Source organism: Enterobacter sp. K510 (assembly GCF_055804875.1).
In genome coordinates this window covers 344,573-388,921 of the sequence record NZ_JBNRLQ010000005.1, presented here as the reverse complement: position 1 = coordinate 388,921, position 44,349 = coordinate 344,573, and the positions used below count along the sequence as shown (strand labels likewise).

Genomic DNA, 44,349 nt, shown 5'->3' with positions numbered 1-44,349 from the left:
AGTAGTTTTACCGTGGTCAACGTGGCCGATGGTGCCCACGTTAACGTGCGGTTTTGTACGTTCAAATTTTTCTTTAGACACGGCTATATTCCTTACTATAGTGCTCCCCCCTCAAGGAGGGAGCACGGGATCAATGTTTTAAAACCTGGGCTTATTTGCCGCGGGCTTCAATTACGGCCTGAGCAACGTTGTTCGGGGCATCATCATACTTCAGGAATTCCATCGTGTATGATGCACGACCTTTGGTCAGAGAACGCAGCTGAGTCGCATATCCGAACATTTCAGACAGCGGAACTTCAGCGTGGATCTTAACGCCAGTCACGTCAGATTCCTGACCGCGCAGCATACCACGACGACGGCTCAAGTCACCGATGACGTCACCAGTGTTCTCTTCCGGCGTTTCTACTTCAACCTTCATGATTGGCTCAAGCAGAACAGGTTTTGCTTTCTTAAAGCCATCTTTAAAGGCGATAGACGCAGCCAGTTTAAACGCCAGTTCAGAGGAGTCAACGTCATGGTAAGAACCGAAGTGCAGACGCACGCCCAGATCTACTACCGGATAACCAGCCAGCGGACCAGACTTCAGCTGCTCCTGGATACCTTTATCAACGGCCGGGATGTATTCGCCAGGAATCACACCACCTTTAATGTCGTTGATGAACTCATAACCTTTCGGATTTGAGCCCGGCTCCAGCGGGTACATGTCGATCACAACGTGACCGTACTGACCACGACCACCAGACTGCTTAGCGTGTTTACCTTCAATGTCGGTAACTTTCGCGCGAATCGCTTCGCGGTAAGCAACCTGAGGTTTACCCACGTTAGCTTCAACGTTGAACTCACGCTTCATACGGTCAACGATGATGTCCAGGTGAAGTTCACCCATACCAGCGATGATAGTCTGGTTAGATTCTTCGTCAGTCCATACGCGGAAAGACGGGTCTTCTTTAGCCAGACGGCCCAGAGCCAGACCCATTTTTTCCTGGTCAGCTTTGGTTTTCGGTTCTACGGCGATGGAGATTACCGGCTCCGGGAATTCCATACGTTCCAGAATGATCGGATGCTCCGGATCACACAGGGTATCACCAGTAGTCACGTCTTTCAGACCGATTGCCGCAGCAATGTCGCCCGCGCGAACTTCTTTGATCTCTTCACGTTTGTTAGCGTGCATCTGAACGATACGGCCAAAACGCTCACGAGCAGCTTTAACGGAGTTCACTACGGTATCACCGGAGTTAACCACGCCAGAGTACACGCGGAAGAAGGTCAGGTTACCCACGAACGGGTCGGTAGCAATTTTGAACGCCAGAGCAGCGAACGGCTCGTCATCACTTGCGTGACGCTCAGCCGGCGTGTCTTTACCGTCGTCCAGCATACCGTTAATTGCCGGTACGTCTGTCGGTGCTGGCAGGTAATCAATTACCGCATCCAGCATCGCCTGAACACCTTTGTTCTTAAATGCAGAACCACAGGTTACCAGGATGATTTCGTTGTTCAGAACGCGCTGACGCAGAGCAGATTTGATTTCTTCCTCGGTCAGCTCTTCGCCGCCCAGGTATTTTTCCATCAGCTCTTCAGAAGCTTCAGCAGCAGATTCGATCAGATTCTGGTGCCATTCTTCAGCCAGGTCAGCCATGTCCGCAGGGATGTCTTCGTATTCGAAGGTCACGCCCTGGTCGGCATCGTTCCAGTTGATGGCTTTCATTTTCACCAGGTCGATAACGCCGGTGAAGCCTTCTTCAGCACCAATCGCCAGCTGCAGCGGAACCGGGTTCGCGCCCAGACGGGATTTGATCTGACCAACAACTTTCAGGAAGTTAGCGCCCATGCGGTCCATTTTGTTAACGAACGCAATACGCGGAACTTTGTATTTGTTTGCCTGACGCCATACGGTTTCAGACTGCGGCTGAACACCACCAACTGCGCAGTAAACCATTACAGCACCGTCAAGAACACGCATGGAACGTTCTACTTCGATGGTGAAGTCAACGTGGCCCGGGGTGTCGATGATGTTTACGCGATGCGGTTCATACTGCTTCGCCATACCAGACCAGAATGCGGTAGTCGCAGCGGAGGTAATGGTGATACCACGCTCCTGCTCCTGTTCCATCCAGTCCATAGTTGCTGCGCCGTCATGAACTTCACCGATTTTATGGTTTACACCGGTGTAGAACAGAATACGTTCGGTAGTAGTGGTTTTACCGGCGTCGATGTGCGCACTGATACCGATGTTACGGTAGCGTGCAATGGGTGTTGTACGAGCCATTTGATTCCTCTATTGCCTTTGGCGTTCAATTTAAGTAGCCCAAAGCGGGCAGCTTTTATGAAGCGCCCGCCTGGTGACTAATACTCCGAAGGGATTACCAACGGTAGTGTGCGAACGCCTTGTTGGCTTCTGCCATACGGTGAACGTCTTCACGTTTCTTAACTGCAGTACCTTTGTTCTCTGCAGCATCAGAAAGTTCGTTCGCCAGGCGGAGAGCCATGGATTTATCACCGCGTTTACGAGCAGCTTCAACGATCCAACGCATTGCCAGAGCATTACGACGAACCGGACGTACTTCAACTGGAACCTGATAAGTTGAACCACCAACGCGACGGGACTTAACTTCTACAGTCGGACGCACGTTTTCGAGAGCAACTTCGAACGCTTCCAGGTGGCCTTTACCGCTACGTTGAGCCAGGGTCTCAAGAGCAGTGTAGACGATGGATTCTGCAGTAGATTTTTTACCATCTACCATCAGGATATTTACAAATTTAGCCAGCAGTTCTGATCCGAACTTAGGATCCGGCAGAATTTTACGCTGACCAATGACGCGACGACGTGGCATGGAAATACTCCGTTGTTAATTCAGGATTGTCCAAAACTCAAAGAGTTTAGTTTGACATTAATATAAAACGTTTGGCCTTACTTAACGGAGAACCATTAAGCCTTAGGACGTTTCACGCCATACTTGGAGCGTGATTGCTTACGGTCTTTAACGCCGGAGCAGTCGAGCGCACCACGAACGGTGTGGTAACGAACACCCGGGAGGTCTTTTACACGACCGCCACGGATCAGGATCACGGAGTGCTCCTGCAGGTTGTGACCTTCACCACCGATGTAGGAAGTCACTTCAAAACCGTTTGTCAGACGAACACGGCAAACTTTACGCAGTGCGGAGTTCGGTTTTTTCGGGGTAGTAGTGTACACACGAGTACATACACCACGTTTTTGCGGGCATGCTTCCAGCGCAGGCACGTTGCTTTTTGCAACTTTGCGAGCGCGTGGTTTGCGTACCAGCTGGTTAACTGTTGCCATTAAATAGCTCCTGGTTTTAGCTTTTGCTTCGTAAACACGTAATAAATCGACCTCATACAATATGAGGACGCAGAATTTTAGAGCTGTGCTGAAAAGGTGTCAAGAAATATACAGCGATCCACACTACCAGGACATCTGAACGGCATGTTTTACCGTCAGGCTGACGAATTCAGTATAGCTAACCCTGGCAATATTGTTCGAAATTTGACCAGAAAGGCCGCGCGCGACGACGTCTTCGTTGAGCGCATGAACCGATATGGGGGCGGCCAGCAGTAAATCAAGGTAATGCCCGCCTTCAATGCCAGCAATCACCCCGTCGGACAAAAGTAAGAGATCGTCCCCGGCCTGCATGGTACGCAACAGCGTGGTCATATCGCACTGCCAGGGAGAGTGGTGCAAGGTATGCAGCATAAGGGCCTCAGAACGTCATAACCACATCAAAATCATTGAGCCGGGCACGCAGCGCATCCGGTTCAAGCGCCTGCGCGTCCAGGATTAGCGGCGTGGAGGCGGATAAGCCCCGCTCCCGTAGCGAGGCCGCGCACAGCCAGCACTGTTCGATGTCATATAATGGCAGCACTTTGAAGGTGGTGATGTAGTCACGCGCCAGGATCGCAGCGGGCTGCTGCTCTTTCAGCAACTGGAATACGCCGTCGCCGATAAAAAAGACGCCGATCTCTTCAGTCAGCGCCGACATCGCCAGCAGCGCATCCAGCCCTTCCCGTCCCGCCGCTGAGCCGTGCGGCGCAGTCTTAAACACAAAAGCGACAGATTTCATCAGAATTGCACCATTCGATCGCAGGTCAGCGCGGCTTCTGCCAGCGAGCCCAGGCCGCTCAGCACAAAGCCCGGCTGTAAATTCGCGCGGGACAGTCCCAGACGGCGGGCTTCGGTTTCGTCCGTCACGCCACGACGTAGCGCGGCCGCCACGCAGATATGCAGCGCCACCTGATGCTCCGTCTGCAACTGTTGCCAGGCACGCACCAGATCGAATTCATCGCTGGCCGGGGCAGTAAGCTGATTGGCGTTATAAACGCCTTCACGATAGAAAAACACGCTGACCAGTTCATGACCGGCAGCCAGCACCGCCCGGGCAAACTGCCACGCGCTGCTGGCCTGCTGCGTGCCATAGGCAGGGCCTGTGACGAGAATGGCGAAACGCATTACTTCTCTTGCCCCAGGAAATCGCCGCTTTTGAACTGGCGAATATAGAGATAAACCGTGTGCTTGGAGATGTTCAGACGGTCTGCCACCTGATTAATGGCGTCCTTGATATCGAAAATGCCTTTTTCGTAAAGATTCAAAACGATCTGACGATTTTTTGCGTTATTAGAGACGTTGCGATCGGCGTTAACTTCTTCGATGGTGAACTCCAGCGTTTGCGTGACCAGATCTTCCACCGAGGAGGCGAAGTTAACGGACGAACTGACGTCCGGCGTTTCCGGCGGCACAAAGGTGCTCATAATCTGTGAGAACGGCACATCGAGATTCATGTTGATACACAGCAAACCGATAACCCGCTGGTTACGGTTGCGGATGGCGATAGTTTCAGACTTCATCAGTACGCCGCTTTTGGCGCGCGTAAAATAGCATTTGGAGACGCTGCTATCCGCACCGGTCATGTCATGCAGCATACGCAGGGCAAGATCGGTGATCGGCGATCCGATTTTGCGGCCGGTGTGTTCACCGTTAGCAATGCGAATGGCGGAGCATTTAAGATCCTGCAACGAGTGCAATACAATTTCACAGTGGGAGCCAATGAGCATCGCTAACCCGTCCACTACCGCTTCGTAGGATTTGAGGATATCGAAGTCAGTCTGATCGAAGGGACGTTGATCCAGCAAATCAAGCTCACTGGTTTCGTTGGTTAATAGCGACCTGGACATGAAAAAAAACACTCCTTTTCAGGAGCCTGTCGTTAACTTTTCAGGGCAGGCTCATCATTTACACGGACAACTAAGTTAATACAGCGCGGGCAATGCTTGCCAGCGTTAATTAACTCCGCGGCGCTGTAGGACACAGACGCGTCAGGTAGAGTATATATCGGCCCTGCAATAAAAAACCGCCGCCCATTCAGGCGGCGGCTTTCAGCGTGCTTACTTCTTATCCGCGTCAGCTGCTTTTTCAGCTGGTGCGGCTTCCGCCTGCGCTTCCGCTTTCGGTGCTGGTTTGATGTCTAACAGCTCAACATCAAAGACCAGGGTGGAGTTAGCCGGGATACCCGGAACGCCGTTTTTACCGTAAGCCAGCGCCGGTGGGATAACCAGCTTGATTTTGCCGCCTTTCTTGATGTTTTTCAGGCCTTCAGTCCAGCCTGGGATCACGCCGTCCAGACGGAATGACAGCGGCTCGCCACGGGTGTAGGAGTTGTCGAACTCTTTACCGTCGATCAGCGTACCTTTGTAGTTCACGACTACGGTGTCGCTGTCTTTCGGCGCATCGCCGGTGCCTTCTTTCTCTACTTTGTAAAGCAGGCCGGTAGAGGAGGTTTTCACGCCTTTCTCTTTAGCAAAGGTGTCGCGGTAAGCTTTACCTTTGTTTTCGTTATCTGCTGCGTCTTTGTCCATCTTCGCCTGAGCAGAAGATTTCACACGCGTTTCGAAAGCCTGTAAGGTCTGTTCAATTTCCTGATCGGACAATTTGCTCTTATCAGCAAAGGCGTCCTGAACACCCGCGATCAGCTGATCTTTATCCAGCTTGATACCCAGTTTTTCCTGTTCTTTCAGGGAGTTTTCCATGTAACGACCCAGCGATGCGCCAAGCGCATAAGCCGATTTCTGGTCATCATTTTTGAATGCAGACTTGCTGTCTGCCGCAGGTGCGGCTTTCGCAGCGGTATCCGCAGCGAAGGTCAGCGGAGCATTCAATGCGACAGCCATCGTCGTTGCCAGCAGCGTTACTTTTAACAGTGATTTCATCCATTTCTCCAGGGCCGGGGGGATCCCCCTTGTTAACTTATTAAGAAGCGTACTATAAAACGTTGCGGAGAAAATCAACATATGGACTTCCCCGATAATCGCTTCTTTTGAGACTATTTTTGTTTAAATTAGTTTCTTCAGGACGTCCGGTTGCTGCGCGAGGGCGTAAACTTCAGTAGAATCCGCCCGCCGCCTGGCCCGATAACAACGACGACAAAAGAGGTGAATGATGCAGGAAATGACGCTGGAAGCGCGACTGGCAGAACTGGAAAGTCGTCTGGCTTTTCAGGAAATAACCATCGAAGAACTCAACCTCACGGTCACCGCCCATGAACTGGAGATGGCGAAAATGCGCGAGCATCTGCGTTTGATGGCAGACAAACTCAAAGCCAGCCAGCCATCGCACATCGCGTCCCAGTCAGAAGAGACGCCGCCGCCCCATTATTAAGGCGTAAAAAAAGCGGGAGGATCCCGCTTTTTTGATCGTACAGCGCCGGAGCGCTAACGCATTAATGGCAACCGCAGCCGCCGTGACCGCCGCAACCACCTTTACCGTGGTCGTGATCATGACCGTGATCGTGGCCATGGCCGCCGCAGCAACCGTCACCGTGTTCATGGTCGTGATGATGATCGTGGGCGCCGTGAACGTGGCCGTGAGCCAGTTCTTCTGCCGTTGCTTCACGAATGGCAACCACTTCAACGTTGAACTTCAGGTTCTGACCGGCCAGCATGTGGTTACCGTCAACCACAACGTGATCGTCTTCCACTTCAGTGATTTCAACCGGTACCGGACCCTGGTCAGTTTCAGCCAGGAAACGCATGCCAACCTGCAGTTCGTCAACGCCCATGAAGACGTCTTTCGGTACGCGCTGTACCAGGTTGTCGTCGTACTGACCGTAAGCTTCGTTTGCGGTAACAGCTACATCAAATTTGTCGCCAGGTTCGTGACCTTCCAGCGCGGTTTCCAGACCAGAGATCAGGGAACCGTGACCGTGCAGGTAGTCCAGCGGCGCACTCACCGGAGACTCATCAACCAATACACCGTCTTCTGTACGTACCTGATAGGCCAGGCTGACCACCAGGTCTTTTGCTACTTTCATGATATCTCCTGAGCGTGGGAAAATTGCTGGCGCAGATTGTAACGGAATTCTGCCCCTGTGTACCCTTAAGCATAAAAAAAGCTGGGGTATATCGCTAGTCCGGATGAAAAATGCCGATCACTTGCTCTTCTTTGCGAACATGCTCGCGGGCTTCTTTATCCGCTTCGCGCATCTGATGACCGCACTTAACACACTCAACGACATCAACATTATTTTCCCGCCACATGGCCAGCGTATCCTGCGCCTGGCAGGCCGGGCATTTCGCACCGGCGATAAAGCGTTTACGTATTGTCATAATTTTGCCTCACTCGAATTCATCCCAGCCGTCAAACTGCCGCCGCTCCTGCTGCATCTCGCGCTGGAAAATCTCTTCCAGCTCGCGGCGCGCTTCCCGGACGCGGGAGATTTGGGCCGTATCAGTATGCACCGGCATCAGTTCGCGCAACATGCGCATATCCAGACGGCGGAAGTGCAGCTGCGCGCGCTGGGCCTGATGGGGATGCACGCCCAGCGTAATCAGCGCCTTGCGTCCCAGCTCCAGCGCACTGGAGAAGGTTTCGCGGGAGAACTGCGTCACGCCCGCCTGTAACAGTTCATGCGCTTCCACACGGCCACGCGCACGGGCGAGGATCGCCAGATGCGGGAAGTGCTGCTGGCAGATTTCCACCAGCTTCATGGTGTCTTCCGGCTCATTACAGGTGATGACGATAGACTTCGCCGCCTCCGCGCCCGCCGAGCGCAGCAGCTCCACCTGAGTGGCATCGCCGTAATAGACTTTGTAGCCGTATTTTCGCATCAGGTTGACTGCGCTGATATCCCGCTCCAGCACCGTGATGCGCATTTTGTTCGCCATCAGCAGACGCCCGATCACCTGACCGAAACGCCCAAAGCCGACAACAATCACCTGCGGCTTATCATCCTCTACCCACGGCGCTTCGTCCTCATCTTCCGGGCCGTTAAAGTGCCGTGACAGCTGTTTATCAACGATTTTCATCACCAGCGGCGTGGTCATCATCGACAGCGTCACCGTTACCAGCAACAAGGCCATCTGATCATTGTGGAACAATCTTTGGGATGACGCTGCCGAAAAGAGCACAAAAGCAAACTCCCCGCCCTGGCTGAGCACCCCGGCAAACTGCATCCGCTCGGAACGCCGCAGTCCGTACAGGCGCGCCAGGCCGTACAGCACCAGCCCTTTCACCACCACCAGCACAATGACGCTGACCAGCACCCACAGCAGATGGGTATAAAGAATGCCTAAATTGAGCGACATGCCGACGGAGATAAAAAACAGCCCCAGCAGCAGTCCCTTAAAGGGATCGATAGCCATTTCCAGCTCATGACGGTACTCGCTTTCCGCCAGCAGCACCCCGGCGATAAAGGTGCCCAGCGCCATCGACAGCCCGAGTGCGTCCATAAACAGCGCCGACCCCAGCACCAACAACAGCGTGGCGGCGGTAAACACCTCCCGCACGCCGGATCCGGCAATGTAGCGAAATACCGGGCGCAGCAGATAGCGACCGCCCACCAGCATCCCGGCGAAGGCCAGCACTTTCATGCCGATCTTCATCCAGTCCAGATGCTCGTCGCCGTTGCCCGCCAGCAGCGGCACCAGCGCCAGCGCCGGGATCACCGCCAGATCCTGGAACAGCAGCACCGAGAAGCCGAGCTGGCCGCCTTCGTTGCGGTTCATGCCTTTATCGCGCATCAACTGCAACGCCATGGCCGTTGAGGACATCGCCAGCCCCAGGCCGCCGATCACCGCCGCCTGCCACGAAAACTCCGTCAACATCAGCAGCCCGGCGAGGATCGCCGCGCTCAGCAACACCTGCGCCGCCCCGATACCGAAAATCGATTGCCGCAGTTGCCACAGTTTGGACGGGTTCAGCTCCAGGCCGATGATAAACATCAGGAACACCACGCCAAGCTCGGAGAAATGCAGAATTTCATCCACATCGCTGATAAACCCGAGGCCCCACGGCCCGATGGCAATCCCCGCCAGCAGATAACCCAGCACCGCGCCGATGCCCAGTCTCGCCGCCAGCGGTACCGCCGCCACGGCGGCAAACAGGAACAGCACGCCTGCCAGTAACAGATCGGAACCTTCCATCACAGGCCTCCTGTGGCGACAGGCGCCGCCAGCCAGTCACCGTAAGCTCTGGCATGGCTCGCCAGCTCCTCCGGCGGTTGCCGACGCGCATGATAGATAATCATCGGCGTAAGCCAGTGCATTTTGCACATCGCCGCCGTCAGTTCGAAGGGGCGCAGAATATCGCTCATCGGATAGCGGTTCAGGGCGTCATAACGATAGGCGCTCTCCGGCTCACCGGTCGTAATGACGCTACGCCAGTACTTTCCCGCCAGTTGATTTCCCCCCGGCCCGCTGGCAAAGCCGCGGCTCAGTACGCGATCCAGCCACTCTTTCAGTAGCGCCGGACAGCTGTAGGTATAGAGGGGATGCTGGAACACGATCACATCATGCTCGCGCAGCAACGCCTGCTCATGGGGAATATCGATAAAGAAATCAGGATAATGTGCATAGAGATCATGCACGGTGACATTATTAAGCTGCGTTGCCGGTTTAAGTAAGACCCGGTTGGCGACCGACTCTCCGGATTCCGGATGGGCATATAACAGCAATACTTTCGCTGTTGGTGGCATCATTCCCCTCCCGGGCGTCGTGCACGTCATTCTAATGATTTTGTGTCCAGGCTTCGTTTTGGGCTACCATGGCGCCCCGGTGCGGCACATTGCCCACTACCCTAAAATATCATAATGACAAATTAATATAGTCGGAACATAACGGCGCTCTATGATTGTTTTCTCCTCGTTACAAATTCGTCGCGGCGTACGCGTCCTGCTGGACAATGCCACTGCCACCATCAACCCCGGTCAGAAAGTCGGTCTGGTGGGTAAAAACGGCTGCGGGAAATCCACGCTGCTGGCGCTGTTAAAAAACGAACTCAGCGCCGACGGCGGCAGCTTCACCTATCCGGCAAACTGGCAGCTGGCGTGGGTTAATCAGGAGACTCCGGCGCTCAGCGAACCCGCGCTGGATTACGTGATTGACGGCGACCGCCAGTACCGGCAGTTTGAAGCCGAGCTTAACGCTGCCAACGAACGTAACGACGGTCATGCCATTGCCACGGTGCACGGCAAGCTCGACGCCATCGACGCCTGGACCATCCGCTCCCGCGCCTCAAGCCTACTGCACGGCCTCGGTTTTTCGAATGAACAGCTTGAGCGCCCGGTCAGCGACTTCTCCGGCGGCTGGCGTATGCGTCTTAACCTGGCGCAGGCGCTGATTTGCCGTTCCGATTTACTGCTGCTCGATGAACCCACCAACCACCTCGATCTTGATGCGGTGATCTGGCTGGAAAAATGGCTGAAAAGCTATCAGGGCACGCTGATTTTGATTTCCCATGACCGTGACTTCCTCGACCCGGTGGTGGACAAAATTATCCATATCGAACAGCAAAATATGTTCGAGTACACCGGCAACTACAGCGCTTTCGAGCGCCAGCGCGCAACGCGCCTTGCCCAGCAACAGGCCACCTACGAAAGCCAGCAGGCGCGGGTGGCGCATCTGCAAAGCTTTATCGATCGTTTCAAAGCTAAAGCCAGCAAAGCCAAACAGGCGCAGAGCCGCGTGAAAATGCTGGAGCGCATGGAGCTTATCGCCCCGGCGCACGTGGATAACCCGTTCCACTTCAGCTTCCGCGCGCCGGAAAGCCTGCCGAATCCGTTGCTGAAAATGGAAAAGGTCAGCGCCGGTTATGGCGATCGCACCATTCTTGATTCCATCAAGCTCAACCTGGTTCCCGGCTCGCGCATCGGTCTGCTGGGGCGTAACGGCGCGGGTAAATCGACGCTGATCAAATTACTGGCGGGCGAGCTAAACCCGATAAGCGGTGAGATTGGTCTGGCGAAAGGTATCAAGCTGGGTTACTTCGCCCAGCATCAGCTGGAATTTTTACGCGCGGATGAATCCCCAATCCAGCACCTGGCGCGCATTGCGCCGCAGGAGCTGGAGCAGAAGCTGCGCGATTACCTCGGCGGCTTCGGTTTCCAGGGCGATAAAGTCAGCGAAGTCACCGGTCGCTTCTCCGGCGGTGAAAAAGCCCGTCTGGTGCTGGCGCTCATCGTCTGGCAGCGCCCTAACCTGCTGCTGCTCGATGAACCGACCAACCACCTGGATCTGGATATGCGCCAGGCGCTCACCGAAGCGCTGATCGAATTCGAAGGCGCGCTGGTGGTGGTGTCGCACGACCGTCACCTGTTACGCTCCACCACCGATGAGTTTTATCTGGTGCACGGCGGTAAAGTCGAGGCCTTCGACGGCGATCTGGAAGACTATCAGCAGTGGCTGAGCGACATCCAGAAACTGGAAAACCAGCCTGCCGAAGGCGCGAAAGAGAACGCCAACAGCGCCCAGTCGCGTAAAGATCAGAAGCGCCGCGAAGCGGAACTGCGCACCCAGACGCAGCCGCTGCGCAAAGAGATTGCCCGTCTGGAAAAAGAGATGGAGAAGTTCCAGGCACAGCAGGCCGCGGCGGAAGAAAAACTGAGCGACAGCGGGCTGTACGACCAGAGCCGCAAAGCCGAACTCACCGCCTGTTTACAGGCGCAGGCCAGCGCGAAAGCCGGGCTTGAAGAGTGTGAAATGGCATGGCTGGACGCCCAGGAAAAGCTGGAGGCTATGCTGCAAAGCGACTGACCATGAGCCACGACATCCTCAGTGAGATCACGTTTCGCAAGCTCGCCATTTTCATGACCTTTATGGAAAAGGGGAACATTGCCCGCACCGCAGAAGCGCTGGCGTTAAGCGGCGTGAGCGTACATCGCGCGCTGCATACGCTGGAAGAAAACGTGCGCTGTCCGCTGTTCGTGCATAAAGGCCGCACCCTGATGCCGCTGCCCGCGGCCTGGACGCTGCTGGAGTATTGTCAGGAAGTCACGCAACTGATGACGCGTGGTCTGGAAGAGGCGCGCAAAGAAGCAGGCGTCGGCCAGGGGCGGCTGCGTGTCGGCACGCTCTACTCGCTGACGCTGGAAACCGTGCCGCGTCTGATCATGGGCATGAAGCTGCGCCGGCCGGAGCTGGAGATGGCGCTGACCATGGGTTCTAACGAAACCCTGCTGCACATGCTGGACGCCGGGGAGCTGGACGCGATTATCATTTCGCTGTCAGAGGCGCAAATCGATCGCAACAGCCTCGAAGTGCTGCCGCTGTTTCACGATGATATTTTCCTCGCCGCGCCCGCGTCGGTCACGCTCAACATGTCGGCACCTGCCGATTTACGCGATTACCGCCAGCAAAAATTTGTCTCGCTGGCGGAAGGTTTTGCCACCTATGCAGGCTTTCAGGAAGCCTTCCATATTGCCGGTTTTGAGCCGGAGATCGTCACCCGCGTGAACGACATTTTCTCGATGCTGAGTCTGGTGCAGGCAGGCGTAGGTTTTACCCTGATGCCGGGCCGCATGAAGAAAGTGTATGAAAACTCGGTGCAGCTGTTAAAACTCGCCGAGCCGTACCAGATGCAGCAGTTAATCGCTATCGTCTTTCCCCGCAACCGCGAGCACGATCCGAACCTGCTGGCGCTCGCCGCCGAAGGTCGCATGTACGCCCGCAGTTTGCAGGAAGCGGGTGGCTGAGTTGAACCTGTCGGGTGGCGCTTCGCTTACCCGACCTACATGACTATATGACGGATCCTTTTGCCGGGTGGCGGCTGCGCCTGACCCGGCCTACACGAGCGACATGCTATGTCGTTGTAGGCCCGGCAAGCCTGCGCCGCCGGGCAATGCGTTACCCCTGCTCCCGCAGACGTTTCGCCAGATGCCGCGCCACGTCAATGCCGCTGCGCTCCAGTGAAATCGTCTCTCCGTCCCAGGCCGCCTGCCGTGTTAAACAGGTCAGGACGCCACCTGGCGGCATCTCGATGGCCAGCCGCGCTTCACGCTCATTGGCGGAAATCACCGCCTCCTGCCAGCGTACGGTACGCGCCATGTTCATCGCCAGATCGTCGGCGATTCTCTCCGGCTGCCACAGCACGCGTCCGGTGCTGCCACTCAGATAAGCGCACGCCGGGCGGGATAAGCTCACCCCGGCAAAGGCCTGCACCAGTTTTTCTGCCGGACGGGCCAGCAGTTCACAGTGCGACGGCACGCTGACTGCCAGACGCTTCGCTTTGCTGGCCCCTTTCGCCAGCGCTTTTTCCGCCACCTTCGCCATATCTTCATCGCGACCGGCAATAACAATCTGCGTTTCCGCATTCAGGTTGGCGATCCAGGTCTGGCTGCCTTCGCTTATTGCTTCGACCTGCGGCAGCGTCAGGCCCATGATGGCTGTCAATCCGTAACCGTGCGGGTACGCCTGCTCCATTAAATCGCCGCGCAGGGCCACCAGCCGCAACGCATCGTCAAAAGCCAGCGCACCGGCCACCACCGCCGCCGGGTACGCGCCGATCGACAGGCCGCTGACGATATCCGGCTCCACGCCCTGCCGTTGCAGTTCCCGCGCCCAGGCGACACCGGCGATCAACAGCGACAGCTGCACCGCGCGGGTATGCTCCAGCGCTTCAGGCGTATCCAGGGTATCGACTTCCGCGCCCAGCACTTCACGCGCTTCTGCAAGCGCCGTACCGGGCAGCTGTTGCAACATGCCAGGATGCTGCGTTCCCTGGCCGGGAAAGGTAAACAGAATTTTCATTAGTCCTCCCTGCGCCAGGGATCGCTAACCAGACGCGGCCCCTGACGGGTTTTGAGCAGTGCCTGACCGTCGCGCAGCCACTCGTTGAGCGCGAATCCGCCTGACGGCGTTTCCACCTGCGTATCGGCGCGGCACAGGGCGGTATCCAGCCGCTGCTGCCACTGCATCAGCGCATCGCGCGACAGCGGCTGCGGGGCGCGGATCAGCAGATCCAGATCGCTTGCGGCGTGGATCACCGGGATGCCGGTCGCCAGCGCATAGCCGACGCTGCCGGTGATCCCCCAGACCCACGGCCACCCATGCTGCGCCAGCTGAAACGCCACCTGAACGGGTGGCGCGGAGATAAAGGGCGAGCTGACCAACGCCCGGGCGTCGGTCAGCTGTTCGGGGGTGACAACGCGCACAACCTGCTGCGCATCCACCCAGCCTGGCGCACGCTGGTCGCGGCGCAGACCGCGCACCCCCACCGGAATGCGCCCCTGCTCATCAACATCACGCCGCACCACTACCGGCAACCCCGCATGCCAGACCGTATCCACCCAGGATTCCGTCACCCCCTGCAGGGCGCTGCGGTCAGTCAGCCAGAGAAGATCGTGCGGTCGCAATGATGATGAAGTCATGTTTTACATTCCTGAAGTCAGCGAGATAAACAGCGGCAGGGACAGAATACACAGCACCGAGCTTAACAGCAGCACAGCTTCGGCATCCGGCGACTGTACGCCAAAGCGGTTGCCGAAGACCACGCCGAAGAAGCCAGCCGACAGCGCAATCATCAGGATAGCGGTGATGGCAACCGGGCCGGACAGGCCGAACGCCAGCACGATACCCCAGGCAATGGCTGGCTGGATCAGCAGTTTAGCGATGGTCGAAGTAATAACCATGGTGTTGATTTGCAGTTTACGCGCCGAGAGGATCACGCCGGTCAGGAACAGCGCCGCCGCAGTGGCGGACAGGCCCAGCGGTTTAATGGCCGCCAGCACCAGATCCGGCATATGAATACCGATGGCGGATAAAATCACCCCTAACAGCGGGCCCATGACGATAGGTTTTTTAATCGACCGCCACATCAGCACCGGCAGCATCGCCAGGGTTGAACCGCTGTTACCGCCTTCCGCACGCGCTTTTTCACGTTCAAGGATCAGCAGGCAGAACGGCGTCATCAGCACAGAACCGCAGGCAATGGATACCGCCACAGAAAGCGAGGTGGACGAGGTTTCACCCAGCACGCTGCCGAGGATCGGCAGGCCCAGCGCCGCATAGTTCGGCAGGGCAACGGTCAGGGTCAGCACAGCGGCATCCTGCGGCGATTTTTTAAAGACGCTGGTGGCGAGGAAATAGATGATGGCGTAGGTGATCCACATCGCCAGCGTCAGCACCACGATCAGCGGCGACTGGGCGACGATGCCGTCCCACGGCGTCTGCACCGTGGCGCTGAACAGCGCGGCGGGCAGGGCAAAATCCATCACGAAAATATTAAGCAGGGAAACATTTTTGTTATCCACCATTCCGGCCTTACCGGCCCAGAATCCCAGTAGCATAATCACAAAAATCGGTGCGAGAGCATGAACAATTACGTAAGTCATAAATCACCTATAGATAAACAAGGAAATAGCACTGACGCGATGTTTGTTATTTTTCAGATGCACGCTTCCTCATGGGCACAGCGTATGTGCCCACGGGGCGGTCATTCCGGCAGGTCTTTTTTACTTCTTACCAGCTTGCGCGCATGCGCTCCCGCACGAGTGACGAGCTGCGACGGTTGTCGGCACCAAGACGGTTTTTAAGCGTGGTGTCCTGACGTGCGTCGTGAATGGCCTGTTGCAGGGTGGTATTCACCTCCGCCAGATCGGCATCGGAAGGCGCTTCCGGATTGCTGATGTTCAGCAGATGATCCAGCAGCCCCAGCGTGGCGTAATTACTGATGTCATACGCCATTGGCGGAATGGTCGCCGCCAGTTTTTCCAGCGCGTCAACGGTACGCAGCGTGATACGCGCGGCAGAGTCTTTACCCATCGCGTGGATCAGCACGCCCTTATCATTGAAGGCAATCAGACGGTTGGCCTGGTAGCCGTGCGCCAGAAAGGCACCGGACATGGCTTTACCGACGATAAGACCAATCACCGGGTGCCCCGCCAGGCGGGCATTGGCATAAGCCCCCGCAGCACCGGCCAGCGCCTGATGAATGCCAAAACCTTCTTCCCGGCGGCCATAGGCCTGACTCGGTACGTCAATCACCGCCACAATTGGGCGTTTGACGCTTTTACCGGCGTCGGCGGCGATGGTTTCGCTAACCACTTTCGCCAGCGTCCAGCCTTCCAGCAGACCGACCTCGCCGTTTGCCGCGCGGGGATAGTGGTTATGCGCATCCGGGACCACGGCGATAAAGCGTGCCGCTTCACCGTTAATTTCACCGTCAGCCACCTGGACCGACGGGCATAACCCGCTCAAACGTGGTGCGTTGGGCGCCAGTTTTTCAAGCCATAATGCGCCACGGCTTACTGTCGTATTCATGCTTTTTCCTCCCCGGCAAAGAGCGCTTTGATCTGTTCGGCATCCGCCTGTTTGCGGGTGTCGAACTGGCTCAGACGATCCAGATACCACTGGTAGTTATCGGTGCGATGTTTTTCCGGTACGCCTTTGGCGATAAAGTCGTTCATCGCGCCTTTCACGGCATTCACCCCGTCGCCAACCAGCGCATCCACCAGCCCGCTTTGATAACGGACTTCACCGCCGGTCATGCTCCAGATAAATGGACGGTCGCGGGAGTCGTACTCTTCAATCCCGGCTTCCTGCTCAATGACCTGTGGACCGTTCAGACCGAGGCGCGCCTCGCGGGTGACGATCAGGTAGCTGCACAGCGCGGCAGCAATGGACATCCCGCCAAAGCAGCCCACGGTACCGGCCACAATGCCGATAACCGGCGTATAACGGCGCAGATCGACAATGGCGGCATGAATATCGGCAATCGCCGCCAGCCCCAGATTGGCTTCCTGTAAACGCACGCCGCCGGTTTCGAGGCACAGTACCGCCTGGGTCGGGATGCCGTTGCGGTTATCTTCCGCCGCCAGCTCCAGCGCCGCTGCCATTTTCGCGCCGGACACTTCGCCCATGCTGCCGCCCTGGAAGGTGCCTTCGATGGCGATCACCACCGCAGGCTGGCCATTAATGGTGCCTTTCGCCACCACCATGCCGTCATCGGCCTGCGGCACGATGCCCTGCGGCCCAAGCCACGGGGAAATAATGCCTTCAAAGGGATCCAGCAATTCACGGTAGCTGCCGTCGTCCAGCAGCGTGCGGGCGCGTTCACGCGCTTTTAATTCGATAAAACTGCGGTCATCACGCATGGCTCACCCCCTCAAAAACCTGTTCGATACGAATGCGCGCCACGCCAGGCGTCGCACCAAAATCGTGGATCACCAGCTTGCCGGACGGCAGGCTGCCCGCCAGGGTGAGACGGTTAAACAGCGCTTCCCAGCGTCCGCGGCTGTTGTCCACGGAAGTGGTGATATCAACGGTGAGCGTCTGCTCCTGGTCGGCGGTGAAAAGCACCTCCATATCCCCGGAGCCAACGACGCCTGCCAGCGCTTTACCGCTCAGGGTGCGGCTGGCAGGCAAAGAGATCGTAATGTGTTCCATAACATCCTCTTAATCAGATAAATAAGGCAAGGTCGCGATACGGTCGAGCAGCAGCGTGGCGGCGAGTAAATCAGCCGCACCGCCCGGCGAGGCGTTAAGCGCCAGCATCTGCGCGTCAAGTCGCGCCAGCGCGCGCTGGCCCGCAGGCTGCGCCGTTCCGCCGGCTGACAGCACGGCTTTTGCGCCGTCACGCATGGTTTCCAGCCCGGTCATCCCGGCGCGGTTCAGCACGCAGGTATCGCTGAGCGAGGTCATGATCGCCATCAGCGCATCAAGCCGCGCCTGGGTTTCAGTGCCGCCGCGTTTACGGCTGGCTTGCAACTGCGGCAATGCCAGTTGGACGATGTGCGGAAAACCCTGCTGCGCTTCTTCACGTGCGCCGGGTACCCGATAACGATGGGTGGCGCGCAGGCCCTTGCTGAAGACTTTCGGGGCGGCGGCGTCCGGCAGTTGCGCCAGCTGTGCGGCGACATTTGCAATGTCCTCCGCAGTGCCCGCGCCGCCCAGCATCGCTGCCGCGCTGACCAGCAGGCCCAGCGCCCAGATCGCGCCACGGTGCGTATTCACGCCGCCGGTGGCAGCCATCATCTGCTGTTCGCCTTCGCGACCCAGTCGCCCGATAGTTTGTCGTAGCGCAATGTCTGCCGGACGTTGCCAGCTTTGTTGCGCCAGGGCATGAAACGTAGGGGTCAGGCTGCGCGCGGAACACTCCATCAGCGCCAGCGTCAGGTCGTGATGCGCCCCATTCCCCCGACTGTCCACCAGACCGGGCTTCGGGCTTAACCGTGCTTCGTCAATCAGACACTGGGTGGCGGTTCGCGCCAGCCATTCGGCACCTCCGCAAGCTTCAATCTGTGGCAGATGTTTCATTACCAGCTCCGGAATTTTGCAGGCGGGTTATAGAGACCGTCAGACCATTCCACCAGATCCGCCACACTACCGGCGGCCAGCAACGAACGGGTGGCGTCGGTGCGGCGAATGCCAATATCTTCCGGATAAACCACTTTGCCGCTGCGGCGCAGGTCGGCGACGCGTTTCGCGTCCACGCCAAGACCGATATCGGTGATCCCGGCGACGGCGGCGACCATCGCGCGACGCTCTTCCATGCTTTCGGCACGGTAGAGGTAAGCGATACCTTCTTCCGTCAGTACGTGCGTCACGTCATCGCCATAAATCATGACCGGGGCGAGTGGCATGCCGGAGGCCTTCGCCACGTCGATGGCATCGAGTTTTTCCACGAAGGTCGGTTTTGACCCTGCCTGGAAGGTTTCCACCATCTGCACCACCAGTTTTTTACCGCGCTGCATTGGGTCGGGTTCAGTGATCATGTTGAGCCACGCCGGGGTGGCATGACGCCGACCGTGCGGATCGTGCCCCATGTTTGGCGCGCCGCCGAAGCCGGACAGACGACCGCGGGTTACGGTCGAGGAGTTGGCGAAACCATCAACCTGTAAGGTCGAACCGATAAACATATCCACCGCGTACTGCCCTGCCAGCTGGCAGAACGCGCGGTTGGAGCGCATGGAGCCGTCGGCGCCGGTAAAGAAAATGTCCGGACGGGCGCGGATATACTCTTCCATCCCCAGTTCACCACCGAAGCAGTGCACACTCTCCACCCAACCGCTTTCGATCGCCGGGATCAGCGTCGGGTGCGGGTTCAGCGTCCAGTGTTTACAGATTTTGCCTTTCAGCCCCAGCTGTTCGCCGTAGGTGGGCAGCAGCAGTTCGATGGCGGCGGTATTAAAGCCGATACCGTGGTTCAGCGACTGCACCTGATGCTCGGCGTAAATGCCTTTGATCGCCATCATCGCCATCAGGATGTGTTCCTGTTTGATGAGGCGCGGATCGCGGGTAAACAGCGGTTCAATAAAGAAAGGTTTGTCCGCCACCACCACGTAGTCGATCCATGAACCGGGGATGTCGACACGCGGTAAATCGCATTCGTCATCCACCAGTTCGTTAACCTGCGCGATGACGATACCGTCGCGGAACGCCGCGGCTTCCACCAGCGCCGGGGTATCCTCGGTGCTCGGCCCGGTGTACAGGTTACCTTTGCGGTCAGCTTTGAAACCGGCGATCAGCGCCACGTTCGGCGACAGGTCAACATACAGACGGGAATAGAGTTCGATGTAAGTGTGGATCGCGCCGATTTCCAGCTGACCGTCTTCCAGCAGCTGCGAAATGCGCAGGCTTTGCGTACCGGAGAACGAGAAGTCGAGCTTACGGGCGATGCCCTTTTCAAAAATATCGAGGTGTTCGCTGCGGCCAACGCTTGGCATGATCATGTGCAGATCGTGCACTTTTTGCGGGCTGACTTGCGCAAGGGAGCGGGAAAGAAAATCCGCCTGTTTTTGGTTATTGCCTTCCAGCACCACTTTGTCGCCGGGTGCGATAAGTTTTTCCAGCATGGCGACCAGGTCGTCGGTCGGCAGCACTTTGCCTTCTACCGGGACAGAAGCCAGACGACGCTGTTTCTCGGTACGTCGTGTGTTCCATACCCGTGCAGGCGTTTGCCCAGATAACATTATTAACCTCCTGATTCAGCACATCATTTTGATTTGCTTAACACTGCACTAAGTGTGCGCTCTGGTGAGAAAGTCATCAATTAAGCCCTGTGCTTAATCATTAGCCTGAGAGTAATAATCAAAGTGACAATCTGTGATGGAGATCAGGAAAAGCAACGCAAAAAGTATCTATGGCAGGCAACGCATCAGGGCCGGAAACGCAATTTCATCCGCAGCAGCGGGGTTTAACAGGTATAGTAGTCGGCAGACTTTTAAGAACACATCGCACGATTATGGCTCAAATAACGCCCTTAGAGATCCCGGATACTGCCGCTGACAGCCTTGCATTTCGCCCACTGGCCGGCGCAGCCAATCCCCACCTGCAAACCATGCTGCCGCGCCTGATTCGCCGTCGGCTCCAGTTCACGCCCCAGTGGCAGCGCCTTGAGCTGCCGGATGGCGATTTTGTCGATCTCGCCTGGAGCGAAGATCCGCATGCGGCCAAACATAAGCCCAGGCTGGTGGTGTTTCACGGTCTGGAAGGCAGCCTGCACAGCCCGTACGCTCACGGCCTGATCAACGCCGCCCGCGCGCGCGGCTGGCTCGGCGTGGTGATGCACTTTCGCGGCTGTAGCGGCGAACCCAATCGCCTGAAGCGCATTTACCACTCCGGGGAAACGGAAGACGGCACCTGGTTTTTACACTGGTTACAGCGAGAGTTTGGCGCAGCGCCCACGGCAGCGGTGGGTTTTTCCCTCGGCGGTAATATGCTCGGCTGTCTGCTGGGCCAAAATGAACCCGATCTGCCGCTCAATGCTGCGGTGATCGTATCGGCTCCGCTGGTGCTGGAAGCCTGTAGCTATCATATGGATAAAGGCTTTTCGCGCTTTTATCAGCACTATTTGCTGAACCTGTTAAAGGGCAACGCGATGCGTAAGCTGAAGGCGTATCCGGATTCACTGCCGGTGGATCTTGCCCGCCTGCGTCGTATGCGCCGCATCCGGGATTTTGACGATCTGATCACCGCGCGTATTCACGGCTTTACCGACGCCATCGACTATTATCGTCAGTGCAGCGCCATGCCGGTGTTGCCGAGCATTCGCAAGCCGACGCTCATCATTCACGCCAAAGACGATCCATTTATGGATCATAATGTTATTCCGGCAGCGGGTTATTTACCGCCCAACGTGGAGTATCAGTTGACGGAACATGGCGGGCACGTGGGCTTTGTGGGCGGGACGCTGCGCCGCCCGGAAATGTGGCTGGAAAAGCGCATTCCCGACTGGCTGACAACATATCTGGAGGCGTAAATGATTATCCCCTGGCAGGATCTGGCAACAGAGACGCTCGACAGCCTGATCGAGAGCTTTGTCTTGCGTGAAGGCACCGATTATGGTGAACATGAGCGTTCACTTGAACAAAAGGTCGCCGACGTTAAGCGCCAGCTGCAAACCGGAGAAGCGGTGCTGGTGTGGTCTGAACTGCATGAAACGGTGAACATCATGCCGAAGAAGCAGTTTCGCGAATAAAACCAGTTTTAGGGAGCGTTGCTATGTCTGCCAAACATCCGGTGATTGCCGTAACGGGTTCCAGCGGAGCCGGAACCACCACCACCAGCCTCGCGTTTCGTAAGATTTTCGCGCAACTGGATCTGCGCGCCGCAGAAGTGGAAGGCGACAGCTTTCACCGTTACACGCGCCCGGAAATGGACATGGCGATCCGTAAAGCGCGCGATGCCGGACGGCATATCAGCTATTTCGGCCCGGAAGCAAATGACTTCGGGCTGCTGGAGCAGACTTTTATCGAGTACGGGCTGACCGGCACCGGCCAGTCGCGCAAATATCTCCATACCTATGATGAAGCGGTGCCCTGGAATCAGGTGCCGGGCACCTTCACGCCGTGGCAACCACTACCTGAACCTACCGACGTGCTGTTTTATGAAGGGCTGCACGGCGGCGTGGTGACGCCACAGCAGGACGTGTCGCGCCATGTGGATCTGCTGGTCGGCGTGGTGCCGATCATTAACCTGGAGTGGATCCAGAAGCTGGTGCGCGATACCAGCGAGCGCGGGCATTCACGGGAAACGGTGATGGATTCGGTGGTGCGGTCGATGGAAGACTACATCAACTTTATTACGCCGCAGTTTTCCCGCACGCACATTAACTTCCAGCGCGTGCCGACCGTGGATACTTCCAACCCCTTCGCCGCGAAAGCGATCCCGTCGCTGGACGAAAGCTTTGTGGTGATCCATTTCCGTAATCTGGAAGGCATCGATTTTCCCTGGCTGCTGGCGATGTTGCAGGGCTCATTCATTTCCCACATCAATACATTAGTGGTGCCGGGCGGAAAAATGGGGCTGGCGATGGAGCTGATCATGCTGCCGCTGGTGCAGCGGCTGATGGAAGGCAAGAAAATCGAGTGATTTTTGTGTGCCGGATGGCGGCGTGAACGCCTTATCCGGCCTACAGATTAAGCTTTTGTAGGTCGGATAAGCGTAGCGCCATCCGGCAGGGTTAGCGCAGCGCCACCCGACGCGCACCAAAAATCACCCCTCAATCACCTCAAACGAATGGGTGATATTGGCGGCTTTTTCCAGCATCAGCGCCACCGAGCAATACTTCTCTGCCGACAGATCCACCGCGCGGGAGACCGCCGCTTCTTTCAGCGCTTTGCCGGTGACGATAAAGTGCAGATTGATGTGCGTGAACAGGCGCGGCGCCTCTTCACGGCGCTCGGAGGTCAGTTTGACTTCGCAATCCGTCACATCGTGACGCCCTTTTTGCAGAATGGATACCACGTCAATGGCGCTGCATCCCCCGGCGGCCATCAGCACCATCTCCATCGGGCTTGGCGCTTTATCGCCTGAGTTGCCGTCCATCAGGATCTGGTGGCCTGAAGCGGACTCGCCCATGAACGTTAAACCTTCTACCCATTTGACTCTTGCTTGCATTTTATTCGCTCCGGCGCGGTAAATTTCCCTTCAGATTACGCGCACATAACAATTCTCGCAACGGAAGGCGACCTGCATCATGCTGAAGCGAGACACCAGGAGACACACAGCAAAAGCTATGCTAAAACATTCTGGCTGCTACAGTGATACATTGACGTTGCACATGTATGCAGACGACATCAAACATTAAAGGCTGGATTTTCGAACGGCCACTTCCCGGGAACAGGGAAGCATATGATTGCAACCCCAGAGGCAGAGTGTTCATCCTGGCTCTGGAGCCAGCTTATAACAGAGGATAACCGCGCATGGTGCTTGGCAAACCGCAAACAGACCCGACTCTCGAATGGTTCTTGTCTCATTGCCATATTCATAAGTACCCGTCGAAGAGCACGCTGATTCACCAGGGTGAAAAAGCGGAAACGTTGTATTACATCGTTAAAGGCTCAGTGGCAGTGCTCATCAAGGATGAAGAAGGTAAAGAGATGATCCTCTCTTACCTCAACCAGGGAGATTTTATCGGTGAACTGGGCCTGTTTGAAGAAGGTCAGGAGCGCAGTGCCTGGGTACGTGCTAAAACCGCTTGTGAAGTGGCAGAAATCTCGTATAAAAAATTCCGTCAGCTTATCCAGGTGAACCCGGATATTCTGATGCGCCTGTCTTCCCAGATGGCGCGCCGCCTGCAGGTGACGTCCGAGAAAGTGGGTAACCTCGCCTTCCTCGACGTGACTGGCCGCATCGCGCAGACGCTGCTGAACCTGGCCAAACAGCCGGACGCCATGACCCATCCGGACGGTATGCAGATTAAAATCACCCGTCAGGAAATCGGCCAGATCGTTGGCTGCTCCCGTGAAACCGTCGGCCGCATCCTGAAGATGCTGGAAGATCAAAACCTGATCTCTGCGCACGGTAAAACCATTGTGGTTTACGGAACCCGCTAAGCCCCTCAAACGGCGTATTGCATCTGCGAGACGCCGTTTTTGTTTGCATTCTCATGTGGCGCAGGCTGATCTATCACCCGGAAATTAACTACGCCCTGCGACAAACGCTGGTGTTGTGTCTCCCTGTGGCCATCGGCCTCGCCTTCGGGCACCTGCAACAGGGGCTGCTGTTTTCACTCGTTCCTGCCTGCTGCAACATTGCCGGGCTCGATACCCCCCATAAACGCTTTTTCAAACGCCTGATCGTGGGCGGCTCGCTGTTTGCGGGCTGTAGCCTGGCGGTGCAGCTACTGCTGGCGGAGAATATCGCCCTGCCGCTGATCCTCGGCGGGCTGGCGCTGCTGCTTGGCGTCACGGCGGAGATCAGCGCCCTGCACGCGCGCCTGCTGCCGGCGTCTTTGATCGCCGCCATCTTTACCTTAAGCCTTGCCGGAAATATGCCGGTATGGGAGCCGCTGCTGATTTACGCCTCCGGCACGCTGTGGTACGGGCTGTTTAACTGGCTGTGGTTCTGGATGTGGCGTGAACAGCCGCTGCGCGAATCCTTAAGCCTGCTCTATCGCCAGCTGGCGGATTACTGTGAAGCAAAATACAGTCTGCTGACCCAGCATGCGGATCCGGAAAAAGCCCTGCCGCCGTTGCTGGCGCGTCAGCAGAAAGCCGTGGATCTGATCAGCCAGTGTTACCAGCAAATGCACATGCTCGCCGCCAATCAGCATAACGATTACAAGCGTCTGCTGCGGGCATTCCAGGTGGCGCTGGATTTACAGGAGCATATTTCCGTCAGCCTGCACCAGCCGCAGGAAGTGCAGAAGCTGGTGGAACAGAGTCACGCTGAAGCGGTGATCCGCTGGAGCGCGCAGGTGGTCGCCGCGCGGTTGCGGGTACTGGCGGACGACATTCTTTATCACCGTTTTCCCGAACGCTTTAACATGGATAAGCAGGTCGGCGCGCTGGAAAAAATCGCCCGCCAGCATCCGGATAACCCGGTCGGCCAGTTCTGCGCCTGGCACTTCAGCCGTATCGCCCGGGTACTGCGCACGCAACGCCCGCTGTACGTGCGCGATCTGATGGAGGATAAGCAGCGCCGCCAGCCGCTGATCCCGGCGCTCAAAAGCTATCTGTCGTTTAAATCTCCGGCACTGCGCAATGCGGCGCGCATTGCCGTGATGCTCGCCATCGCCAGCCTGATGGGGATCGCGCTGCATCTGCCCAAGCCGTACTGGATCCTCATGACGGTGCTGCTGGTGACGCAAAACGGCTATGGCGCGACGCGGGTGCGTATTCAGCACCGGGCGGCGGGCACCATGGCGGGGCTGATTATTGCCGGTATCACGCTGCATTTTCACGTACCTGAGGGCTATACGCTGCTCGGTATGCTGGTGGTGACGCTAGTTAGCTATCTGATCATCCGCAAGAATTATGGCTGGGCGACGGTGGGCTTCACCATCACCGCGGTGTATTCGTTACAGCTGCTGACGCTGAGCGGCGACCAGTTTATTGTCGCCAGGCTTATCGATACGCTGATTGGCTGTCTGATCGCCTTTGGCGGCATGGTCTGGCTGTGGCCACAGTGGCAGAGCGGGCTGTTGCGGCAGAACGCCCACGACGCGCTGGAGGCGGACCAGGAGGCCATCCGCCTGATCCTCAGCGACGATCCGCAGCCCACGCCGCTGGCGTACCAGCGCATGCGCGTCAATCAGGCACACAATACGCTGTTTAACTCGCTCAATCAGGCGATGCAGGAGCCGGGCTTTAACACTCACTATCTGGAAGATATGAAACTCTGGGTGACGCACAGCCAGTTTATCGTCGAGCACATTAACGCGATGACCACCCTGGCGCGCGAGCACACCATGCTGACGCCGGATCTGGCGCAACGTTATCTGGAATCCTGTGAAATTGCGCTTCAGCGTTGCCAGCAGCGTCTGGAATATGACGGGCCGGCAGGCTCGGGGGATGCCAATATTCTGGAAGCGCCGGAGACCTTAACCCAGGGCCCGATGAGCACGCTGGAACAGCATCTGCAACGTGTTATCGGGCATCTGAACACCATGCACACCATTTCGTCGGTGGCATGGCGTCAGCGCCCGCATCACGGCATCTGGCTGAGCAGACGCCTGCGGGGTAAATCTTAAGTTTGCAGGCCCGTGCAAGCGCAGCGCCACCGGGCAACAGGGTTATCCGTGGACGATTTTCGCGACGGCCTGCGCAAAACGCGCCATGCCCTCGTCGATGTCTCTTTCTTCCACCACCAGCGAGGGCGCAAAACGCATCACGTCAGGCCCGGCGTTCAGCACCATCACCCCTTCGCTGGCGGCCGCATACAGGAAATCACGGGCGCGACCACGGTATTGCGGCTTCAGTTCTGCGCCAATCAGCAGCCCCATACCGCGAATATCGCTGAACACATTGTACTGCTCATCGATCTGTTGCAGATGTTTAACAAAGCGCTGGCGTTTTTCGCTCACCCCCTGCAACACCTCCGGCGTATTGATAATATCGAAGGCCGCGCCCGCTACCGCGCAGGCCAGCGGGTTACCGCCGTAGGTGGATCCATGGGAACCGACGTGGAAAGCACTGGCGATCTCCTGGGTAGTCAGCATGGCGCTGACCGGGAAGCCGCCGCCCAGCGCTTTGGCGCTGGTGAGAATATCCGGCGTCACGCCGTAGTGCATATAAGCAAAGAGTTCACCGCTGCGGCCCATGCCGCACTGCACTTCATCAAATACCAGCAGCGCCTGATGTTCATCGCACAGCTCGCGCAGCCCTTGCAGAAATTCCGGAGTCGCCGCCGTAACGCCGCCCTCACCCTGGATCGGCTCCACGACGACCGCGCAGGTGTGATCGTCCATCACCGCTTTGACCGCGTGCAGATCGTTAAAGGGCACATGGATGATGTCCGCCGGTTTAGGCCCGAAACCATCGGAATATTTCGGCTGTCCGCCCACCGACACGGTAAACAGCGACCGTCCATGGAAAGCATTGTGGAAGGCGATGATTTTCGTTTTATAGGGGCTGTGACGGGTGGAGGCGTAGTAGCGCGCCAGCTTGAAGGCCGTTTCGTTAGCTTCGGTGCCGGAGTTCATAAAGAGCACGCGCTCGGCAAAGGTGGCCTCAATCATTTTACGGCCCAGGCGCAGGGCCGGTTCGTTGGTAAAGACGTTGCTGGTGTGCCACAGGGTTTCCCCCTGGGTTTTTAACGCCTCAACCAGCGCCGGATGGCAATGACCGAGCGCCGTAACGGCAATACCGCCCGCAAAATCAACGTACTCTTTACCCTGCTGATCCCACACGCGGCTGCCCTTCCCTTTTACCGGAATAAATTCAGCAGGTGCATAAATCGGCAGAATTACTTCGTCAAATGTTGCGCGCGTAATTGCGTTTTGTTCAGTTGCCATGTCACGCCCATCCGTTTTGTGCTGTATTAATTATGAAAATATAAGCACAAAATATGCATAAAAAATCACAACAAGGCAACAAAAAATCATCGCGACAGGAAATTAGCCAGCAGTTCATGCCCCTGTTCGCTGAGGATGCTTTCCGGATGAAACTGCACGCCTTCCAGATCCCACTGCCGGTGGCGGATGCCCATTATTTCCTGCGTATCGCTCCAGGCGGTGACGTCAAAGCAGTCGGGCAGCGAGGCGGGTTCGATCACCAGCGAATGATAGCGGGTAACGGTTAACGGATTATTCAGCCCCTGAAACACGCCCTTCCCCGTATGGGTGACCGGCGAGGTTTTGCCGTGCATCACTTTTTGCGCCCGCACAATGCGCGCGCCAAACACCTGCGCAATCGCCTGATGTCCCAGACACACGCCCAGCACCGGCAGCTTGCCGGCGTAATGGCGGATCACCTCCAGCGACACGCCGGATTCATCCGGCGTACAGGGGCCGGGGGAGATCACGATTTTGTCCGGCGACAGGCTGTCGATATCGGCAAGGCTAATCACGTCATTGCGCCTGACTTCCACCTGCGCGCCCAGCTCGCAAAAGTACTGGTAGAGGTTCCAGGTAAAAGAGTCGTAGTTGTCGATAAGCAGGATCATGGTGCGGGATCTTTCAGTCAAAAAATGCGATGGGGGTAGTGTACCTGTTTTATTGCCCGGCGGCGCAGGCTTGCCGGGCCTACAAAAATACCGATCCGCCGGGCGTTGGCTTACTCTGCCTCTTTCGCTTCACTGACCACCTTGCTAAAGATTTTGGTCAGTGCAGAGAGATCGCCCATCGCGCCGCTCTGATTGGCCTGGCTCCAGGCATCCGGCTTGATGCCGCGCCAGTCCAGCATGTAACCGGCGTGGATCGCCAACTGCTCGAAGAAAATACGCTGGGCAATACCGTTACCAATGCGGAACGGGTGCAGCACGTTGATTTCGCAATAATAGTGCGCAAGGCGTTCGGTGAAGGCGTCTTTCTCAAGACCCTGCAACCAGTTTTCCACTTCCAGCTCCTGCATCAGGGCGTTGCCCTCTTTTTCGATGTAATCGAAATGGCAGAAACGCGTGTCGCCCTGATAGATGTCCACTTCGCGAATATCGCCCGCCCAGTCAAAAATATCTTGATACAGATGGCGGTGAATGGCGCACAGGTGCGGCAGGCCGGGGGTATCCGTGCCTAACGGCAGGGTGGCGGCGCGCAGCGCGGTAAACTGATACGCCGCTTCTTCCAGACGCTGTGTCTGACGAATGCCGAGCTTATTGCGCATCACATTGAGGCCGGGGTAAAGATAGGGATCGCGCCCGTCGCCAAACTTATCGCTCATGGTTCCCCCTTAACGCTTCAATGCGCGCGTTCGCTTCGTCGGCGCTCAGTTTGATCTCTTCACACTCGACGCCTTCAAGCCGTCTGCTGGCCTGGAAATTGACGTTACGCTGCTGTTCCCAGAGACGGGATTTTTGCCGGTCGGTGAGTTTTTTAGCCATGACGCCTCCCTGTTGTTGTCGCCCATGAGCCACAAGTATAAGCGGCAATCCGGCGTTGCGCAGGGAAGCGAAGAGGAGCACGGGCCGCAAAACCCGTGCAAAATGTTACGGCAGGACTTTCGCGGAAAGGATCACAACAGGTTTGGTTGGCACATTCTGGTAAGGGCCGACATCGTGCGTCTGCACCTGAGAAATCTTGTCCGCCACATCCATACCTTTCACAACTTTACCGAATACCGCATAGCCGAAATCGCGCTGACCGTGATCGAGGAAAGCGTTATCCGCTACGTTTAAGAAAAACTGGCTGGTCGCGCTGTCTTTATCCGCGGTGCGCGCCATTGAGATAGTGCCGCGGGTATTACGCAGGCCGTTATCCGCTTCGTTTTTGATCGGCGGATTGGGCTTTTTCTGCTGCATCTGCTCGTTGAAACCGCCGCCCTGCACCATAAAGCCCGGGATCACGCGGTGGAAGGTGGTGTTGTTATAAAAACCACTGTTCACATAGTCGAGGAAGTTTTGCACGGACACCGGGGCTTTCTGGCTGTTCAGCTCCAGTTCGATGTTACCGGCAGACGTGGTCAACAGAACATGGGGATCACCTTTTGCTGCCAGCGCAGCGGGGGAAATTGCAGAAAGAGCAAATACAGCTGCGACAGCCGCCAGAGTCATTTTAACCATGAGAATTCCTAAACATAGAGCGGTAAAAGAGCGAGTGGATAGATTCTAAAGAGGCGATAGCTCACAGGCCAGCCTTTTACCTAATTTTACGAAATTGAAACAGTTGTAACCTCACAAATTTATGATAAATAGCGGCCTAAAGTGTGAGCGATCTCATAATAAATACTGCAATAAGTTTCATATTCATTATTAAAGATTTAAATGTATCACTTTATTGCATAAAATCTGCCCGTTCACAGCGCTGTCAACGCGCTTTACACTTATATGCACAGGCCAGACATGACTAACAGCAACCGTATCAAGCTCACATGGATCAGCTTCTTCTCCTACGCCCTTACCGGCGCGTTGGTGATCGTCACCGGAATGGTGATGGGAAATATCGCAGAATACTTTAATCTGCCGGTATCCAGTATGAGTAACACCTTCACCTTCCTGAACGCCGGGATCTTAATCTCTATCTTCCTGAACGCCTGGCTGATGGAAATCGTGCCGCTGAAAACGCAGCTGCGCTTTGGTTTTGTGCTGATGATTCTGGCCGTTGCCGGACTGATGCTGACCCACAGCCTGGCGCTGTTCTCCGCCGCCATGTTCGTGCTCGGTCTGGTCAGCGGCATCACCATGTCGATTGGTACTTTCCTGGTCACGCAGATGTATGAAGGCCGCCAGCGTGGTTCGCGCCTGCTGTTCACCGACTCCTTCTTCAGCATGGCCGGGATGATTTTCCCGATGGTCGCCGCTTACCTGCTGGCGCGCAGCATCGAATGGTACTGGGTTTACGCCTGTATCGGCCTGGTGTACGTCGCTATCTTTATTCTGACTATCGGTTGTGAATTCCCGGCGCTGGGCAAACATGCGGCACCAGGCGACAAGCCGGTGGTAAAAGAAAAATGGGGCATCGGCGTGCTGTTCCTGTCCATCGCGGCCATGTGCTATATCCTCGGCCAGCTGGGCTTTATCGCCTGGGTTCCGGAATACGTGAAAGGCATGGGCATGGACGTCAGCGCTCAGGGCAAACTGGTCAGTGATTTCTGGATGTCGTACATGGTCGGTATGTGGGCGTTCAGCTTCATCCTGCGCTTCTTCGATCTGCAACGCATTCTGACCATTCTGGCAGGCCTGGCGGCGGTACTGATGTACCTGTTCATTACCAGCGCGGCCGACCATATGGCGTGGTTTATCATGGCACTGGGCTTCTTCTCCAGCGCGATCTACACCACCATCATCACGCTCGGCTCGCAACAGACGAAAGTGGCGTCGCCGAAGCTGGTTAACTTTATTCTCACCTGCGGCACCATCGGCACCATGCTGACCTTCATCGTCACCGGCCCGATTGTTGCCAGCAGCGGCCCGCAGGCGGCACTGTTCACCGCCAACGGGCTGTACGCGGTAGTCTTCGTGATGTGCTTTGCGCTGGGCTTCGTTACCCGCCATCGCCAGCATGGCGCAACGGCAACTGCACACTAATCTCTGCGCCCCTTTCCTGCCGGGAAGGGGCATTTTTTTGCTGTACTTCCCCGCATAAAAACACTACTCCATCCCTGTCAATGACCTCCTGATCTTAAGGAGTAGGTCGTTTTCTTAAAAACCCTGTTTTTTGCTCAGATTTTCCTCAACTCTGAAAAGCCTGACATTTCCTCAACTTAGAAAAATCCCCTGAAATCAGTCATCTACTCATTAAGGAGTAGTTAAAGGTGTAATTGATTTGCATCAATAAACGCCATTGCTGAATCGTTAAGGTAGGCAGTAATAGAAAAGAAATCGAGGCAAAAATGAGCAAAGTCAAACTCGCTATAATCGGTAACGGCATGGTCGGCCACCGCTTTGTTGAGGATCTTCTCGATAAAGCGGACGCCAGCCAGTTCGACATTACCATTTTTTGTGAAGAACCCCGTAAAGCCTACGATCGCGTTCACCTGTCTTCCTACTTCTCTCACCATACCGCTGAAGAGCTGTCGCTAGTGCGGGAAGGATTTTACGAGAAGCACGGCGTTAACGTGCTGGTCGGCGAGCGCGCTATCACCATTAACCGCCAGGAAAAGGTGATCCACTCCAGCGCAGGCCGCACGGTCTATTACGATAAACTGATCATGGCGACCGGATCCTACCCGTGGATCCCTCCCATCAAAGGTTCTGACACGCAGGACTGTTTTGTCTACCGCACCATCGAAGATCTGAACGCCATCGAAGCCTGCGCCCGCCGCAGCCGTCGCGGCGCGGTAGTCGGTGGCGGTCTGCTCGGTCTGGAAGCCGCAGGCGCGCTGAAAAACCTCGGCGTTGAAACGCATGTTATCGAGTTCGCGCCAATGCTGATGGCGGAACAGCTTGATCAGATGGGCGGCGAACAGCTGCGCCGTAAAATTGAAAGCATGGGCGTGCGCGTGCACACCAGCAAAAACACCCAGGAGATCGTGCAGGAAGGCGTTGAAGGCCGCAAAACCATGCGCTTCGCCGACGGCAGCGATCTGGAAATCGACTTTATCGTCTTCTCCACCGGTATTCGCCCGCGCGACAAACTGGCTACCCAGTGCGGCCTGGCAGTCGCGGCACGCGGCGGTATCGTGATTAACGACACCTGCCAGACTTCCGACCCGGACATCTACGCCATCGGCGAATGCGCCAGCTGGAATAACCGCGTATACGGTCTGGTCGCGCCGGGCTACAAAATGGCGCAGGTTGCCGTTGACCATATCCTCGGCAACACCAACGCCTTTGAAGGCGCCGACCTCAGCGCCAAGTTGAAACTGCTCGGCGTGGACGTAGGCGGTATCGGCGATGCGCATGGCCGTACGCCGGGCGCGCGCAGCTACGTGTACCTCGACGAAAGCAAAGAAGTCTATAAACGCCTGATCGTCAGCCCGGACAATAAAACCCTGCTCGGCGCGGTGCTGGTGGGCGACACCAGCGACTTCGGCAACCTGCAACAACTGGTGCTGAACGCCATTGAACTGCCGGAAAACCCGGACGCGCTGATCCTGCCCGCCCACGCAGGCAGCGGCAAACCGTCAATCGGCGTGGATAAACTGCCGGACAGCGCGCAAATCTGCTCCTGCTTCGACGTCACCAAAGGCATGCTGATCTCCGCCATCAATAAAGGCTGCCACACGGTGGCGGCGCTGAAAGCGGAAACCAAAGCCGGTACCGGCTGCGGCGGTTGTATCCCGCTGGTCACCCAGGTGCTGAACGCTGAGCTGGCGAAACAGGGTATTGAAGTTAACCATAACCTGTGCGAACACTTTGCGTTTTCCCGTCAGGAGCTGTACCACTTGATCCGCGTGGAAGGCATCAAAACCTTCGACGAACTGCTGCACAAATACGGTAAAGGCTACGGCTGTGAAGTCTGTAAACCGACCGTCGGCTCGCTGCTGGCCTCCTGCTGGAATGAGTACGTACTGAAACCGCAGCACACGCCTTTGCAGGATACCAACGACAACTTCCTGGCGAATATCCAGAAAGACGGCACCTACTCGGTGATCCCGCGCTCTGCCGGCGGCGAAATCACCCCGGAAGGGCTGATGGAAGTCGGCCGTATCGCCCGCGAATTTAACCTGTACACCAAAATCACCGGCTCTCAGCGTATCGGCCTGTTCGGGGCGCAGAAAGATGACCTGCCGGAAATCTGGCGTCAGCTTATCGAGGCGGGCTTTGAAACCGGTCATGCCTATGCCAAAGCGCTGCGTATGGCGAAAACCTGCGTCGGCTCCACCTGGTGCCGTTACGGCGTGGGCGACAGCGTGGGCTTCGGCGTCGAGCTGGAAAACCGCTACAAAGGCATCCGCACCCCGCACAAAATGAAATTTGGCGTGTCCGGCTGTACCCGTGAATGTGCGGAAGCGCAGGGTAAAGACGTGGGCATCATCGCCACCGATAAAGGCTGGAACCTGTACGTCTGCGGTAACGGCGGTATGAAACCACGCCACGCAGACCTGCTGGCGGCGGATCTTGATCGCGATACGCTGGTGAAATACCTCGACCGCTTCATGATGTTCTACATCCGCACCGCCGACAAGCTGACCCGTACCGCGCCATGGCTGGAAAATATGGAAGGCGGCATTGATTACCTGAAGAGCGTGATCATTGACGACAAGCTGGGCCTGAACGCGCAGCTGGAAGCAGAAATGACCCGTCTGCGTGAGGCGGTGGTCTGCGAGTGGACCGAAACCGTGAAGGATCCGCAGGCGCAGGTGCGCTTCAGACACTTCATTAACAGCCCGCAGCGCGATCCGAATGTGCAGATCGTCCCGGAACGTCAACAGCATCGCCCGGCCACGCCTTATGAGCGTATCCCGGTGACCATGGTGGAGGAAACCGTATGAGCCAGTGGAACACTATCTGCAACATCGCTGACATCATTCCACAGACCGGCGTTTGCGCGTTGGTGAACGATCAGCAGGTGGCGATTTTTCGCCCGCGTCAGGACGAGGAAGTTTTTGCCATCAGCAATATCGACCCGTTTTTTGAAGCGAGCGTGCTGTCGCGCGGCCTGATTGCCGAGCACAACGGCGAGCTGTGGGTCGCCAGCCCGCTGAAAAAACAGCGCTTCCGTCTGCGGGACGGGCTGTGCATGGAGGATGAAAGCCACTCGGTCGCGCATTTTGACGCGCGGGTGAAGGATGGCGAAGTGCAGGTACGCTGTTAAGCATTCAGGGAGGCGCAACGCCTCCCCTTTTTTAAATTTTTATTTTCTTTTTAATTTTTCACACAACATCATTTTTGCGGCATCCCAAAGGATGACGTGTTAAAGGATAATCAACATGTTTACCGACACCATTAATAAATGTGCCGCGAACGCGGCGCGAATTGCCCGGCTCTCGGCGCAAAACCCACTCGGCTTCTGGATCAGCTCCGCCATGGCGGGCGCTTATGTAGGGCTGGGTATTATCCTCATCTTTACCCTCGGTAATCTGCTCGATCCCAGCGTTCGTCCGCTGGTGATGGGCGCGACCTTCGGGATTGCGTTAACGCTGGTGATTATTGCCGGTTCTGAATTATTCACCGGTCACACCATGTTTCTGACCTTCGGCGTCAAAGCGGGCACCATCAGCCACGGCCAAATGTGGACTATTCTGCCGCAAACCTGGCTTGGCAACCTGATCGGTTCGGTGTTCGTCGCGCTGCTCTATAACTGGGGCGGCGGCAGCCTGTTACCGCTGGATACCAGTCTGGTTCATACCGCGGCGCTGGCGAAAACCACCGCGCCCGCAGGCGTACTGTTCTTTAAAGGCGCACTGTGTAACTGGCTGGTTTGTCTGGCGATCTGGATGGCGGTACGCACAGAAGGCGCGGCAAAATTCCTCGCTATCTGGTGGTGCCTGCTGGCGTTTATCGCCTCCGGTTACGAGCACTCCGTTGCCAACATGACGCTGTTCGCCCTCTCCTGGTTTGGGCATCACAGCGAAGCCTATACCCTCTCCGGAATTGGTCATAACCTCTTGTGGGTAACCCTGGGCAATACTTTATCTGGTGCCGTATTTATGGGACTGGGTTATTGGTATGCTACTCCTCGTGCTGAACGCCCGGTACCGGCGAAAGCGACGCTCACGGAAACCCTGGGCCAATAAAAATAATGAGGTAATGTCGTGCACCATCTTCCCATCTTTTGTCAATTACGCGGTCGTGACTGCCTGCTGGTCGGCGGTGGCGATGTCGCAGAACGTAAAGCCCGACTGTTGATGGAAGCCGGTGCGCGGCTCACCGTTAATGCGCTGGCCTTTTCGCCGCAGTTTACCGTCTGGGCAAACGAAGGCATGTTAACGCTGGCGCAGGGCGATTTTAATGAAGCGCTGCTCGACACCACCTGGCTGGTGATTGCCGCCACCGACGATAACGACGTCAATCAGCGCGTCAGCGATGCCGCCGAAGCGCGGCGTATTTTCTGCAACGTGGTGGATGCGCCGAAAGAAGCCAGTTTTATCATGCCGTCCATTATTGACCGTTCGCCGCTGATGGTGGCGGTCTCCTCGGGCGGCACCTCCCCCGTGCTGGCCCGTCTGCTGCGTGAAAAACTCGAAGCCGTGCTGCCGCAGCATCTCGGGCAGCTTGCGGGCTACGCGGGTAAACTGCGCGATCGCGTGAAAACCCACTTTGATAACGTGGGCGAGCGCCGCCGTTTCTGGGAAAAATTCTTTGTCAACGATCGCCTCGCCCAGTCGCTCGCCAATGACGATACTCAGGCCGTCAGCGACGTCACCGAACAGCTGCTGAATGAGCCGCTGGATAAACGCGGCGAAGTGGTGCTGGTGGGCGCAGGGCCGGGCGATGCCGGGCTGCTGACCTTAAAAGGCCTGCAACAGATCCAGCAGGCGGATGTGGTAGTCTATGACCGTCTGGTCTCCGACGACATTATGAACCTGGTACGCCGCGACGCCGACCGCATCTTCGTCGGTAAACGCGCCGGTTACCACTGCGTGCCGCAGGAAGAGATTAACCAGATCCTGCTGCGCGCCGCGCAGTCCGGTAAACGCGTCGTGCGTCTGAAAGGCGGCGATCCCTTTATCTTCGGACGTGGCGGCGAGGAGCTGGAAACCCTGTGTCATGCGGGCATTCCTTTCTCTGTGGTGCCGGGCATTACGGCAGCTTCCGGATGTTCAGCCTATTCCGGCATTCCGCTGACCCACCGTGACTACGCCCAGAGCGTGCGGCTGATCACCGGCCATCTCAAAACCGGCGGGGAACTGGACTGGGCCAACCTTGCCGCCGAAAAACAGACGCTGGTGTTTTACATGGGGCTGAATCAGGCCGCGACTATCCAGGCGCAGCTGATCGACCACGGCATGGAAAGCGATATGCCGGTGGCGCTGGTGGAAAACGGTACTTCGGTTAAGCAGCGGGTCGTTAGCGGTTCGCTCAATGAACTGGGGGAACTGGCAACCCAGGTGGCAAGCCCGGCGCTGATTATTGTTGGTCGCGTGGTCGCCTTGCGCGATAAGCTTAACTGGTTCTCAAACTATTGATATCTTCAGATAAAGCCAGCGCAGCCTGGCTTTATTCATTTTTCTGTCCACGTTACCAGTCCGGCTCCGGACTAAGAGATCCCCTTAAAGTTCAATATAATCATGCAGTTATAATTGACCATGGAAATATTGCGTTCTGCAAATATCCACGTCAATTATGAAAAACATGCTGATTACTATGAATAACAAGGAAGATCGAATGAAGAAGATTATTAAAATCACTGCGCTGATTGCAGCTGTTGCAACCCTCTCCGCCTGCACAGGTCACGTGCAGAACAAAGCCAACAACTGCAGCTATGACTACCTGCTGCATCCGGCCATTTCTATTTCTAAAATCGTCGGCGGCTGCGGCCCGGCGGCAGCGCAGTAAGGCTCTGAATCACTCTTGCGCCGATACAAAAAAACCGGGAATTTCCCGGTTTTTTTCTGAACGAATGCGTTACGGCTTCGCGACAAAACCAATGGCTTCGTACACTTTTTTCAGCGTCACGGCGGCATGGGCGCTGGCTTTCTCTGCCCCTTCGCGCATGATTTTTTGCAGGAAGGCTTCGTCATTGCGGTAGCGGTGATAGCGTTCCTGTAGCTCAGTCAGCATAGCGGATACCGCGTCCGCCACTTCGCCCTTCAGGTGGCCATACATTTTGCCTTCAAAATGCTGCTCCAGCTCCGGGATGCTCTTACCGGTCACGGCAGAGAGAATGTCCAGCAGGTTAGAAACGCCCGCTTTGTTCTGCACGTCATAACGCACGACTGCCGGTTCGTCGGAGTCGGTTACCGCACGTTTGATTTTCTTCACGACCGACTTCGGATCTTCCAGCAGGCCGATAACGTTGTTGCGGTTATCATCGGACTTGGACATTTTTTTCGTCGGCTCAAGCAGGGACATCACGCGCGCGCCGGATTTCGGAATAAAAGGTTCCGGCACTTTAAAGACGTCGCCGTAGATGGCGTTGAAGCGCTGCGCAATATCGCGGCTCAGCTCAAGGTGCTGCTTCTGATCTTCACCCACCGGCACCTGGTTGGTCTGATAGAGCAGAATATCGGCGGCCATCAGCACCGGGTAATCAAACAGACCGGCGTTGATGTTTTCGGAATAGCGCGCTGATTTGTCTTTGAACTGCGTCATGCGGCTTAACTCACCGAAATAGGTGTAGCAGTTCAGCGCCCAGCCCAGCTGCGCGTGCTCCGGCACGTGCGACTGTACGAAGATGGTGCTTTTTTCCGGATCGATACCGCATGCCAGATAGAGCGCCAGTGTGTCGAGGGTGGCCTTACGCAGCTTTTCAGGATCCTGGCGGGCGGTGATGGCATGCAGGTCAACGATGCAGTAAATGCAGTGGTAATCATCCTGCATACCTACCCACTGACGCAGCGCACCCATATAGTTACCGATGGTCAGTTCACCTGAAGGCTGTGCGCCACTAAATACGATGGGCTTAGTCATGATTTTCTTCCTGATCCTCGCTGTGCGGGAGCCCGAGCACGGGCAGTAAATCGTTAAAGCGGTCGAACACGTGATCCGGCTCGCTAAGCGTAATGGCTTCACCGTAGTTGTAGCCGTAAGTCAGGCCAACAGAGCAACAGCCTGCGGCACGTGCCGCCAGAATATCATTGCGGGAATCGCCGACAAAGAGCAACGCCTGCGGTTCGATGCCCAGCTTTTCCGCCACCAGCAGCAGCGGCTCCGGGTGCGGCTTTTTGTTTTTTACGTCATCGCCGCCGATCACCACGCTGAAGAAACGGGCAATATTAAGCGCCTCCAGCAGCGGCGCGACAAATGGCGTCGGTTTGTTAGTGACCAGCGCCAGCGGCAGGCCCTGCGCCTGTAGGGCGGCCAGCGTCTGTTCAACGCCGGGGAACAGGAAACTGCCCTCTTCCACCACGTCGGCATAATAACGATCGAACAGTTTACGCAGCATGCGCACCTGCTCTTCTTCCGGAATATCGGCCTGGTCAACGGCAGGTTTACCCATTGAAGAGCGTAAAGCCGCGCGCTCCTGTCGGGCCCAGTTCAGCGCCCGCTGCATCAGCACATCAGCGCCGTTGCCAATCCAGGTGATCACACGCTCTTCCCCCGCCTGCGGCAGTTCCAGCGCGTAGAGCGCCATGTCCACCGCATGGGTTAAGCCCGGCGCGCTGTCAACCAGCGTGCCGTCGAGATCGAATGCCACGCCACGAATATCCTGCATCTTATTCATGACCGACCTTTGCGAGTTCGCTGCGCATTTCATCAATCACCTGCTTATAGTCTGGCTTGTCAAAAATGGCTGAGCCTGCCACAAACATGTCAGCACCGGCAGCGGCGATATCGCGGATATTGCTCGCCTTCACGCCGCCGTCCACTTCCAGACGAATATCCCGGCCGGAAGCGTCAATGCGGCGACGCACTTCGCGCAGCTTATCCAGCGTGTGCGGAATAAATGACTGACCGCCAAAGCCGGGGTTGACGGACATCAGCAGGATCACGTCCAGCTTGTCCATCACATAATCGAGGTAGTTCAGGGAGGTGGCCGGATTCAACACCAGCCCGGCTTTACAGCCGTGTTCTTTGATCAGTTGCAGCGTGCGGTCCACGTGCTCGGACGCTTCAGGATGAAAGGTGATTATGCTGGCGCCCGCCGCGGCAAAATCCGGCACCAGTCTGTCGACCGGTTTTACCATCAGATGCACGTCAATCGGGGCGGTGATGCCGTAATTGCGCAGGGATTTCAGCACCATCGGACCCATGGTCAGGTTCGGCACATAATGGTTATCCATCACGTCAAAATGCACCACATCACCACCGGCAGCCAGCGCTTTCGCGGTATCTTCACCCAGGCGGGCAAAATCAGCCGACAGAATCGAAGGGGCTATTAAATACTGTTTCATCCGCATCTCCTTAGAGGTTTTAGCGGCGGGCGAAACGGCTCATGGGCGATACAGAGCCAGCAGTTCGTCCACCTTTTTACGTGTGCCGCCATTACTGCTTATGCTGCGCCGCACTTTTAACAAATGCATCTCCGCCTGACTGTACCATTCACGGGTTAACGACGTATCGTGATTGGAGATCAGCACCGTGATCCGCTCTTTCTTCAGACTTTCCGCCAACTGCGCCAGATGCGCCTGCTGTTCCAGGCTGAAGCTGTTTGTGTGATAAGCGGTAAAGTTCGCGGTGGAGGTCAGCGGCGCGTAAGGCGGATCGCAGTACACCACCGAATCTTTGGTGGCGCGCGCCATGCTGTCGGCATAGGTTTCACAGTAGAAAAACGCGTTCTGCGCTTTCTCGGCGAAATGATACAGCTCTGCTTCCGGGAAGTAGGGCTTCTTGTAGCGACCAAAAGGTACATTGAACTCGCCGCGTAAATTGTAGCGGCACAGACCATTGTAGCCATGACGATTCAGATACAGGAACAGGACTGCGCGACGAAGCGTATCGTGGCACTGGTTAAACTCAGCGCGCAGCTGGTAATACACCTCAGCCTGATTGGTTTGCGGAACAAAAAGTTCACGCGCGCTCTGCACATACTCATCGGTACGGGTCTTCACGATGTCGTAGAGGTTAATCAGATCGCTGTTAATGTCGGCAAGGATATAACGAGAAAAGTCGGTATTAAGAAATACCGACCCGGCACCTACAAACGGCTCAATCAGGCACTCGCCTTCCGGCAAGTGCTTTTTGATATCGTCGAGCAGGGGGTACTTGCCCCCTGCCCATTTCAGAAAAGCGCGATTCTTTTTCATGCTGACTGACTAATTACACCTTCTCCGGCTGTGGAGAAAGCTCCGACAGCAACCTGCGCTTTAATCATTATTTGAGATCGGCCTGCACCTGGTGCACTGGCTTCGCCCATGGGTTTTTCGCCTGCACATCGGCTGGCAGCGTTGCCACGGCGCGTTTGGCTTCTTCTTTAGAGGCATACACACCGCTCACCAGCACATACCACGGCTGACCGTTGCGGGAGGTCTGATAAACCACGTAGTTTTTCAGATTCTCTTTTTTCGCCCAGGCGTTCAGGTTGTTGGAGTTGGAAGAACTGCTCAACTGCAACGTGTAGTGTCCTGACGGCGCGGATTTTAACGCGCCCACATTACCCGTGGTACCACCCGCGGTGGCGGCTGGCGCTGCGGATTTCGCTGGCGTGGTCGCTGCCGGGGCCGTGGTGGTGGCCGTCGCCGCAGGCGCGGCAGGTTTAGCCGGTACGCTGGCGGTCGCTTTCGGTGCCGTGTTGGTTGCCGGCGTTTTCGCCGGTGCGGCAATCACCGTTTCCGTACGCTTCGGCTGAACCGGCACGGCTTTTGGCGCGGTCTGCGTAGCCTGCGGTTTACTCTGCGGTTTGCTTTGCGATTTCGGCTCGATCACCGCCTGCTTGCGCTCGGTGGTGCGCGGGGTCGTCTGACGTTCTGCCGTGTCGGTGGTCTGACGCGGTGCGGCAGCGCCGTTACGCAGCGGAGCCACGGTCGCCGGTTCCGTCGGCAGCGTGGAGTTAACCGCCACGTTATTGAGCTGATCCTGATTTTGCGGCTGGGTCAGCGCGTTGTTCAGGTCGCCCTGCACTTCCACGCGCTGCTGGCCTTCCGGCGCGGCGCTTGTCTGCGCCTGCGTCGGAGTAGACGAAATCGGCGGCAGGGAAACGTCCTGCTGGTTGCCAGCCGTCTGCTCCGCAGAGGTGGCGCCAGGCGCAGGCTGCGTGGCGTTAGCCTGGTCGGCGGCATTATTGGTCGTGTTGCTGCCAGCCAGATCGATATTTTTCTCAGTGGACGCCGTTTGCTCGCCGTTGTTTTTGCTGACCGGCGATTTCAGCGCGGAGCCGATACCAACGATTAACAGCAACAGCACCAGGATCCCCAGGCCAATCATCATGTACTGACGAGAAGCGGGTTTCGCGGCGGCGGCTTTTTTGCGATTGCGCGGACGGCGCACTTCGCGCGGCTCATCCACAGACGCGTCTTCTTCCGGATACTCCTCGTACTCCTCGTCTTCACGGGGTTTACGGGATCGCGAAGGCCGACGGTCGTCTGCTTCCAGATCGACGTCATCAAAATTGATTTGCGGTTCACTGTCACGATCAGAAGATTGACGGGAACGACCAGTACGACGATCGCTGGGATCGGGTTTCAGCTCGTCTTCTGGTTTGTATTCATCCATTTAACACCCCACTCATAGGCTTATGCTTACCACGTGCATATCGCCCGAAGTTAAAACGCCACGGCTGGCGCGGCCAGACCTTTCTAATTGTTACGCTTGCTGGCAATCCGCAATGGCGTCAAGTACAACATCATGCGGAACGCCGCCGCGAACTTCACATTTACCGATGGCAAGCGGGAGCACTAAACGCATCTCGCCCGCCAGCACTTTCTTGTCACGCATCATATGAGGCAGATAAGCCTCCCGGGACATCTCTTGCGGGCCGTTGACCGGAAGGCCGGCACGCTTGAGCAGCGTAATAATACGTTGTGTATCCTGCTGGTCGAACTGCCCGAGGCGTTCAGCCACGCGCGCCGCCATCACCATACCCGCAGCAACCGCCTCACCATGCAGCCAGTTACCGTAGCCCATTTCAGCTTCGATAGCATGACCAAAGGTGTGCCCCAGGTTCAGTAAAGCACGTAAGCCGGTTTCGCGCTCGTCAGCCGCCACAACTTCGGCTTTTAACTCGCAGCAGCGGCGAATACAGTACGCCATTGCCGGCCCGTCCAGACGCAGCAATGCATCCAGATTGTCTTCCAGCCAGATAAAGAATTCGCGGTCGAGAATGATGCCATATTTAATGACTTCAGCCAGACCAGAGGAGAGTTCACGCGCAGGCAAAGTAGATAAGCAGTCGAGATCCACCACCACCGAAGCGGGCTGGTAGAACGCGCCAATCATGTTTTTGCCAAGAGGATGGTTTACCGCCGTTTTGCCGCCAACGGAGGAGTCGACCTGCGAAAGCAGCGTGGTCGGCACCTGAATGAAGCGGACGCCGCGCTGATAGCTGGCTGCCGCAAACCCGGTGAGATCGCCCACTACACCGCCGCCCAGGGCGACCAGCGTCGTGTCGCGGCCATGAGGTTTTTGCAACAAGGCGGTGAAGACCGTGTCGAGCACTGCCAGGCTTTTATATTGCTCGCCGTCAGGCAGAACAACGCTATCTACCTTGACGCCCGCCTGTTCAAGAACACGGCGGATCTTATCGAGATACAGCGGAGCCAGTGTCTCGTTGGTGACCAGCATAACCTGATCACCGGACTTCAGAGGCAAGAAGGAAGCTGGATCGTTAAACAAGCCAGCCGCGATGGTGATAGGGTAACTACGTTCCCCGAGAGTGACGTTTATCCTCTCCATGACGCGACATCCACCTTAGTTGCTAAAACCCGAGGGGTTACGTTTAGCCAGAAATCAGTTGCTTTCCAGCATATTAATAATCTGGTTTGCGACCACTTTAGCGCTCTGGTCGTCGGTGCGAATGGTGACGTCGGCAATCTCTTCGTACAGCGGATTGCGTTCGTTCGCCAGCGCTTCCAGTACTTCACGCGGTGGTGTATCCACTTGTAACAGTGGGCGTTTTTTGTCACGTTGAGTACGAGCTAATTGCTTTTCGATAGTGGTTTCCAGATAAACCACTACGCCACGGGCGGAGAGACGATTACGGGTTTCGCGTGATTTCACAGAGCCGCCGCCAGTTGCCAGCACAATACCCTGTTTTTCAGTCAGCTCATTGATGACTTTTTCTTCGCGATCGCGGAAACCATCTTCACCTTCTACATCGAAGACCCAGCCCACATCAGCTCCGGTTCGTTTCTCAATCTCTTGATCAGAATCGTAAAATTCCATATTGAGTTGTTGAGCTAACTGACGCCCAATAGTGCTTTTGCCGGCACCCATAGGCCCAACCAGAAAGATATTGCGTTTCTCTGCCATTTTTTCGGTACTACTAAGACTATTCGTTAATGATAAACCCGCTTCGCAGACACACAACGCCGCAGGACATGAACTGAAACCTCATATGGTGAGTTCGAGAATCAGACTGAAAATTATCTCAATACTCCGGCTTGTTTGGCAACTGAATAAATCACCAATCCTTCACAGAGGTCAATTGAGGTGTGTCAGGACTATCTGACGCTCAAATCGGTACTCCTTGTAAGCTAATTCATCTCCCACGTCAAACACCTGAGTTCAGTTCAGTGCAAAAACCATCAACTTTCTTGCATATCATACGCACCATTGTTGCCACCCGCAGGCAACGTTTTCGTGGCATGGCGGCACCTGTCGCTAACGCAGCGGCACCAGCCGGGGGGTGATAAACACCACCAGTTCCCGTCTTTCATTATCTTTCCCGTCATGACGAAACAGCTGTCCCAGCCAGGGGACGCTGGCAAGTAAGGGGACCTTATCGCTGGCGGTTTTCTTTTTATGCTGAAAAATGCCGCCCAGCGCCAGCGTGTCGCCGCTTTTGACTTCGACCTGCGTTTCGATTTCCTGTTTATCGATAGCCAGGGTTTCGCCATCCGCCTGCTGCAGGACCTGTCCGGGCATGTTCTGGCTGATATGCAGCTTCAGACGCACTCGCCCATCCGGCAGCACCGTGGGGGTGACTTCCATGCCGAGCACCGCTTCTTTAAATTCAACCGAGGTGGCGCCGCTGTCGCCGCTGGACACCTGGTAGGGGATCTCGCTGCCCTGTTTGATGCTGGCGGGTTGCAAATGGGACGCCAGCAGACGCGGGCTGGCGATGATATTGAGCTTCTGCTCCTGCTCCAGCGCCGACAGCTCAATGCCCAG

General features: G+C 56.5%; 49 protein-coding genes (1 of these 49 running past the window's edge). 14 read left to right on the top strand and 35 right to left on the bottom strand.

What is annotated here, in order from left to right; all coding sequences use genetic code 11:
- The 9 genes from ACQUTD_RS11565 to fkpA form a co-directional block, all read right to left on the bottom strand.
- A partial coding sequence (locus tag ACQUTD_RS11565) for an elongation factor Tu (protein WP_003842260.1) occupies positions 1–81 on the bottom strand: 81 nt, incomplete at its 3' end.
- A 70-nt stretch (positions 82–151) separates the two neighbouring features.
- Positions 152–2,266, bottom strand: a complete 2,115-nt coding sequence (fusA, locus tag ACQUTD_RS11560; protein WP_072571287.1) for an elongation factor G — start codon at positions 2,264–2,266, stop codon at positions 152–154.
- Positions 2,267–2,360: 94 nt separating this feature from the next.
- The gene (gene rpsG / locus ACQUTD_RS11555) at positions 2,361–2,831 is read right to left on the bottom strand and encodes a 30S ribosomal protein S7 (RefSeq protein WP_072571286.1); all 471 of its coding nucleotides are present in this window, start codon (positions 2,829–2,831) and stop codon (positions 2,361–2,363) included.
- A gap of 95 nt (positions 2,832–2,926) precedes the next feature.
- Positions 2,927–3,301, bottom strand: a complete 375-nt coding sequence (gene rpsL / locus ACQUTD_RS11550; RefSeq protein WP_003023654.1) for a 30S ribosomal protein S12 — start codon at positions 3,299–3,301, stop codon at positions 2,927–2,929.
- 123 nt (positions 3,302–3,424) lie between these two features.
- Positions 3,425–3,712 carry a sulfurtransferase complex subunit TusB gene (gene tusB, locus ACQUTD_RS11545; RefSeq protein WP_318374435.1) on the bottom strand — a complete coding sequence of 96 codons (288 nt, stop codon included), beginning with the start codon at positions 3,710–3,712 and terminating at the stop codon, positions 3,425–3,427.
- 7 nt (positions 3,713–3,719) lie between these two features.
- The gene (gene tusC, locus ACQUTD_RS11540) at positions 3,720–4,079 is read right to left on the bottom strand and encodes a sulfurtransferase complex subunit TusC (RefSeq protein WP_473275005.1); all 360 of its coding nucleotides are present in this window, start codon (positions 4,077–4,079) and stop codon (positions 3,720–3,722) included.
- A complete protein-coding gene (tusD, locus tag ACQUTD_RS11535) occupies positions 4,079–4,465 on the bottom strand; it encodes a sulfurtransferase complex subunit TusD (protein ID WP_318364851.1) in 387 nt (128 codons plus the stop codon). The genes tusC and tusD overlap by 1 nt, the downstream gene beginning before the upstream one ends.
- On the bottom strand, positions 4,465–5,187 hold the full coding sequence (locus ACQUTD_RS11530) for a helix-turn-helix transcriptional regulator (protein WP_072571282.1): 723 nt from the start codon (positions 5,185–5,187) through the stop codon (positions 4,465–4,467). The genes tusD and ACQUTD_RS11530 overlap by 1 nt, the downstream gene beginning before the upstream one ends.
- Positions 5,188–5,397: 210 nt before the next feature.
- Complete coding sequence (gene fkpA, locus ACQUTD_RS11525; protein WP_072571281.1) at positions 5,398–6,219, bottom strand: FKBP-type peptidyl-prolyl cis-trans isomerase; 822 nt, start codon at positions 6,217–6,219, stop codon at positions 5,398–5,400.
- Between the two features lie 229 nt (positions 6,220–6,448).
- Here fkpA and ACQUTD_RS11520 point away from each other — a divergent pair, with 229 nt between their 5' ends.
- Positions 6,449–6,667, top strand: coding sequence for a protein SlyX (locus ACQUTD_RS11520; protein WP_072571280.1), 219 nt, complete (start codon positions 6,449–6,451; stop codon positions 6,665–6,667).
- A 61-nt stretch (positions 6,668–6,728) separates the two neighbouring features.
- Here ACQUTD_RS11520 and slyD read toward each other — a convergent pair whose 3' ends face one another.
- The 4 genes from slyD to kefG all read right to left on the bottom strand — a co-directional run bounded on the left by slyD (position 6,729) and on the right by kefG (position 9,980).
- Positions 6,729–7,319: a peptidylprolyl isomerase gene (gene slyD / locus ACQUTD_RS11515; RefSeq protein ID WP_072571279.1), complete on the bottom strand. Its 591-nt coding sequence runs from the start codon at positions 7,317–7,319 to the stop codon at positions 6,729–6,731.
- Positions 7,320–7,413: 94 nt separating this feature from the next.
- Positions 7,414–7,614, bottom strand: a complete 201-nt coding sequence (locus ACQUTD_RS11510; RefSeq protein ID WP_072571278.1) for a YheV family putative zinc ribbon protein — start codon at positions 7,612–7,614, stop codon at positions 7,414–7,416.
- Positions 7,615–7,623: 9 nt separating this feature from the next.
- A complete protein-coding gene (gene kefB / locus ACQUTD_RS11505; RefSeq protein ID WP_473275010.1) occupies positions 7,624–9,429 on the bottom strand; it encodes a glutathione-regulated potassium-efflux system protein KefB in 1,806 nt (601 codons plus the stop codon).
- Positions 9,429–9,980, bottom strand: a complete 552-nt coding sequence (kefG, locus tag ACQUTD_RS11500) for a glutathione-regulated potassium-efflux system ancillary protein KefG (protein ID WP_473275537.1) — start codon at positions 9,978–9,980, stop codon at positions 9,429–9,431. The genes kefB and kefG overlap by 1 nt, the downstream gene beginning before the upstream one ends.
- A 151-nt stretch (positions 9,981–10,131) precedes the next feature.
- Between kefG and ACQUTD_RS11495 the strand changes: the two genes are divergently transcribed.
- On the top strand, positions 10,132–12,036 hold the full coding sequence (locus ACQUTD_RS11495) for an ABC transporter ATP-binding protein (RefSeq protein WP_473275013.1): 1,905 nt from the start codon (positions 10,132–10,134) through the stop codon (positions 12,034–12,036).
- 2 nt (positions 12,037–12,038) lie between these two features.
- On the top strand, positions 12,039–12,974 hold the full coding sequence (locus tag ACQUTD_RS11490; protein ID WP_473275015.1) for a LysR substrate-binding domain-containing protein: 936 nt from the start codon (positions 12,039–12,041) through the stop codon (positions 12,972–12,974).
- 151 nt (positions 12,975–13,125) lie between these two features.
- Here ACQUTD_RS11490 and mdcH read toward each other — a convergent pair whose 3' ends face one another.
- The 8 genes from mdcH to mdcA form a co-directional block, all read right to left on the bottom strand.
- Entirely contained in the window at positions 13,126–14,028 is a 903-nt protein-coding gene (gene mdcH / locus ACQUTD_RS11485; protein ID WP_473275017.1) for a malonate decarboxylase subunit epsilon, read from the bottom strand.
- Positions 14,028–14,648 (bottom strand): malonate decarboxylase holo-ACP synthase, encoded by a 621-nt coding sequence (locus ACQUTD_RS11480; RefSeq protein ID WP_473275019.1) that lies wholly within the window; start codon positions 14,646–14,648, stop codon positions 14,028–14,030. The genes mdcH and ACQUTD_RS11480 overlap by 1 nt, the downstream gene beginning before the upstream one ends.
- A 3-nt stretch (positions 14,649–14,651) precedes the next feature.
- Positions 14,652–15,611: an AEC family transporter gene (locus ACQUTD_RS11475; protein ID WP_318377101.1), complete on the bottom strand. Its 960-nt coding sequence runs from the start codon at positions 15,609–15,611 to the stop codon at positions 14,652–14,654.
- 127 nt (positions 15,612–15,738) lie between these two features.
- A complete protein-coding gene (gene mdcE / locus ACQUTD_RS11470; protein ID WP_473275021.1) occupies positions 15,739–16,539 on the bottom strand; it encodes a biotin-independent malonate decarboxylase subunit gamma in 801 nt (266 codons plus the stop codon).
- Positions 16,536–17,372 (bottom strand): biotin-independent malonate decarboxylase subunit beta, encoded by an 837-nt coding sequence (locus ACQUTD_RS11465; RefSeq protein WP_473275024.1) that lies wholly within the window; start codon positions 17,370–17,372, stop codon positions 16,536–16,538. The genes mdcE and ACQUTD_RS11465 overlap by 4 nt, the downstream gene beginning before the upstream one ends.
- Complete coding sequence (mdcC, locus tag ACQUTD_RS11460) at positions 17,365–17,664, bottom strand: malonate decarboxylase acyl carrier protein (protein ID WP_072571269.1); 300 nt, start codon at positions 17,662–17,664, stop codon at positions 17,365–17,367. Before mdcC ends, ACQUTD_RS11465 begins: the two co-directional genes overlap by 8 nt.
- Before the next feature lie 9 nt (positions 17,665–17,673).
- The gene (locus ACQUTD_RS11455; protein WP_473275026.1) at positions 17,674–18,534 is read right to left on the bottom strand and encodes a triphosphoribosyl-dephospho-CoA synthase; all 861 of its coding nucleotides are present in this window, start codon (positions 18,532–18,534) and stop codon (positions 17,674–17,676) included.
- Positions 18,534–20,189, bottom strand: a complete 1,656-nt coding sequence (mdcA, locus tag ACQUTD_RS11450) for a malonate decarboxylase subunit alpha (RefSeq protein WP_473275028.1) — start codon at positions 20,187–20,189, stop codon at positions 18,534–18,536. The genes ACQUTD_RS11455 and mdcA overlap by 1 nt, the downstream gene beginning before the upstream one ends.
- A gap of 272 nt (positions 20,190–20,461) precedes the next feature.
- On the opposite strand from mdcA, the gene ACQUTD_RS11445 reads away from it, so the two are divergent.
- From ACQUTD_RS11445 to ACQUTD_RS11435, 3 genes are read left to right on the top strand one after another with little or no spacing between them, the layout of a single operon-like run.
- Positions 20,462–21,478, top strand: coding sequence for a hydrolase (locus ACQUTD_RS11445; RefSeq protein WP_473275030.1), 1,017 nt, complete (start codon positions 20,462–20,464; stop codon positions 21,476–21,478).
- Positions 21,479–21,697 carry a YheU family protein gene (locus tag ACQUTD_RS11440; protein ID WP_072571265.1) on the top strand — a complete coding sequence of 73 codons (219 nt, stop codon included), beginning with the start codon at positions 21,479–21,481 and terminating at the stop codon, positions 21,695–21,697.
- A gap of 23 nt (positions 21,698–21,720) precedes the next feature.
- Positions 21,721–22,590 (top strand): phosphoribulokinase, encoded by an 870-nt coding sequence (locus ACQUTD_RS11435; protein ID WP_072571264.1) that lies wholly within the window; start codon positions 21,721–21,723, stop codon positions 22,588–22,590.
- 123 nt (positions 22,591–22,713) lie between these two features.
- Here the strand turns inward: ACQUTD_RS11435 and ACQUTD_RS11430 are convergent, their stop codons facing one another.
- Positions 22,714–23,118, bottom strand: coding sequence for an OsmC family protein (locus ACQUTD_RS11430; RefSeq protein WP_473275034.1), 405 nt, complete (start codon positions 23,116–23,118; stop codon positions 22,714–22,716).
- Between the two features lie 305 nt (positions 23,119–23,423).
- Between ACQUTD_RS11430 and crp the strand changes: the two genes are divergently transcribed.
- Together crp and ACQUTD_RS11420 are read left to right on the top strand one after the other, a co-directional pair.
- On the top strand, positions 23,424–24,056 hold the full coding sequence (crp, locus tag ACQUTD_RS11425) for a cAMP-activated global transcriptional regulator CRP (RefSeq protein ID WP_000242758.1): 633 nt from the start codon (positions 23,424–23,426) through the stop codon (positions 24,054–24,056).
- Between the two features lie 53 nt (positions 24,057–24,109).
- Positions 24,110–26,194 (top strand): YccS/YhfK family putative transporter, encoded by a 2,085-nt coding sequence (locus ACQUTD_RS11420; RefSeq protein WP_473275046.1) that lies wholly within the window; start codon positions 24,110–24,112, stop codon positions 26,192–26,194.
- A 42-nt stretch (positions 26,195–26,236) separates the two neighbouring features.
- Here ACQUTD_RS11420 and argD read toward each other — a convergent pair whose 3' ends face one another.
- The 5 genes from argD to ppiA all read right to left on the bottom strand — a co-directional run bounded on the left by argD (position 26,237) and on the right by ppiA (position 29,658).
- The gene (gene argD / locus ACQUTD_RS11415) at positions 26,237–27,457 is read right to left on the bottom strand and encodes a bifunctional acetylornithine/succinyldiaminopimelate transaminase (protein WP_473275049.1); all 1,221 of its coding nucleotides are present in this window, start codon (positions 27,455–27,457) and stop codon (positions 26,237–26,239) included.
- An 86-nt stretch (positions 27,458–27,543) separates the two neighbouring features.
- A complete protein-coding gene (gene pabA / locus ACQUTD_RS11410; RefSeq protein WP_473275052.1) occupies positions 27,544–28,107 on the bottom strand; it encodes an aminodeoxychorismate synthase component 2 in 564 nt (187 codons plus the stop codon).
- 110 nt (positions 28,108–28,217) lie between these two features.
- Complete coding sequence (locus tag ACQUTD_RS11405; RefSeq protein ID WP_072571259.1) at positions 28,218–28,820, bottom strand: putative adenosine monophosphate-protein transferase Fic; 603 nt, start codon at positions 28,818–28,820, stop codon at positions 28,218–28,220.
- A complete protein-coding gene (locus ACQUTD_RS11400; protein WP_088220945.1) occupies positions 28,810–28,980 on the bottom strand; it encodes a YhfG family protein in 171 nt (56 codons plus the stop codon). The genes ACQUTD_RS11405 and ACQUTD_RS11400 overlap by 11 nt, the downstream gene beginning before the upstream one ends.
- 105 nt (positions 28,981–29,085) lie before the next feature.
- A complete protein-coding gene (gene ppiA / locus ACQUTD_RS11395; RefSeq protein ID WP_473275056.1) occupies positions 29,086–29,658 on the bottom strand; it encodes a peptidylprolyl isomerase A in 573 nt (190 codons plus the stop codon).
- Positions 29,659–29,937: 279 nt separating this feature from the next.
- Here ppiA and tsgA point away from each other — a divergent pair, with 279 nt between their 5' ends.
- The 6 genes from tsgA to ACQUTD_RS11365 all read left to right on the top strand — a co-directional run bounded on the left by tsgA (position 29,938) and on the right by ACQUTD_RS11365 (position 36,978).
- Positions 29,938–31,122, top strand: a complete 1,185-nt coding sequence (tsgA, locus tag ACQUTD_RS11390) for an MFS transporter TsgA (protein ID WP_318376868.1) — start codon at positions 29,938–29,940, stop codon at positions 31,120–31,122.
- 305 nt (positions 31,123–31,427) lie between these two features.
- Positions 31,428–33,971, top strand: a complete 2,544-nt coding sequence (nirB, locus tag ACQUTD_RS11385; RefSeq protein WP_318362685.1) for a nitrite reductase large subunit NirB — start codon at positions 31,428–31,430, stop codon at positions 33,969–33,971.
- On the top strand, positions 33,968–34,294 hold the full coding sequence (gene nirD, locus ACQUTD_RS11380; protein ID WP_072571254.1) for a nitrite reductase small subunit NirD: 327 nt from the start codon (positions 33,968–33,970) through the stop codon (positions 34,292–34,294). Before nirB ends, nirD begins: the two co-directional genes overlap by 4 nt.
- A 115-nt stretch (positions 34,295–34,409) precedes the next feature.
- A complete protein-coding gene (gene nirC, locus ACQUTD_RS11375; protein ID WP_072571253.1) occupies positions 34,410–35,216 on the top strand; it encodes a nitrite transporter NirC in 807 nt (268 codons plus the stop codon).
- Positions 35,217–35,234: 18 nt separating this feature from the next.
- Positions 35,235–36,608 (top strand): siroheme synthase CysG, encoded by a 1,374-nt coding sequence (cysG, locus tag ACQUTD_RS11370; protein ID WP_473275061.1) that lies wholly within the window; start codon positions 35,235–35,237, stop codon positions 36,606–36,608.
- A 199-nt stretch (positions 36,609–36,807) separates the two neighbouring features.
- Positions 36,808–36,978 (top strand): YhfL family protein, encoded by a 171-nt coding sequence (locus ACQUTD_RS11365; protein ID WP_321988180.1) that lies wholly within the window; start codon positions 36,808–36,810, stop codon positions 36,976–36,978.
- A gap of 69 nt (positions 36,979–37,047) precedes the next feature.
- Here ACQUTD_RS11365 and trpS read toward each other — a convergent pair whose 3' ends face one another.
- From trpS to hofQ, 8 genes are all read right to left on the bottom strand, one after another.
- Positions 37,048–38,052: a tryptophan--tRNA ligase gene (gene trpS, locus ACQUTD_RS11360; protein WP_072571251.1), complete on the bottom strand. Its 1,005-nt coding sequence runs from the start codon at positions 38,050–38,052 to the stop codon at positions 37,048–37,050.
- On the bottom strand, positions 38,045–38,806 hold the full coding sequence (gene gph, locus ACQUTD_RS11355; RefSeq protein ID WP_072571250.1) for a phosphoglycolate phosphatase: 762 nt from the start codon (positions 38,804–38,806) through the stop codon (positions 38,045–38,047). The genes trpS and gph overlap by 8 nt, the downstream gene beginning before the upstream one ends.
- On the bottom strand, positions 38,799–39,476 hold the full coding sequence (gene rpe / locus ACQUTD_RS11350) for a ribulose-phosphate 3-epimerase (RefSeq protein WP_072571249.1): 678 nt from the start codon (positions 39,474–39,476) through the stop codon (positions 38,799–38,801). Before rpe ends, gph begins: the two co-directional genes overlap by 8 nt.
- Positions 39,477–39,515: 39 nt before the next feature.
- Positions 39,516–40,328 (bottom strand): adenine-specific DNA-methyltransferase, encoded by an 813-nt coding sequence (gene dam, locus ACQUTD_RS11345; protein ID WP_318362680.1) that lies wholly within the window; start codon positions 40,326–40,328, stop codon positions 39,516–39,518.
- 67 nt (positions 40,329–40,395) lie between these two features.
- Positions 40,396–41,733, bottom strand: a complete 1,338-nt coding sequence (damX, locus tag ACQUTD_RS11340; protein ID WP_473275067.1) for a cell division protein DamX — start codon at positions 41,731–41,733, stop codon at positions 40,396–40,398.
- Between the two features lie 90 nt (positions 41,734–41,823).
- A complete protein-coding gene (gene aroB, locus ACQUTD_RS11335) occupies positions 41,824–42,912 on the bottom strand; it encodes a 3-dehydroquinate synthase (protein ID WP_473275074.1) in 1,089 nt (362 codons plus the stop codon).
- A gap of 54 nt (positions 42,913–42,966) precedes the next feature.
- The gene (gene aroK, locus ACQUTD_RS11330; RefSeq protein ID WP_072571245.1) at positions 42,967–43,488 is read right to left on the bottom strand and encodes a shikimate kinase AroK; all 522 of its coding nucleotides are present in this window, start codon (positions 43,486–43,488) and stop codon (positions 42,967–42,969) included.
- Positions 43,489–43,839: 351 nt separating this feature from the next.
- Positions 43,840–44,349, bottom strand: the end of a protein-coding gene (gene hofQ, locus ACQUTD_RS11325; protein ID WP_473275076.1) for a DNA uptake porin HofQ. It continues 711 nt past the right edge of the window; only the last 510 of its 1,221 coding nucleotides appear in the window; the start codon falls outside the window, past its right edge; its stop codon occupies positions 43,840–43,842.

What these genes read in the sequence shown, in the direction of transcription:
- fusA (WP_072571287.1), bottom strand. Translation starts at nt 2,266, where the DNA reads ATGGCTCGTACAACACCCATTGCACGCTACCGTAACATCGGTATCAGT.
- rpsG (WP_072571286.1), bottom strand. Translation starts at nt 2,831, where the DNA reads ATGCCACGTCGTCGCGTCATTGGTCAGCGTAAAATTCTGCCGGATCCT.
- rpsL (WP_003023654.1), bottom strand. Translation starts at nt 3,301, where the DNA reads ATGGCAACAGTTAACCAGCTGGTACGCAAACCACGCGCTCGCAAAGTT.
- tusB (WP_318374435.1), bottom strand. Translation starts at nt 3,712, where the DNA reads ATGCTGCATACCTTGCACCACTCTCCCTGGCAGTGCGATATGACCACG.
- tusC (WP_473275005.1), bottom strand. Translation starts at nt 4,079, where the DNA reads ATGAAATCTGTCGCTTTTGTGTTTAAGACTGCGCCGCACGGCTCAGCG.
- tusD (WP_318364851.1), bottom strand. Translation starts at nt 4,465, where the DNA reads ATGCGTTTCGCCATTCTCGTCACAGGCCCTGCCTATGGCACGCAGCAG.
- ACQUTD_RS11530 (WP_072571282.1), bottom strand. Translation starts at nt 5,187, where the DNA reads ATGTCCAGGTCGCTATTAACCAACGAAACCAGTGAGCTTGATTTGCTG.
- fkpA (WP_072571281.1), bottom strand. Translation starts at nt 6,219, where the DNA reads ATGAAATCACTGTTAAAAGTAACGCTGCTGGCAACGACGATGGCTGTC.
- ACQUTD_RS11520 (WP_072571280.1), top strand. Translation starts at nt 6,449, where the DNA reads ATGCAGGAAATGACGCTGGAAGCGCGACTGGCAGAACTGGAAAGTCGT.
- slyD (WP_072571279.1), bottom strand. Translation starts at nt 7,319, where the DNA reads ATGAAAGTAGCAAAAGACCTGGTGGTCAGCCTGGCCTATCAGGTACGT.
- ACQUTD_RS11510 (WP_072571278.1), bottom strand. Translation starts at nt 7,614, where the DNA reads ATGACAATACGTAAACGCTTTATCGCCGGTGCGAAATGCCCGGCCTGC.
- kefB (WP_473275010.1), bottom strand. Translation starts at nt 9,429, where the DNA reads ATGGAAGGTTCCGATCTGTTACTGGCAGGCGTGCTGTTCCTGTTTGCC.
- kefG (WP_473275537.1), bottom strand. Translation starts at nt 9,980, where the DNA reads ATGCCACCAACAGCGAAAGTATTGCTGTTATATGCCCATCCGGAATCC.
- ACQUTD_RS11495 (WP_473275013.1), top strand. Translation starts at nt 10,132, where the DNA reads ATGATTGTTTTCTCCTCGTTACAAATTCGTCGCGGCGTACGCGTCCTG.
- ACQUTD_RS11490 (WP_473275015.1), top strand. Translation starts at nt 12,039, where the DNA reads ATGAGCCACGACATCCTCAGTGAGATCACGTTTCGCAAGCTCGCCATT.
- mdcH (WP_473275017.1), bottom strand. Translation starts at nt 14,028, where the DNA reads ATGAAAATTCTGTTTACCTTTCCCGGCCAGGGAACGCAGCATCCTGGC.
- ACQUTD_RS11480 (WP_473275019.1), bottom strand. Translation starts at nt 14,648, where the DNA reads ATGACTTCATCATCATTGCGACCGCACGATCTTCTCTGGCTGACTGAC.
- ACQUTD_RS11475 (WP_318377101.1), bottom strand. Translation starts at nt 15,611, where the DNA reads ATGACTTACGTAATTGTTCATGCTCTCGCACCGATTTTTGTGATTATG.
- mdcE (WP_473275021.1), bottom strand. Translation starts at nt 16,539, where the DNA reads ATGAATACGACAGTAAGCCGTGGCGCATTATGGCTTGAAAAACTGGCG.
- ACQUTD_RS11465 (WP_473275024.1), bottom strand. Translation starts at nt 17,372, where the DNA reads ATGCGTGATGACCGCAGTTTTATCGAATTAAAAGCGCGTGAACGCGCC.
- mdcC (WP_072571269.1), bottom strand. Translation starts at nt 17,664, where the DNA reads ATGGAACACATTACGATCTCTTTGCCTGCCAGCCGCACCCTGAGCGGT.
- ACQUTD_RS11455 (WP_473275026.1), bottom strand. Translation starts at nt 18,534, where the DNA reads ATGAAACATCTGCCACAGATTGAAGCTTGCGGAGGTGCCGAATGGCTG.
- mdcA (WP_473275028.1), bottom strand. Translation starts at nt 20,189, where the DNA reads ATGTTATCTGGGCAAACGCCTGCACGGGTATGGAACACACGACGTACC.
- ACQUTD_RS11445 (WP_473275030.1), top strand. Translation starts at nt 20,462, where the DNA reads ATGGCTCAAATAACGCCCTTAGAGATCCCGGATACTGCCGCTGACAGC.
- ACQUTD_RS11440 (WP_072571265.1), top strand. Translation starts at nt 21,479, where the DNA reads ATGATTATCCCCTGGCAGGATCTGGCAACAGAGACGCTCGACAGCCTG.
- ACQUTD_RS11435 (WP_072571264.1), top strand. Translation starts at nt 21,721, where the DNA reads ATGTCTGCCAAACATCCGGTGATTGCCGTAACGGGTTCCAGCGGAGCC.
- ACQUTD_RS11430 (WP_473275034.1), bottom strand. Translation starts at nt 23,118, where the DNA reads ATGCAAGCAAGAGTCAAATGGGTAGAAGGTTTAACGTTCATGGGCGAG.
- crp (WP_000242758.1), top strand. Translation starts at nt 23,424, where the DNA reads ATGGTGCTTGGCAAACCGCAAACAGACCCGACTCTCGAATGGTTCTTG.
- ACQUTD_RS11420 (WP_473275046.1), top strand. Translation starts at nt 24,110, where the DNA reads ATGTGGCGCAGGCTGATCTATCACCCGGAAATTAACTACGCCCTGCGA.
- argD (WP_473275049.1), bottom strand. Translation starts at nt 27,457, where the DNA reads ATGGCAACTGAACAAAACGCAATTACGCGCGCAACATTTGACGAAGTA.
- pabA (WP_473275052.1), bottom strand. Translation starts at nt 28,107, where the DNA reads ATGATCCTGCTTATCGACAACTACGACTCTTTTACCTGGAACCTCTAC.
- ACQUTD_RS11405 (WP_072571259.1), bottom strand. Translation starts at nt 28,820, where the DNA reads ATGAGCGATAAGTTTGGCGACGGGCGCGATCCCTATCTTTACCCCGGC.
- ACQUTD_RS11400 (WP_088220945.1), bottom strand. Translation starts at nt 28,980, where the DNA reads ATGGCTAAAAAACTCACCGACCGGCAAAAATCCCGTCTCTGGGAACAG.
- ppiA (WP_473275056.1), bottom strand. Translation starts at nt 29,658, where the DNA reads ATGGTTAAAATGACTCTGGCGGCTGTCGCAGCTGTATTTGCTCTTTCT.
- tsgA (WP_318376868.1), top strand. Translation starts at nt 29,938, where the DNA reads ATGACTAACAGCAACCGTATCAAGCTCACATGGATCAGCTTCTTCTCC.
- nirB (WP_318362685.1), top strand. Translation starts at nt 31,428, where the DNA reads ATGAGCAAAGTCAAACTCGCTATAATCGGTAACGGCATGGTCGGCCAC.
- nirD (WP_072571254.1), top strand. Translation starts at nt 33,968, where the DNA reads ATGAGCCAGTGGAACACTATCTGCAACATCGCTGACATCATTCCACAG.
- nirC (WP_072571253.1), top strand. Translation starts at nt 34,410, where the DNA reads ATGTTTACCGACACCATTAATAAATGTGCCGCGAACGCGGCGCGAATT.
- ACQUTD_RS11365 (WP_321988180.1), top strand. Translation starts at nt 36,808, where the DNA reads ATGAAGAAGATTATTAAAATCACTGCGCTGATTGCAGCTGTTGCAACC.
- trpS (WP_072571251.1), bottom strand. Translation starts at nt 38,052, where the DNA reads ATGACTAAGCCCATCGTATTTAGTGGCGCACAGCCTTCAGGTGAACTG.
- gph (WP_072571250.1), bottom strand. Translation starts at nt 38,806, where the DNA reads ATGAATAAGATGCAGGATATTCGTGGCGTGGCATTCGATCTCGACGGC.
- rpe (WP_072571249.1), bottom strand. Translation starts at nt 39,476, where the DNA reads ATGAAACAGTATTTAATAGCCCCTTCGATTCTGTCGGCTGATTTTGCC.
- dam (WP_318362680.1), bottom strand. Translation starts at nt 40,328, where the DNA reads ATGAAAAAGAATCGCGCTTTTCTGAAATGGGCAGGGGGCAAGTACCCC.
- damX (WP_473275067.1), bottom strand. Translation starts at nt 41,733, where the DNA reads ATGGATGAATACAAACCAGAAGACGAGCTGAAACCCGATCCCAGCGAT.
- aroB (WP_473275074.1), bottom strand. Translation starts at nt 42,912, where the DNA reads ATGGAGAGGATAAACGTCACTCTCGGGGAACGTAGTTACCCTATCACC.
- aroK (WP_072571245.1), bottom strand. Translation starts at nt 43,488, where the DNA reads ATGGCAGAGAAACGCAATATCTTTCTGGTTGGGCCTATGGGTGCCGGC.